The following is a 44,401-nucleotide window of genomic DNA, read 5'->3' as shown; positions in this document are numbered from 1 at the left end:
CCCGGTTTACAGCTCGCCGCTGGTGACCGCCCTGATCAACAAGGTGCTTCTGCCGCCCTGCGCCGCCCCGGCGTGGTCGCCGTGCTGCCGCTGACCGTGCTCGGCCTGGCCGGAAGCTACGGCTTGTACGCGTACACCGTCCCGCTCCTGCGCGCCCTCGGCGCCGGCCCGTCCGCGGAGACCTGGCTGCTGTTCCTGTACGGCGCCGGGGCGGTGGCCGGGAACGCCCTGGCCGGGACGGCGGTGGATCGGCGCGGCCCGATCCCGGTCCTGGTCGCCGGGTACGCGGGGATCGCGGGCTCGCTGGCCGCGCTGGCCTGGGCCGCTCACGCCGGCGTGACGTGGCTGCCGCTGACCGCGTTGCTGCTGGCGGCGTGGGGCGCGAGCACCTGGTCGCAGACCCCGGCGCAGCAGGTGAGGCTGATCGCGGCGGCGCCGCGGGAGACCGCCGTGGTCGTCGGGCTCAACGCCTCCGCCATGTACGCCGGCATCGCCCTGGGCACCGCGCTCGGCGGCGTCCTGCTCCCCGCGGGCCCCGCCGTCGCGCTCGCCGTCCACGCAGCGCTGGCCGTGGCGTCGCTCGTATACCTGATCGCCACGCGCCACCACCGCTGATCGCTCTATGATCTCGCCGTCGATCACCGGTGGCGCGGTAAAAGGCACAGCATTAGGTTTGTATGCCTACAGATGCAGACACATGAGGAGAATTTCGTGGCCGACGAGGCGCCTCTCCCCAGAATCGACATCACCAGGCCGCACCAGGCCCGGGTGTGGAATTACTGGCTGGGCGGCAAGGACAACTACCCGGTCGACCGCGAACTCGCCGCCCAACTCCGCGACGTCTACCCGGGCATGGAGGACATCGCCCGTCACGCCCGCGCGTTCTTAGGCCGTGCGGTGCGATACGTCGCCGAAGAGGCAGGAATCCGGCAATTTCTGGACATCGGTACGGGGTTGCCGACCGTGGACAACACCCACGAGGTCGCGCAGCGGGTGGACCCGGCCTCGCGCATCGTGTACGTCGACAACGACCCCCTGGTGCTCGTCCACGCCCAGGCGCTGCTCACCAGCCATCCCCTCGGCGCCTGCGACTACATCGAGGCCGACGTGCGCGACCCGGACGCGATCCTGGACTTCGCGGCCAAGACGCTGGACTTCACCCGCCCGACCGCGCTCATGCTCCTCGGCGTGATGGGCACGATCTTCGACGACGACCACGCGTACCGGCTGGTCAGGCGCCTGATGGACGCGCTGGCCCCGGGCAGCTACCTGGTGTTCGAGGACGGCACCAACACGGTCAACCCCGACGCCGCCGCCGAGGCCGAGCGCATGCGCGACGAGGGCAAGGTCTACTCGTACCGGCTGCGCACCCCCGGCGAGATCGGCCGGTTCTTCGACGGGCTGGAGCTGGTGGAGCCGGGCGTCGTGTCGGTGTCGCGGTGGCGGGTCGAGGCGGGCGTGTTCGGCGTGCCGGACGAGGTGGACGCCTTCTGCGGCGTGGGCCGCAAGCGGTAGCCGGCGTCCCCCTCACCCGGTCAGACGGTGGCGGCGGCGAGCATCCGCAGGATGGCGGGGGTCGCCGCCGAGGGCCGCGCGTGCAGCGCGAGACTGTCCAGCAGATGCTGGTACGGCAGGGCGTCCTGTCTCCTGGTGAGGTACTGCGCCCCGGCGATCTGCTCCAGGTAGACGACGTCATCCAGCTCGGCGGGCGCGAAGCGCAGGACGGTGACGGGGCCGACGCCGCCGACGTGGCCGCCGGAGCCGAACGTGAGCACCTGGATCGTGACGTGCGGCAGCTCGGCCAGCATCGCGAGGTGCTCGAGCTGGGCGCGCATCGTCTCGGGGGCGGCCACCTGGCGGCGCAGGGCGCCCTCGTCGATCACCGCCCACAGCTTCGGCGGGGCGGCCGACATGAGGATCTGCTGGCGGCGCATGCGCACCAGGACCCGGCGCTCGACCTCCTCGACGGGGTCCTGCTCGCGCCCCTGACGGATCACCGCCCGGGCGTAGTCCTCGGTCTGCAACAGGCCGGGCACGTACTGGATCTCGTACGTGCGGATCAGCGACGCGTCGCGCTCCAGACCCAGGTAGTCCTCGAACCAGTCGGGCACCACGTCGCGGTAGTCCTGCCACCAGGCGGGAGCGTTGGCCTGCTCGGCCATCGCCAGGAGCGTCGCGCGCTCGGCCTCGTCCGCGCCGTACAGGGTGAGCAGGTCGGCCACGTCGCGCAGCTTGAACCCGGTCCGGCCGAGCTCCAGACGGCTGATCTTCGAGTGCGAGCCGCGGATGAGGTACCCGGCCTCCTCGCGGGAGATGTTCCGCGCCTCCCGCAGCCGGCGCAGGTGCGCGCCCACCAGGATGCGCAGCGCGGTCGGCCCGGAATGGCGGAGGTTTCTGCCCGGAATTCCGGTGTCCGAGGTTCCGGGCACGTCGCTCCTGTCCCGAGCAGTCGACATAATGCTCCAAATTAGCAATCGCGGCGGCCCGACCGATCCATCCTGCCACGCCTTCCGGCCTCGTGCCATTCTTCCTCGGGGGCGGGCATTTCGCCGCAATATACGCATCTGTGCGGGCTCCGCCGTACGCGAAATCGGACGATGCGGCCTTCACCTACGGAAAAGGCCACGCCAACTTCCGTTATGCGGCTTGTGCCCGAGCTCCGCGGACGACGCCGTGACCGTTACAGGGGACACGCCGCAAAACCGCAGGCCATCCCGTATCTCTCGCCGACATCGCGCGGGCCGTTATCGGGATGCGATCTTCTATCTGTCCTTCGCCTCGCCTCTGATCAGGCACGATGCCCGACCGGGGCGATGGACCGATTGGAGTGGAGATGCCCCGACCCACCGCGCGGACGATCAAGGCGGCGACGGCCGTGAGCGCACTGGCCTCGCTCGTGGCCCTGGCGGGACCGGCCGAGGCGGCCTCGGCCCGCCCGCCCCTGCCGTCCCGCACGGACACGGCCTTCCAGAGCGAATGCGTCACCGCCCACAACACCTACCGTGCGCGCCACGGGGCCCCGAACCTCACGACCGACCAGGCACTCGTCACCTACGCCAGACAGCGCGCCGACCAGATAACGCGTCAGGAGGGCCTCGAGGGCACGCGCACCCGGTCCGCGCTGCAGTACGGCCAGAACGTCCACTGGTATCGGTCCTTCACGCCGGAACGGACGGCGTCCTGCGCGGACGCCGTCAAGAGCTGGTACAACGGCATCCGCTCCTACGACTTCGCCCACCCCGGGTTCTCCACGCGCTCGGGCTCCTTCACCCAGGTCGTCTGGAAGGGCACGACCAAGGTCGGCTGCGCCCGGGCCGCCGGGCAGGGCTCCAGCGCGTACGAGACCTACGTCGTCTGCGCGTACAAGGCTCCGGGCAACGTCACGGGCCGCTACCGGGAGAACGTCCTGCCGCAGAGGTGACCCCGCCCGCCGGCCCGCCCGGGGGGAGCGCCCGTCCGTCATGGGCGGGCGCCTTCCCGCCTCCCACGGCGAGCCGCGGGCGGCCGGCCTCCGGCGGTCGTCCCGCAGCCGTCACGACCGCCGGAGGCCCCGCCACTTCGCCTCCGCGTCCGCCCGCTCACCGCGTTCCCGCGCGCCCCTCGTCTACGTCCGCCGCTCGTGCGTTCCCGCGCGCCACCTCCACGTCGCCCGCTCATCCCGCTTCCCGCCTCTACGTCCGCCCCTCCCCTACGTCCGCCCCCTCACGCCGGTCGCTGGGGCGGGGCCGGGGCCTCGGCCTCAGGGGTGTTCCTGGAGGTACCGCTCCCAGGTGATGACGCCGGCAGGGGTCGCGCGGGTCGTGAGGTGGCCGCCGCGGAAGGCGGCGCCCAGCCTGCCGGGCAGCCGGACCCGCACCACGGGCCGCCGCACGCGGCGCGCGGCCAGCCACTGCCGGGCCGCCTCCTCCATGGACAGGATCTCGGGCCCGCCGAAGTCCTCCGTCCGTCCGCCCGGCCCCTCCCGCACCCGCCGGACGAGCCGCTCCGCCACGTCCCGGACGTCGACCGGCTGCGCCATGACGCCCGGGTCGACGATCAGCAGCCCCGCCCGGGCCACCAGGCCGAGCGCCTGGTCCACGAACCCGTGGAACTGCGCGGCCCGCACGATCGACCACGGCACCCCGCCCGCCCGCACGACCTCCTCGGTGCGCACCTTCGTGCCGAAGTAGCCCCAGGGCACCCGGTCCGCCCCGATGATCGAGGTGTAGAGCAGGTGACCCACGCCCGCCTCCCGGGCCGCCGCGCAGAGCCGCCGCGTGCCCTCCACCTCGACCCGCTCGGTGTACCTCCCCTTGTACGGCGCCGACGCCAGGTGCACCACCGCGCCGACGCCCTCCAGCGCCTCGGCCAGCCCCTGCCCGGTGGTCAGGTCCGCCACCACCCACGTCGCGCCGCCACCGGAGCGGGCGGCGCGACTCATGCCCCGCACCTCGTACCCGGCCTCGGCCAGCTTCGGCACCACGGCCCTGCCCAGCCTGCCGGTCGCGCCGGTCACCAAGACGGTCTCGCTCACGCGCACCCCTCCAGAGCGTCCTCGGTCGCGTGCCCAGGACGTCCACGCTAGGGGGCGGGGGCCGCCCTCCCGGATCCGCCCCCGGACCCCGGCCCGGGCCCGGGCCGGGCCGCCCCCGGTTCCGGTGCGGCCGGATCCGCCCCCGGCCCGGCCTCACCCAGGGTCGTCCGCGTCCAGGGCGGCGACGAGGCCGACCAGGCCCGTGACGAGATCCTCCCCCAGACGGCGCCAGGCCGCGGCGGCGTCGCCCGCCCGGACGCGGCCCGCGGCCTGCCCCGCCGCCAGGTCCGTCTCCAGTTCGGCGCACATGTGCACGACGAGCTGACGCGTCATGGCCTCCCGGCGAGCGGTCCCGCCCGGGTCGTCCCGCGCCCCCCGGCCGCCGCGTCCGAGCCGCGCGGCCCGCTCCGCGTGCATGGCGTCGTACAGGCGGCGCAGGGACGGGGTCTCCAGGTGCGTGCGCACGGCGTGCTCCCGCAGCGCGGGCTCGACGGCGATCTGGGCGAGGAAGCGCGCGTACCAGGACGGGGTGCCGAGCTCGACCTGGTGCTCGACGCGGGGCAGGACGGCGCAGCGGAGCCGGTCGCGCGGCGACATCCGCGCGGGGTCGCCGAGCGCGGTCATCATGGCCAGCCGGTGCCGTTCGATGGCCTCGGCGTGCTCGGCGAGGACGGCCTTGATGAGGGCGTCGCGCCCGGTGAAGTGGTACTGCACGGCGGAGTTGTTGCGCTGCCCGGCGGCCTCGCCGATCTGCCGGATGGACACGCCGGCGAGGCCGCGGGTGGCGTAGAGCCGCTCGGCTGCGCGCATGATGCGGCTCCTCGCGGCGGCCGAGCGCGGCGAGGGCGCGCTCACCGGAGCGGGCGGGTGCGCCCCGCTCCGGCCGGCGACGACGTTCATGACCCGCTGGTCACACCGCTCGCTGCCCGGTCACCAGGTGACCCACACGTTCTCCAGGCCGCCCGACAGCAGCCCGGTGCGCAGGCGCAGGGCCTCGGCGCCGTCGCGCAGCCGCAGGCCGGGCAGCCGGCGGGTCAGCGTGCCGAGCACCACCTGCAGCTCCAGACGGGCCAGCGGCTGGCCGAGGCAGTAGTGCGGGCCGGCGCCGAAGGTGAGGTGCTGGTTGGCGTTGTCCCGGTGCGGGTCGAACCGCTCGGGGTCCTCGAACTTGCGCGGGTCGCGGTTGGCGGCGGGACGGCACGGGATCAGCGTGCTGCCGGCGGCCACCTGGACACCGGCGATGTCGAGGTCCTCGCCGGCGACGCGGGGGAAGCCCACCACGCTGAGGGTGCTGTCGAGGCGCAGCACCTCCTCGACCGTGCCCGGGATGAGGCCGGGGTCGTCGATGACCGCCTGGTAGCGCCCGGGCTCCGCCAGGAGCATGGCGGCCATGATGGCGATCATGTTGGATGTGGTCTCGTGCCCGGCCAGCAGCAGCGCCCGCACGGTGGCGATCAGCTCCTCGTGGCTGAGCCGGCCGTCCTCGCTGTCGGAGATCTGGGTCAGCTCGCTGAGCAGGTCGTCGCCCGGCTCGGCGCGCCGCGCGTCCACCAGGGCGGAGACGTACGCGTCGAACTCCTCGTACGCCCGCTGCACCTCCTCCTGCGTGTGGCGGGTGAGGGTGAGCATGACCCGCGACCAGTGCGCGAACCTGTCCTGGTCCTCGACCGGCGCGCCGACCAGGGCGCAGATGACCCGCACCGGCAGCGGCAGGCCCAGCCGGACCGAGAGGTCGGCCGGGGAGCCGGAGGCCAGCATGTCGTCCACCAGCTCGTCGGCCATGGCCTGCACGCGGGGCCGCCACGCCTCCATCCGCCGGATGGTGAAGGAGGGGCTGAGCAGCCGCCGCCACCGGCGGTGGCCCTCCCCCTGGGTGATGGTCATCGTGTTGCGGGCGAACAGGCCGCCGTCCTGCGTGGTCGCGATCCGCGCGGCGTCCTGGCCGCCGCGCCGGAAGCGCGGGTCGGTGAGCAGGGCGCGCACGTCGTCGTAGCGGGTGACGAGCTGGGCGGTGTCGCCACTGGGCAGCCGGACGTGCGCCACGGGGCACTTCTCCTGCAGCTCGCTCCACTCGCGCGGCGGGCGCAGGGCCTCCTCCCGGTCGAAGGGATAGGTGGGCACGGACTCGGTCATGACGCCCCCTCAAGTCGATGTCGGGTCGATCTTGACGCTAAGGCAGCCGCCTTAATAAGGCAATCGCCTTAACCCGGGGAAATCATTTCGATCAAGCCGAGGCCCGTACGCTATGATCCCGCTGGCCGGCAGAGCGCCCAGCGGACACGAGGAACGATGTCGAGCATCAAAGAGGTCGCCCGCCTCGCCGGAGTCTCCGTCGGCACCGTGAGCAACGTACTCAACCGTCCCGAGCTGGTGGCGCAGGAGACGCGGCTGCGGGTGCAGGCGGCGGTGGCCCAGCTCGGCTACGTGCGCAACGGCTCGGCGCGTCACCTGCGCGCCGGGCGCAGCCGGACCATCGGCGTGGTGGCGCTCGACCTGTCCAACCCGTTCGTCATCGACGTGCTGCGCGGCGTCGAGACCGCGGCGGAGACCGCCGACCTCAACGTCATGGTGGTCAACAGCAGCAAGGACGCCGCGCGCGAGGCGCGGCTGCTGGAGATGTTCGAGGAGGAACGGCCCTTCGGCGTCCTGATCACCCCGGTGAACGCCGAGGGACAGGATCGGCGGCTGGGCCGGCTCGTGGCCCGCGGCATCCCGGTGGTCGTGTTCGACAACTCCTCACGGCAGGGCCGGGGCTGCGCGGTCGCGGCCGACGACGTCCTCGGCGGCCGGCTGGCCGGCCTGCACCTGCGGGAGCGGGGGCACCGCCACATCGCGTTCGCTGGCGGGCCGTTCACCGTCCGCCAGGTGGAGGAGCGCCACCAGGGCCTGGCCGGCGCGATGTCGCCCGGCGACCGGCTGACCGTCATCCCGCTGCCGGACCTCACCGTGGCCACCGGCCGCACCGCCGGCGAGCAGATCGCCGGCACGTCACCCGCCGACCGCCCGACGGCGGTGTTCTGCGCGAACGACCTGGTCGCGCTGGGCGTGCTCCAGGAGCTGACGCGGCACGGCCTGCGGGTGCCGGACGACGTGGCGATCCTGGGCTACGACGACATCGACTTCGCCGCGGCGGCGGCCGTTCCGCTGTCGTCGATCCGGCAGCCGCGCGAGCAGCTCGGCCACACGGCCGCGCTCATGCTCCTGGAGGAGGCCAACCAGCCGGACTTCCACGAGCACCGCCAGGTCATCTTCCAGCCGGACCTGGTCGAGCGGGCGTCCACCGCCCGCACCCGCTGACGCTCTGTGCCTCGCCGCCAGGCAGGAGATCGTCAGATGCTCACCGTCGCTCCGGCCGGCTGAGCTCGATCAGCTCCTCGACCGCCTCGTCCGGCAGCAGGGCGGCCACGAAGCCGCGGAACTGGCGCATCGGCAGCGACTCGACCATGCGGAGCGCGTCCCCGTGCCCGGCGGTCTGTTCCCGCTGCTCCCCGGTCGTGTTCGCGGCCAGGCGCCCCATGAGCGCCGGCCCGGCGACGGGGTGGCGGAACCACTCGCCGACGCTGGAGTCGAGGCTCAGCTCCTTGGCGATCACCTCCCCGGCCAGCTCGACGGTCTCCTCGGCGACGATCGTGGCGGCGTTCTCACCGATCTGGACGGTGTAGCCGCCGGGCGCGACCAGCCAGCGGCCTTCGGCGATGTCCCAGTAGGCGAAGGCGCGCGCGTCCAGCTCGAACTCCACGACCGTGGACTCGCCGGGCTCCAGGGACACCTTGGCGAAGGCGCGCAGCTCACGGGCGGGCCGCCGGACGGGCCCGACCGTCGTGGCCACGTAGACCTGCACCACATGCCTGCCCTGGCGGGCACCGGTATTGGTGACGGCCACCGACGCCTTCGCCGTGTCGTCACCGGTCACCTCGACCGTCAGGCCGCTCACGGCGAAGGTCGTGTAGGAGAGGCCGTGGCCGAAGGGGTAGCGGACCGGCCGCTCCACGCTCTCGTAGTAGCGGTAGCCGACCATGACGCCCTCGCCGTACCGGACGACGTCCTGCTCGCCGGGGAAGTTCAGGAACGACGGGGTGTCCTGCAGGCGCAGCGGGATGGTCTCGGCGAGCCGTCCGGACGGGTTGGTCACGCCGAACAGCAGGTCGGCGACGGCGCCGCCACCCGCCTGCCCCAGCAACCAGCCCTCCACGATCGCGTCGGCCTCGTCGTGCCAGCCCTCCAGCGACACCACCCCGCCGTGGGAGAGCACCACGACGGTACGGCGAGCCGCGGCGGCGGTGGCGCGGATCAGCTCCACCTGCTCGGCGGGCAGGTCAAGGGTGGTCCGGTCGTAGCCCTCCGACTCGTCGGCGTCGGCCAGGCCGGCGAGGACGACGGCCAGGTCGGCGCCCTCGGGGTCGGTGGTGACGGCGCGGTCTCCCGCGAGCTTCCGGATCTCCTCGAGCGGGCTGTCCACGCGGGTGGGGTTGATGTGGGAACTGCCGCCGCCCTGGAACCGCGGCTCGCCGGCGAAGGGACCGACCACCGCGATCGTGCGCACGTCCGGCCCGACGGGCAGCGTGTCACCGTCGTTCTTCAACAGCACGGCGCACTCGGCGGCCAGCTCGCGGGCCAGCGCGTGGTGGGCGCCGGCGTCGAACTCCCCGGGCCTCGGCCGCCAGGTGTCCACCAGGGCGCGCACCCGCGCGACGGCCCGGTCCACGACCGCCTCGTCCAGCTCCCCCGAGCGTACGGCTCGCGCGATCTTGGCGTCGTCGGCGGTGTTGCCTGGCATCTGCAGGTCCAGCCCGGCCTTCAGCGCGGCGACCCGGTCGTCGACCGCGCCCCAGTCGGAGACGACAACGCCGGCGAAGCCCCATTCCTCGCGCAGCACCCGGGTGAGCAGCCAAGGGTGCTGGCTGGCGTACACGCCGTTGACCTTGTTGTAGGCGGCCATGACCGTCGCCGGCCCGGCTTCCTTGACGACGCGTTCGAAGGCGGGCAGGTAGATCTCGCGCAGCGTGCGCTCGTCGATCTCGGCGCTCACCCGCATACGGCGGGTCTCCTGGTTGTTGGCCGCGAAGTGCTTGACCGACGCGCCGACGCCGCCGGCCTGCAGTGCCTTGACGTGGGCGACGGCCAGCACGCCGGTCAGCAGCGGGTCCTCGGAGTAGTACTCGAAGTTGCGCCCGCACAGCGGCGAGCGCTTGATGTTCACCCCCGGCCCCAGGACCACCTGGACGTCCAGCGCGCGCGCCTCGGCGGCCACGGCGGCGGCCAGGCGGCCCGCGACCGAGGGGTCCCAGCTCGAACCGACCGCCACCGCGGGCGGGAAGCAGGTGGCGGGCAGGCTCTGGTGGATGCCCACATGGTCGGCGTCCCCGGCCTGCCGCCGCACGCCGTGCGGACCGTCGCTCAGTACGGCGGAGGGCACGTCGCCGACCGGCTTGGTGCTCCATAAGTCGCGGCCGGAGAGCAGGGACGCCTTGTCTTCCAGGTTCATGCGAGAGCTTCCTTCAGGTCGTCGCGCAGGTCGTCGGAGACGCCGGGGACGAAGCCGGAAAAGGTTAGATCCATGGTCACGTCGTGATATGTCAGACCTGCCCGCCGATGAGTGATCTCAAGCCTTGAAAGTGACTCGGGACCGGGAGAGGGCCTGTGGAGCGGCGTCGAGCGCTTCGCCCGCAACAGCCGCACAGTACGGCTGACTCCGGACCGGCCGGCCTGGTCGGGTCGTTCACCGTCACCGGCATGGGCCGCCGTGTCAGCGGGCGCGTCAGGACGGCGACGGCCCGGTATCAGGGCGGCCGGCGATGGTGGATCCCATCCGGACACCCCGAACTCCAACAGGACCGCGTTCCCCAGCCGGTCCGTTCTTGAACTTCGTGACAGATTCGAAGGAGCACGCCACCATGTCGATCACCCTCACCGACCAGGACACGCACACCCTGCGGACCGCCGCGTGGGGCGCCGTCTCGCTGATGACCGCCGCTGGTGCCGCCGGCTCGCCCCACAAGACGGCCACCGAAGGCTCCATCGCCCTGACCTCCGCGACCGGCCTGGTCGGGCACGTGCTCGCCAAGGCGCCCAAGGGCCTGAGCGCCAAGTCCACCGCCGAACTCGCCGACCAGGTGCTGCCGGCCCTGACGGCGTCCATGAGCCTGCTCCGGCAGCATGCTCCGGCAGAGGCCGACAACTTCCGCCGCACCGTCATCGTCGCCATCGAAGCAACCGCCCATGCCCAGAAGGGCGAGCCCAGCCCCACCATGGCGGAGATGGCCCGCAAGATCACCGAAGCTCTCGACGCCGCCCCGCCCGGCGGCGCGGACAGCGAAGCCGTGGCGAAGGCCGCCGGGCAGGATCGCCCGGAGTTGCAGAAGGTCATCCAGGAGATGGTCGATTCCGGTTTCGTCGGGGTGACGCTGCGCGTGCGCGACGAGCGGGGCGAGTGGGTCGGCAGCGCCGGGGTGGGCGAGCTCGGCGGAACCGAGGAGCCGCCGGCGGACGGGCACTTCCGGATCGGCAGCAACACCAAGACCTTCACCGCGACCGTGGTGCTGCAGCTGGTCGGCGAGGGCAGGCTCGGGCTGGACGACGTGGTGGCCGATCACCTGCCCGAGTTCGGGCTGGACCGGCGGATCACGGTGCGGATGCTGCTGCAGCACACCAGTGGGGTGTTCAACTTCACCGGCGACTACTACCCCGAGTTCGTGCCGGGGGTCGTCTTTCAGGGGCGGGAGTGGGTGGAGGGCCGGTTCCGCACCTACCGGCCAGAAGAGCTGGTCCGGCTGGCGCTGTCCAAGCCGGCGAAGTTCGAGCCGGGCACCGACTGGAGCTACGCCAACACCAACTACGTGCTGGCCCGGCTGCTGGTCGAGAAGGTCACCGTCCGCTCGCTGGGCGAGGAGATGCGACGGCTGATCCTCGGGCCGCTCGGGCTGACCGGCACCGTGGTGCCGGACACCTCGACGGACGTGCCCGAGCCGCACGCCCACGCCTACTACCGGTACGAGGAGGACGGCCAGGAGAAGGTGGCCGACGTCACCCGCCAGAACCCGTCCTGGATCTCCACCGGCGGCGACATGATCTCGACCACCGCCGACCTGGCCACCTTCCTCTCCGCGCTGGTGGGCGGCAGGCTGCTGCCGGCCCCGCTGCTGGCCGAGATGTGCACGCCGGAATCGAAGGCCGGCTACGGCCTGGGGCTGTTCGTCCAGGATGTGCCGGGCGGCGGCAAGGTCATCACCCACAACGGCGGCATCACCGGCCACGCCGGGCTGATGTACAGCACGCCCGACGGCCGCAAGACCCTGACCGCCTCGCTCAACTATGTCGACGACGCCGCCCTGTCCATGGGGGAGCCGTTCCAGAAGGCGACGCAGAGGCTCGTCCAGGAGGTTTTCGGCGGCGGGCAGGCCGGATCGGCTGACGCGACGGCCGAACCGGCTCAGTAGACGAGGGCCCGCCCTCCGCCTGAGCCCCATCCCCTCGACCCCGAATCGCTCGGCGAGCTGTTCGCCTGAGCGCGACACCGAAAGACAAGGAACGCGATCAGCGGGGCGAGTGGGCCGGCAGCGCAGGGGTGCGCAAGCTGGGCGCCGCCGCCAAGCCGCCGACGAACGGGCGGTTCTGGGTGGGCAGCGTCACCAAGACCTTCACCGCGACCCTGGTGCTGCAACTGGTGGCCGAGGGCAAGATCGGCCTGGACTCCCCCGTCGTCGGCTACCTGCCGCAGCTCGGGCTGGACAAGCGGATCACCGTGCGGATGCTACTCCAACACCAACTACACGGTGGCCCTGCTGCTGATCGAGAAGGTCACCGGCCGCTCCTACGCCGAGGAGATGAAGCGGCGGATCCTGCGGCCGCTCGGCCTGACGGCCACCGTGGTGCCGGGCAACCGGACCGAGCTGCCCGGTCCGCACGCCCACGGCTACTACCGCTTCCAGGACGCCGGCCGGCAGAAGACCGTCGACATCTCCCGCCAGAACCTCTCCCTGCTGGCCGGCGCCGGTGACCTGATCTCGACCACCCAGGATCTGGCCACGTTCATCTCCGCGCTGAACAGCGGCAAGCTCCTGCCCGCCCCGCTGCTGGCCGAGATGCGCAAGCCGTATCCGGGTGGGGAGCTCGGCTACGGCTTCGGACTGTTCGTGCAGGACCTGGGCCCGGACTGCGGCACCGTCTACCAGCACAACGGCAGCCCCCCGCACGGCTACGGAGCGCTGATGTACAGCTCGCCCGACGGCAGGAAGACCCTGACCGCCTCGGTGACCTGGGTCGACGAGGCCACCAGGGGCCCGGCGAAGGACTTCCAGAAGCTGGTGAACACGCTCGTCCAGGAGGAGTTCTGCGGCGGGCAGGCCGGGTCGGCCGACGAGGAGCGGTAGGCCGGGCCGCCAGACGGGGCGAATAGGGGCGAAATCAACCGGTGCATGACGGACGCATTACCCCAAGCCGGATAGCGTTTTCGCAGGCCAGAGCTCCGGTTGTGGGGGGTAGGAGCCGATGGCCAGCGGCGGCTGCATTCGGGGGGAGGCAGCGTCCGCGCCATGACGGGGCCGGGCAGCCGGGCTGTAGCTGCCCGGCCCCGTCGCACCCTGCGCCTCCTCGCCGGCTGGGCCGTCCCCCTCGGCCACGCCGGCCCCGCGGACCGGGGCCGCGGCGAGTTCCGCGTCCAGTCCTACAGCGTCTCGGTCACGCCGGCGGCCGAGGGATCGCCTCTCCTGAACGGAGCCGACCTGTACGCCGTGTACCGTCACGGCGGCCGTACCCCCTCATGAGGTGACGGACCAGGGAGACGGTGGCGAGCAGCGCCACGAGCGCGCACACCCCCGCCCATCCGGCCTGGCCGTAGGCGGCCGCCCCGAGCCAGGACCCCGCGCCGCCGCCGACGTACGCGCAGGCCATGTAGGCGGTGGTGAGCCTCCCGCGGGCCTCGGGACGCAGGCCGTAGACGCGGACCTGGTTGGCCACCATCCCGGACTGCATGGCGATGTCGAGCAGCAGAGTTCCGGCCGCGAGTCCCGCCAGGCCCGGCGTCCCGCCGAGAGCGCCGAGCGCGAGCACGGGCGCCGACGCGATGACCCCGATCAGGCAGACGAGGTTGACCGTGTCCGGCCCGCGGCGGTCCACCTGGCGTCCGGCGATCGGCGTGCACAGCATGGTCGCCGCGTTGACCAGGGCCAGCACGCCGGCCGCCGACGCGCCCAGGCCGTAGTCCGGGCCGGTCAGCAGGAGGGTGACGCCGGTCCAGACGGCCGAGAAGCCGGCGAAGACCGTGGCCTGGTAGAGGCAGGAGCGGCGCAGCTCCGGCTCGGTACGCAGCAGGCGGAGCGGCTCGGCCAGCAGCGCCGGATACCGCTGCGTCGACGGAGGGACGGTCGCGGGCAGCGCGCGGTACAGGAGGAGCGCCATGGTCAGGACGAGTGCCGCGGCGACGAGGTACGGCGCGCGCCAGCCCAGCCACTGGGCGAGAGCCCCACCGAACGCGCGCGACAGGAGCATGCCGCCGAGCGCCCCGGAGAGCAGCATGCCGCTGATCAACCCGCGGCGGTCCTCGCTCACCAGCCCGGCCGCCATCGGGCCGATGATCGGCGCGACCACGGTCGTGACGCCGACGAACACGCCGGCGACGAGCAGCGCCTCCAGCGTGGGCGCGCTGCCCGCGGCCAGGAGCCCCAGGCCGGTGAGGACCAGGAGGCCGACGATCAACCGGCGGTGCGGGACCCGGTCGCTGAGCGGCACCAGCAGGACGATCCCGGCCGCGTAACCGAACTGCGTCGCGGTCACCACCCGCGCCGCCACTTCGGGAGCGACGTTCAGGTCAGCCGCCACCGCGGGGCCGACGACCTGGGGGAAGTAGACGTTGCCGACCGCCGCTCCGCAGGCGAGGGCCAGCAGCAGGATCAGGGCCATGCTCAGTCCACCGGCCCGCCGGCGACGGTGTCCCCCTGCTGCGTCGCCGGCTCCCCCAGGCCGGCCCGCGGGCCCATCCCGGCGTTGTCGACCGGCACCGCCGGCGGCTCGGCGGGGACGCGGGTGACGGCGTCGGTGACCGCGGCCTCGTCGGCGCGTGCCGGCCGCCTGGCCACCGCGGCGCCGATGCCGCGTGCCGCCCCGGTCACGATCGCGGTGCGGTGTCCGTGAGTCGCAGGTGTCATGCCGCAAGCCCAGCGCCTCGGCGTCGCGCCGCCAATTGATGTAGCGTACAGCTAAATGATCAGCTACGAGCTCGGCGTCGAGGACCTCGCCGACACCCGCTTCGCGATCTCGCCCCTGTGCGAGACGGTCTTCAGCCTGCGGGTCCTCCGTGACCCCGGCCTGCACGCGCTGCACCTGCCGTGGCGCAGGGCGACGCTCGGCAAGCTCGACCCGGCCGATGTCGCTCCGCTGCTGTCCCTGGTCGGGGAGAAGCTCGCCCTTCCGGACTTCCTGACCCCCCGGCCGGCGACCTTCGCTCCGGCGTTCGACGAGGAACTGTCCCTCGTCCGGCGGACGGTCCCGGAACTGGTCCGCCGCGACCTGCGGGCCGCGCTCGTCCTCGGGCCGGCCCCCACGGACGACGCCTCCGCCGTCAGGTTCCGCGACGCGGCCTGCGAACTGCTGCGGCGCTACTGGGAGCTGGCCATCGAACCGGTCTGGCCCCGGATGCGGCTGGTGCTGGAAGCCGACATGACCTACCGGGCGCGGCGGCTGGCCGTGGGCGGCGCGCGCCTGCTGTTCGCCGACATGCATCCGAACCTGCGCTGGCACGAAGGGGTGCTGTCCATCTCCAAGATGATCGGCCGGCACCATGTCGCGGCGTCCGGCCGGGGACTGCTGCTGATGCCGTCGGTGTTCGCCCACAAGCCCGCCCCACCGGTCAGCCCCGAGGAACCGCCGAGCCTGGTGTATCCCAGCCGCGCCGTGGCCACGCTGTGGACGCCGCCGCCGGCTCCGGACGCGGCCGCCCTGACCGCGCTGCTCGGCGCGCCCCGGACCAGGTTGCTCCATCTGCTCGATGAGCCGCTGCCGACGATCGAGCTCGCCCGCCGCCTTCGCGTCACCCCCAGTGCCGTCTCCCAGCACCTGCGCGTCCTGCACGCCACGGGCCTGGCCGCCCGGGCCCGCGACGGGCGGCAGGTCCTGTACCGCCGCACCCCGCTCGGCGACCAGCTCGTCGCGCGGCATGACGGTGTGGCCGGCGGTCCCGTCGCCTCTCGGGGACGAGTCTGATCGTCACCGGTCAGGCGGCCGTCGCTCTCCTCACGGTCATGGCCGGATGAGGACCTTCAGCGCGTGCGGTCGTTCATCGCGCGGTAGCCGTCCGGCACCTGGTCCAGGCTGACGGTGTCGCCGTCGCGGGCCACGGCGAACGCCGTCCGGATGGCCTGGGGACCGTCTGCCGCGTCTCAGCCCTGCTTGGGGCGGGCGCGGACGTGCACGCGCTCCCCCTGCGGACCGAACAGGCTGAGCACCTCGGCGGGCTCCGGGCCGGGGTTGGAGAGACAGTGCGGGAGGTGGGTGTCGAACTCGGCGGCCTCCCCCGCCGTCAGCAGGAGGTCGTGCTCGGCGAGCCGCAGCCGCAGCCGGCCCGACAACACGTACAGCCACTCGTAACCCTCGTGCGTCTGCAGCCCGTCGTCGCAGGACGGCGTGCCCGGCGGCAGGATCTGCTTGAACGCCTGGAGGCCGCCCGCGCGGCGGGTCAGCGGCAGGAACGTCACGCCGTGGCGGACGATCGGCTGCGGCCGCACGCGCGGGTCGCCCGTGGCCGGCGCGCCGACCAGGTCGTCCAGCGACACCTGGTACGCCTTGGCCAGCGGCAGCAGCAGCTCCAGCGTGGGCCGTCGCCCACCCGACTCCAGGCGGGACAGCGTGCTCACCGAGACGCCGGTGGTCTCGGCGAGTTGGTTCAGCGTCGTGCCCCGCTGCCTGCGCAGCGCGCGCAACCGGGGCCCGACGGCCGTCAGGACCGCGTCCTCGTCGTTTGCCATATCGGCAACATTACTTGTCGAATTCGCGGTTCGCGCGGCACCTTGGCCGTACACGTGAGCGGTGAAGGGAAGAACATGACAGACGACACGTACGACGTCGTGGTGGTGGGCGGCGGCCCGGCCGGGCTCAGCGGGGCCCTGGCGCTGGCCCGGGCGCGCCGGTCCGTGCTGGTGGTGGACTCCGGCGAGCCGCGCAACGCCCCCGCCGAGCACATGCACAACTACCTGGGCAGGGACGGCACCCCGCCCGGCGACCTGCTGACGGCCGGGCGCGAGGAGGTGACCCGCTACGGCGGCGAGGTCGTCACCGGCCGCGTCGTCAGCGCGGCCCGCCACAGCTCCGAGTCCGGGGCCGGTGCCGGTGCCGGGGCCGGGGCCGGGGCCGAGGCCGGACCCGGGTCCCACGATGATGCCGCGCCCCGCGAGGCCGGGTTCCTGGTGACGCTGGACGGCGGGCGGCGCGTCCGGGCGCGGCGGCTCCTGGTGACCACCGGGCTCACCGACGAGCTGCCCGACGTGCCCGGCCTGGCCGAGCGGTGGGGCCGTGACGTGCTGAGCTGCCCGTACTGCCACGGCTGGGAGGTGCGCGACCGGCGGATCGGCGTCCTCGCCACCGGCCCGGCCGCGCTCCACCTCGCGCACCTGTGGCGGCAGTGGAGCCCCCACGTGATGCTGCTGCCGCACGAGGCCCCCGCGCTCGACGCCGAGGAGGCCGAGGCGCTCGCCGCGCGTGGCGTCGTCGTGGTGGAGGAACCGGTCGCGGCCGTGGAGGTGTCGGACGACCGGCTCACCGGCGTGCGGCTGGTCTCGGGCGAGGTCGTGGAGCTGGACGCCCTGGTCGTCGGGCCTCGGCTCACGGCACGGGCGGAGCTGCTGGAGCCGCTCGGGCTGAAGCCCGTGGAGGTCGAGATGGGCGGGCAGGTCATCGGCGAGCACGTTCCCGCCGACCGCACCGGCGCCACGGCCGAGCCGGGGGTGTGGGTGGCGGGCAACGTGGCCGACCCGGGCGCCCAGGTCCTGACCTCCGCCGCGGCCGGGCTCAGCGCCGGGGCGGCGATCAACGCCGACCTGGTCGCCGAGGACCGCCGCGCCGCCGTCGAAGCGTACCGGCGGAGCGTCAGGACGATGTTCGAGGAGGAGGGCTGGGAGGAGCGCTACCGCGCCCGGCCCGCGATCTGGAGCGGCCGGCCGAACCCGCAGCTCGTGGCGGAGGCCGCCGATCTGGCCCCCGGGCGGGCGCTGGACGTGGGCAGCGGCGAGGGCGCCGACGCGGTGTGGCTCGCCGGACGCGGCTGGCGGGTGACGGGGACCGACATCTCCACCACGGCACTGGAGCGGGCCGCCGCCCACGCGGCCGAGGCAGGCGTCGCCGAGCGGGTCGAGTGGGTCCACGCTGACCTGCGCCGGCACGTGCCCGGCGAGGGGGCGTACGACCTGGTGTCGGCGCAGTTCATGCACCTGCCGGGCGTGGAACGGCGGGAGTTGTTCGCGCGGCTGGCCGCCGCGGTGGCGCCCGGGGGGACGCTGCTGATCGTCGGCCACCACCCGCGTGACCATCGGACCACGGCGCACCGCATGCACTTCCCGGACATGATGTACACGGCCGAGGAGGTGGCCTCGTCGCTGGACCCGGCCGCCTGGGAGGTGGTGACGACCGAGACCCGGCCGCGCGCGACGGTGGACCCGGAGGGACGCGACATCACGATCCACGACGCGGTCATGGTCGCCCGCCGCCGCCCCTGAGCCCCGGCCGTCCGCCACGGCCGGCCAGGCACGGCCCGGGCTCAGCCCGGCGTACCCCTGGACCGCAGGTCGACATCGACACCTGGGGCGGGGCCAGGAAGCCCTGAGGGTACAGAGCGCTTCGGAGCGCTGCGGCCAGGGAGCGCTGCGGCCAGGGAGCGCTGCGGCCAGGGAGCGCTGGGGCTAGGGAGCGCTGCAGGCTAGGGAGCGCTGCGGGCTGGGGAGCGCTGCGGGCTAGGGCGCTCTGAGGCCGCGCAGGACGAGATCCACCAGGGCCGTGAACTCGGCCTCGATGCCAGGGCCGGCCCACTCGCGGGCGTAGGCCGGGTCGTGGAAGCGGCCCGTGGCGTCGAAGACCGCACGGGCCAGCACCTCCGGCGCCGCACCGGCCGGTGCGAAGTCGCCGCGTTCGAGGCCCTCGTGGATGATTCGCGCTAGCTGTCCCGTGAGGTCGGCCCGGTGTCGGTTGACCACCGCGCTGCTCTCCCCCACCAGCACCATGTACGTCGCGAACAGCTCCGGGTCGCCGCCGACCTTGCGGCGTTTGGCGGCGAACAGCTCGGCCAGCCAGCGCCGCAGTCTCGTCTCCGGCGGCTCGGCGCCCGCGGCGATGCCCGACAGGGACGTGGACGTCCGGTCGAGCCAGCGCTGGGTGACGGCCTCACGCAGCGCCGTCTTCGTCCGGAAGTGCCGGTAGACGCTGCCGTGGCTGACGCCGAGCGCGCGGGCCACGTCGACCACGGTCGCCTTGGCGGGGCCGTGGCGGCGCAGCACCTCCTCGGTGGCTTCGAGGATGCGCTCGGGGGTGAGGGCGTCGGTGGTGGCCATGGTGATGACCGTACCGGGTGCGGGCGTCACCGCTCGCTGTCGAGGAGCGTCATCTGCTCCCGCGCGTAGCGCTCGCCCGCCGCCGCGTCGGCCGGGACGGCCCGCTCGATCGCGGCGAGGTCGGACTCCTCCAGCTTGACGTCCAGGGCGCCGAGCGCCTCGGACAGCCGCTCGCGGGTGCGGGCGCCGACCAGCGGCACGATGTCCTCGCCGCGGGCGAGGACCCAGGCGATGGCGATCTGCGCGACCGTGACGCCCTTGTCCGCGGCGATCTCGCGCAGGGCCTCGACGAGGCCGAGGTTGTGGCGCAGGTTGTCGCCCTGGAAGCGGGGCGAGTGGGCGCGGAAGTCGTTGGCGGCCAGCCGCCGGTCCGCCGTGAAGTGGCCGGAGATCAGCCCGCGCGACAGCACGCCGTACGCGGTGATGCCGACGCCCAGCTCGCGCGTGGCGGGCAGGATACGGTCCTCGACGCCGCGGGAGATGAGCGAGTACTCGATCTGCAGGTCGGCGATGGGCGCGGTGGCGGCGGCCCGGCGTACGGTGTCGGCGCCGGCCTCCGACAGGCCGATGTGGCGGACGTACCCGGCCTGGACCAGCTCGGCGATGGCGCCCACGGTCTCCTCGATCGGCACGTCGGGGTCCACGCGGGCGATCCGGTAGACGTCGATGTGGTCGACGCCGAGCCGCTGCAGGGAGTACGCGGCGAAGTTCTTGACCGCGGCCGGGCGGCCGTCCGTGCCGCCCCAGGCGCCGTCCGGTCCGCGCAGCGCGCCGAACTTGACGCTGATGACCGCCTGGTCCCGCAGCCCGGCCGGGGCGGTGCTCAGCGCCTCGCGGATCAGCATCTCGTTGTGGCCCATGCCGTAGAAGTCGCCGGTGTCGAGCAGGGTGACACCGGCGTCGAGGGCGGCGTGGACGGTCGCGATGGACTCGCCGCGGTCGGCGTCGCCGTACAGGGCGGACATGCCCATGCAGCCGAGGCCGAGGGCGGAGACGCGCGGCCCGGTGGATCCCAGTGAACGAGTGAGCATGAGGACTCCTTGGAGGTGTGCTGCCGTCGTCGTGTCTCCTCACTATGGCATGACAGCTGACAGATTTCAATTTTTGTCATCTGTTGACGCAGCGGGGCGGCACAGGGGGCTTCGAGAGGGGTCAGGGCGAGGCGGGAAGTAAGCGGGTCAGACGGAGGGCCGGGGGTGACGTAGAGGGCCGGGGGGGCGCGGACGGGCCGGGGAGGGGACGCGGACGGGCCGGAGGGGACGCGGACGGGCCGGGAGGTCAGGAGGCGGGCCGGGGGTGATGTGGACGGCGAGGGGTCAGGAGGCGGGCGGGGGTGTGGGGCGGCGGTGGAGGAGGCCGAACTTCGCCCACATGGCCTCCGCCGCCTCGATCGAGGCCCCCGTGTGCGCCGCGTCCACCGCGGCGAGCTGCGTGACCAGGGCCTGCGCCACGGCGATGCCCGCGGTCAGCGACGGGAAGAACGCCTCCCCCTCCGCGGGCACCATGACGACCTCCTCCGCCGCGGCCGCGAGAGCCGGGCTCGCCGCGTCGGTCAGCGCGAAGACACGCGTCCCCCGCGAGCGGGCCTCGTGCGCGGCGAGCACGGTGCTCTCGTACAGCCGCCAGAAGCTGATCGCGATGAGCACGTCCCCGGGCCCGAGGGTGGCGACGGTGTTGGCCAGCTCGGAGTCGCCCGCCGTGACGGCGGTGACGGGATAACCCGCCAGGCGGGCGTTGTGCGCGAGCGCCAGCCCCACGGCCGCGTAGCTGCCGTCGGCCACCACGACCGTACGACGGGCGGCGGCGACCGCCTCGGCGATGGTGAGCAGCACCGCCTCGTCCAGCCGGCGGTTGAGCAGGGCGAGGCTGTCGAGGTCGCGGCGGAGCGAGCGGGAGCTGGGCGATCCGGCCCCGGCGTGCTCGGCGGCGACCTGGCCGGCGCTCAGCGACGACAGGTAGCGGGCCCGCAGTTCCTGCTGGAGCGCCGGCCAGCCGGCGAACCCGAGCGCCTGCGCCGTGCGGGTCACGGTGGCCACGTTGACCCCGGCGAGCTGGGCGAGCTCGGCCGCCGAGCCGTACGAGGCGCGGCGCGGCTGCGACATGAGCACGTCGAGCACCGCCGCCGCCTTGGGCCGCAGTCCGCGCTCCGGCACCCGGGCGCGCAGCCACTCGTCGTAGGTGTCGGTGCGGGGCTCCGTCACGTGATCCTCTCCCTCGGCCGGGAGACATGCTACGCGCCCGCAAACATGCAATGACCATTGCATGAGAGGAGATTTGCACTATACGTTGCCAAAAAGCACGAGCCAGAGAAGGTGCCATGACCCTGCTCACCCGCTTGGACCGGCTCCCGCTGAGCCGCCCCCACTACCTCCTGCTGCTCATAGGCGGCCTCGGCTACACCTTCGACGGGATGGACTCGGCGGTGGTGGCGTTCCTGCTGCCGAGCGCGCAGGACGCGTGGGGCCTGGACAACGGCCAGCTCGGCCTCATCGGGTCGGCCACGCCGTTCGGGTTCCTGTTCGGCGCGACCGTGGCCGGGCTGCTCGGCGACCGCATCGGCCGCAAGAAGGTCATGATGTACGCCCTGGCGTTCTACGCGGTGTTCTCCGTGATCGCCGCGGCGGCGCCCAGCTACGAGGTGTTCCTGGTGGCCCGGGTGCTGGCCGGGGCGGGCGCGGGGGCCGAGAGCGCGATCATCGCGCCGTTCCTGTCGGAGTTCGTGCCCGCCCGGCGGCGCGGCTGGTTCATCGGGGCGCTGGCCGGGTTCTTCTCCTTCGGCTTCGTGCTGGCGGCGCTGATCGGCCGGTTCGTGGTGCCGACCATGGACAACGGCTGGCGGATCGCCCAGGTGCTCACCGCGGTGCCGATCGTCATGCTGCTGTGGTGGCGGCGCTCGCTGCCGGAGTCGCCGCGCTTCCTGGTCCAGCAGGGCCGCCACGAGGAGGCGGAGGCGGTGGTGGCCGACCTCGAACGGCGCGTCGAGCGGGCCACCGGCCGGGCGCTCCCGCCGGCGCCCGAGAGCGACGCGCCGCCGGTGTCCGAGACGCCGAAGGTGAACCTGCTCAGCGCGCTGCGCTTCCTGTGGAGCCCGGCCATGGCCCGGCGGACCGCGGTGATCTGGCTGATCTGGTTCGTGATCACGTTCTCGTACTACGGGTTCTTCTCCTGGATCCCGACGCTGCTCGTCCAGCGCGGCATCACCGTCACCAAGAGCTTCGAATTCTCGATCATCATCTACCTGGCGCAGGTCCCCGGGTACTTCTCCGCCGCCTGGCTGTCGGAACGGCTCGACCGCAAGAACACCATCGCCCTCTACCTGGCCGGCTCGGCGATCAGCGCGTTCTGGCTCTCGCAGATGGAGTCCCCGGCCGCGATCACCCTGGCGGGCGCGGTGCTGTCGTTCTTCCTCAACGGGACGTACGCGGGCGTCTACTCCTACACCCCCGAGGTCTTCCCCACCTGGATCCGCGCCACCGGCACCGGCCTGTCCAGCGCGTTCGGCCGCGTGGGCAGCATCCTCGCGCCCACGATCATCGGCCTGTCGGCGGCCGGTCTGGGCTTCGGCGGCGTGTTCGGCCTCACCACCGCCGTCCTCGTGGCCGGGGTCGTCTGCGTCGTCGTCTTCGGGCTCGCCACGGCCGGCCGTTCCCTCGAGGACCTCACCGAACGCGGCGAACCCGCCCGGCAGACCCGGAAGGAGATGACGTCATGACCGGTCTCCAGGGATTCGACGCGCTGGAGGAGGAGGTGCGCCGGGCGGTCGGGGTGCGGCTGTTCACGGTGCTGGCCTGGATCCCCGAGCGGAACGCGCTGCGCCGGGTCCACAGCAGCCACCCCGACGCCTACCCGGTGGGCGGGGAGAAGACCGTCGAGGTCGCCCGCGGCTGGCTCGCCCGGTGCGTCGAGGCGGGGCAGCCGTACCTCGGCCCGGACCGGGCGGCCGTGCGGGAGATCTTCGCCGACCACGAGCTGATCGAGGGACTGGGCTGCGGCTCGGTCGTCAACGTGCCCGTCATGGACGGGGGAAGGGTTCTGGGAGTGCTCAACATCCTCGACGCCGAGGGACGCTACGACGAGGAGTCGGTCGCGGCGGCCGTGTCGCTCGCGCCGCTCGCCGTCCCCGCGCTCCGCGCCGCCACCACGTCCGGCGCGCCCACCGATGGGGGTGCCGCGTGAGCCTGCTGCTGCGTGACGCGCTCATCCTCGACATGGACTCCGGCGAGTACGCCGAGGGCGACCTGCGCTGCGAGGACGGCCGGATCGCCGAGACCGGGCGGGGGCTGCGCGTGCCGGACGGCACCCGGGTCCTCGACGTCGCCGGCGCCCGGGTCGTGCCCGGCCTCATCGACGCGCACGTCCACGTCACCGCCTCCACCGCCGACCTCGGGACGCTGCCGTCCATGTCGCCCTCGTACGTCGCCGCCCACAGCGCCCGCATCATGGGCGGGATGCTCGACCGCGGCTTCACCACGGTCCGCGACGCCTCCGGCGCCGACTACGGCCTGGCCGACGCGCAGGCCGAGGGGCTGGTCCGGGGGCCGCGGCTGCTGTTCTGCGGCCGGGCGCTGAGCCAGACCGGCGGCCACGGCGACCTGCGGGGCCGGGGCCAGAACTCCCGCGACGACCACCCGTGCTGCGCGGGCCTCGGCCGCGTCGCCGACGGCGTGGACGCCGTCCGCGCCGCCGCGCGCGACGAGCTGCGCAAGGGCGCCCACCACATCAAGGTCATGGCCTCCGGCGGCGTCGCCTCCCCCACCGACCGGATCGACTCCACGCAGTACTCCATGGACGAGCTGCGCGCGATCGTCGAGGAGGCCGAGGCCGCCAACCGCTACGTCGCCGCCCACGCCTACACCGCCCGCGCCGTCAACCGGGCCCTGGAGGCCGGGGTGCGCTCGGTGGAGCACGGCAACCTGATCGACGACAGCAGCGTCGAGCTGTTCCTGCGGCACGACGCCTTCCTCGTGCCGACGCTGGTCACGTACTGGGCGCTCAAGGAGGAGGGCAGGGAGTTCGGCCTGCCGGAGGGAAGCTGGCGCAAGGTGGACGAGGTGCTGGACGCGGGGCTGCGGGCGCTGGAGCGCGCCGCCCGCGCCGGGGTGCGGATGGCGTTCGGCACGGACCTGCTGGGCGGCATGCACCGGCACCAGGGCCACGAGTTCCGGCTGCGCGGCGAGACGCAGCGGCCCCTCGACGTGCTGCGGGCCGCCACGACCGGGGCGGCGGAGCTGGTGGGGCTGGCCGGCGAGATCGGCACCCTGTCCGTGGGGGCGCGCGCCGACCTGCTCGTGCTGGACGGCGACCCGCTGCGCGACCTCGGCGTCCTCGCCGAGCCGGACAAGCACCTGCGGCACGTCGTGCAGGACGGCCGGGTCGTCGCCCCCGCCTGACCGGGTCATCGCGCCCGCTGATCTCCGGAGGGGCGGGTCAGCGGGCGGTGAGGAGGTCGGCGACGGTCGCGATGCCCCGGGTGATGGTGTCCTCGCGGAGGTTGCCGAAGCCCAGGACGAGCTCCGCCCGCCCGTGCGGCCCGAGCGGCTCCCGGCCGGACCGGTAGCCGCTCATCCCGTACAGCCCGACCGACCGCTCCCGCGCGGCGGAGACGACCTCCTGCTCCGCCGGCCCCTCCGGCAGGCGGGCCACCGCGTGGAAGCCGGCGGCGAGCCCGCGCAGCTCGACCCCGGGCGCGTGGCGGGCCAGGGCGGTCACCAGCGCGTCGCGGCGGCGGGCGTAGGAGGCGCGCACCCGGCGCAGGTGCCGGTCGTAGCGGCCGGAACGCATGAGCAGGGCGAGGGCGAGCTGGTCCAGCCCCGGGGAGCCGCGGTCGGCGAGGTGCTTCTCGGCGGCCACCGCTTCGACCAGGTGCGGAGGGCACAGGATCCAGCCGAGCCGCAGCGCGGGCGCCAGCGCCTTGCTGACCGTGCCGAGCGCGGCCACGTGCCCCGGGGCCAGCCCCTGCAGGGATCCCACCGGGTCGCGGTCGTAGCGGAACTCGGCGTCGTAGTCGTCCTCGATGATCGTCGCGTCGCGCTCGCGGGCCCACGCGACCAGCGCCTGCCGCCGGGACGGGGCCAGGGCGACGCCGGTCGGGCACTGGTGCGCCGGGGTGAGCACGACCGCGCGGGCGTCCGTGGCGGCGAGGGCCGCGACGTCGAGGCCGTCCTCGTCGACGGGCACGGCGACCGTCTCCATGCCGGCCCGGGCGGCGAGGAGCCGCTGGTCGGAGTCGCCCGGGTCCTCGACGGCGACGCGGCGCACCCCGCGCTCCCCCAGCACGTGCAGGAGCAGGCGGTATCCCTGCGCGAACCCGGAGCAGACCACCAGCCGGTCCGGTTCGGCGGCCGCGCCGCGCACCCGCCCCAGGTACGCGGACAGCACCGCGCGCAGTTCGGCGTCGCCGTACGGGTCGAGGTAGCCGAGCCCCGAGTCCGGCAGGGCCCGCGACGCCTCGCGCAGCGCCCACAGCCAGTCGTCGCGCGGGAAGCTCGCGAGGTCCGGCACGGCGGGGCGGAAGTCGGCGGCGAGCCGTGGCGGTTCCGCGGCGGCGGGCGGCCGGGGCGCGGCCGGCACCGGGGCGCAGGGGGCCACCCTCGTGGCCGAGCCGAGGCGGGTGACCAGGTAACCCTCGGCCTGGAGCTGGGCGAAGCAGTCCACGACCAGCCCGCGCGAGACGCCGAGCCCCTGGGCCAGGGCACGGGAGGAGGGCAGCCGCTCCCCCGCCGCCAGCCGGCCGGCGCGGATGGCCTCGCGCAGCTCCCGTTCCAGCTGGGCGCGCAGCGGCTCGGGGCGGTCGCGGTCGAGGCGCAGCAGCAGGTCCGGGATCGAACCGGTCCACTCGATCGGCATGGAACTGGAGCTTATCCGCGTACCGGTCGGCGGCTTACGGTCGGCTGACCGGGGAAACCCGGCGGGTCCGGGTGGATCAACCGGTCCGGGTGGATCAACCGGTCCGGGTGGATCAACCGGTCCGGGCGGATCGACCGGTCCGGGCGGATCGCCCGGTCCGGCGGTTCCGCGGATCGGGTGGGCGACGTGACGTGAGGTGGTGGCGCGTGAACACGCGTGCGTGGACGGCCTTCGGGGCCGTGTCCCTGCTGTGGGGCATGCCGTACCTGCTGTTGAAGGTGGGCGTGGACGGCGGGGTGCCGCCCGGCTTCCTCGCGTGGGCGCGGGTGGTGCTGGGGGCGGTGACGCTCCTCGCGCTGGTCCCGCGGAAGGCCGTGCGGGAGGCGTTCCGCGGGCGGCTGCGCTGGCTGGCCGCGTTCGCCGTGGCCGAGGTCGTCCTGCCGTTCCCGCTGATCGCGGTGGGCGAGCAGCATGTGTCCTCCTCCCTGGCCGCGACGCTGATCGCGGCGGCGCCGCTGTTCGTGGCGCTGCTCGCGCTGCGCTTCGACGCGAGCGAGCGGGTGGGCGGGCGGCGGCTGGCCGGCCTGCTCGCGGGGCTCGGCGGGGTGGCCGCGCTGGTAGGGGTGGACGTCAGCGGACGTCCGGACGAGTTGCTCGGCGCGGCGGCGATCCTCTGCGCGGCGTTCTGCTACGCCGTCGGCCCGATGATCCTCAAGCGGCGGCTGGCCGACCTGGATCCGCGCGTGTCGATGGCCGCCGTCCTGCTGCTCTCGTCGGCGCTCCTCGCCCCGGCGGCCGCTTTGGACCCGCCGCGGGCGATGCCGTCGGCCCCCGTGATCGTGGCCGTCGTGGTGCTCGGCGTGCTGTGCACGGCGGCGGCCATGGTCTTCTACGGGGTGCTCGTCGCCGAGGCGGGCCCGGGCCGCGCGCTGGTCATCACGTACGTCAACCCGGTCGTGGCGGTGATCCTCGGGATGGCGCTCCTCGGCGAGCGGCCGGGCATCGGTATGGCGGTGGGGTTGCCGCTGATCCTGCTGGGCTCGTGGCTGTCGACGGGCCGGACGAAGCCGCCGGTCACCGTCGCCGCCCGCGATACGTCACGACCTTGTCCCCCGGTGCCGGGTACGCCATGACCAGCAGGCGCTGGATGCCGAGCTTCTCGCCCTTCCACGGGAACCAGGCGAAGTGGACGCGGACGCGGTAGTGCCCCTTGCGGCCGCCGAGCGACAGGTCGGGCAGCGTGATGCCCGCCAGCCCGTCCATCAGCGTCATCTCTCCTGAGGTGTTGAGGTAGCCGGCCTCGACGACCTCGTCCCAGCCCTTGGTCTCCAAGGGCGGGCGCCGGGTGTACGTCTCCAGGGTGACGCAGACGTGGAACTCGGAGGACAGGTAGAGGGACAGATAGCCGGGGGAGCTGGAGACCATACCGCGCGTGGTCTCGGCGCCGGTCTCCTCGCCGCTGAGCTCGTCGATCATCTCCAGGCCCAGCTCGGGCCACACCGGATCCTTGAGGACCGGGACCTTGGCGGGCTTGATGAGGGGCCGGTGGCGCGGGGTCGCGGCGCACTTGCGCCGTTCCTCCGCCTGGCGTTCCTCGATCTCCCGGTCCTCGGCGGCCACCTCGGCCGCCACCACCGCGGCGGCCGCCGGGCAGATGTCGCCGAGCAGGGACTCCAGGTCGGCCGTGCCCAGCTTCTCCATGGTCCGCACCCGGGCCAGCTCGGCCGGGTCGCGGCGGGTGTAGACGCCGCACAGGCGGCGTCCGTGCGCCAGCAGCACCTGGTCGGACGCGGTGGCGCGATAGGCGAGCGTTTCCCCCGTGCGCACCTCGCACAAGAACGCGCGTGTGCCCGTCGGCGGCGGGGGCTTCTCGTGGTCCCAGTCCCAGGGGTCAGGGGGCGCGCAGTCACCGGCCGTGGTGAAGGTACCCCGCTGCTGGTCGGCCGCCGGCACGAAGAACAGCGTCACGGCCGTGGCGAGGACCGTCAGGACGGCGCGGCGGCGCGAGCGGCGCACCGGGGCGGTGCCGTACAGCGCCGCGAGGACGAGGGCGGACGCGGCGAGCGCGAGGCCGAACCACAGCGGCGAGATCCCGACGAGGGGCCATCCGTCCGCCCCACGGGGGAACAGGACCTCCGGGTAGAGCCGCAGGGCGTCGGGGAGCAGTTCCGTGGGGATGGCGTCGGCCCGGGTGGTGGGGTCGTGGGTGACGGCGGAGACGGCGCAGACCACGGCGGCGGACACCAGGATCCACGTCGCGGCGCGCAGCAGGCGGCGGCTTCCGCGCACGACCGCGACCAGGACCAGCACGGCCGGGACGCCGACCCCCACGAGGGCGTCCAGGACGACCCAGGTCACCGACGCCGTGACGCTCCCGAACGCGCGGACGAAGCCCTCGATCACCCCCCGCGGCCCGATGGCCGAGGGCCTGCCCTGAGCGAGGTTGACGACCGCGGGGACCAGCGGGAGGACCACCGCCACGGCCACCAGGGGCCAGGACCGTGACGGCGCCCGCGACGGCACCGCCCGCGGCCGGGACGGCTCCGCGGGCGGCCGAGACGGCTCCGCGGCCGGCCCGGCCAGCTCATGCGCCGAGCGCGCCTCCCACACCAGGCCGAACAGGCCCAGCGCGCCCAGCACCATGAGGACCAGCAGGGTGTAGTCCACGCCGCCGGAGCCGAAGTAGGCGTAGAGGAACCTCGAGGGCAGGAGGATCCCGACTGCTCCCGCGAACACCCCCATCCTCACCGTTGCCCGGCTCCACCGGGGATCCCTGGCCTGGGCCGCCAGGACCACCGCCAGCCACACCAGCCGGATCGGGTCGCGGTACGCGACGACGGCGAGGAACGACGGCGGGGACGCGGGGTCCAGCTGCGAGACGACCTCGTCGACGATCCCCATGGCGACGGACACCATGCCCGCCACCAGCGCGAGGACCCGCCATCCCCGCGGGATCACCCCAGCCAGCACCCGGAACCACAGCCAGACGACGGCCGGTTCGACCAGGGCGCCGAGCAGGTCCAGCCACCCCCGATCCGGAATCGGCAGCCAGTCGAGCACCGAAAGGCCGACGGAGGCGTACAGGGCGGCGCGCAGCCATCCCACCGCTCCTCCCCGGCGCCCGGGCTGCCCGGCCCGCCGGCCACGGAGCACCTGCCACAGAATCCAGCCCCGCAGCAGACCGGCCGCGACCACGACGAGCTTCGCCCACCAGACGGGCGCGATCGAATCGGGGTCCCGCCTCCCCACAACCACCAGCAGCGAGGAGTCGCCGGTGACCAGCGCGACGACGCCGGACGCGATGACCACGACCACGTAGAGAACCGCGAGCAGCGCGGCGATCCTGCCGAAACGATAGCGGCGCAAGGGGGGCTTCCTCGGGGACCGGCCCGACGGGGCGAGCTGACGGGACCGAACGGGTGGTGCCGTGAGCGCGCCTGCGAAGGGGCGCGTGAAGGAGCCCAACCCTAGCGAGCCACCCCGAACATGATCAACTCGGTCAGCCGGGAGCCTGGCGGCTGAGGTGCTCCCACGCCTGGTACAGCTCCGTCCGGGCGCGTTCCATCTGCTGGACGAGGTCGTACGACGCGCCGCCGACGATCAGCCGCCGGGGCGGCTCGGGCAGCGCCGCCAGCTCCAGGATGACGGGGGCGGCCGTGCTCGGCGGGGGCCCGGCGTCGTCGCCCCACATCTCGGCCAGCTCGGCGCGCAGCGGCTCGTACGCGGGCAGCGGCTCGGTGGCCGTCGTGCCGGCCGTGAACAGGCCCGTGTCGTAGCCGCCCATCTGCACGATCGTCACCTTGACGCCGAACGGCTCCAGCTCCATCGCCAGGGCCTCGCTGAACGAGTCGAGCGCCGCCTTGCCGGCCCCGTAGAAGCCGACCGAGGCCATGCCGCCGCTCGTGCCCATCGAGGTGACCTGCAGGACGCGCCCCGAGCCCTGCTTCCGCAGGTACGGGATCACGGCCTGGCTCACCCAGACCGCGCCGAAGAAGTTCACGTCGAGATGGGCCCGGATCTGCTCCTCCGTGGCCTCCTCCACCATCCCGTACAGGAGCCCGCCGGCGTTGTTGACCACGACGTCGAGGCGGCCGAAGGCGCCAACCGCCCGTTCGACCCCCTCGTGGACGGCGGCCCGGTCGGAGACGTCCAGCGGCAGCGGCACCAGCCGGCCCGGATGCCGCCCGGCGAGCTCCGTCAGCGGCTCCACGTGGCGGGCGGCGGCGACGACGCGGTCGCCGGCCTCCAGCGCGGCCTCGGTGAAAGCCCTGCCCAGGCCGCGGGAAGCGCCGGTGATGAACCACACCTTTCCGGTCGTCACGGGCCTCACCTCCTTGTTCTCGCAGTCGTCCTCATGCCCTCATGAGGCGAGACGGTTCGTCTCGTCGCCAGATTCTGCACGACCGGCGGCCCTACGTCAAGACGAACCGTCTCGTCTCGCTTGTGGTACCCTCGCGGACATGTCCGACGACAGGAAGCCCGACCCCACCCGGCGCAGCGAGCGGTCGCGGCACGCCATCCTCGAGGCCGCCCGCACGCTGATCGGCGAGGTGGGCTACGGGAAGGTCTCGATCGAGGCCATCGCCGCGCGTGCCGGCGTGGGCAAGCAGACGATCTACCGCTGGTGGCCGTCCAAGGGCGCGGTCGTCTTCGAGTCGATCCTCGCGCTCAGCGAGGATCCGGGGGGCGAGGGGTTCGCGCTGCCCGACACGGGCGACCTCGAGGCCGACCTGAAGCTCGTCATGCGGGCGACCGCGGCCGAGTTCGCCGACCCGGCCTTCGAGGCGCCGATACGGGCGCTCACCTCGGAGATCGTCAACGATCCCGATCTCGCCGCGCAGTACGAGGAGAGGCTGGCCGGCCCGCTCGACGAGGCCAAGAAGGCGCGGCTGCGCGCGGCGCAGGAGGCGGGCCAGCTCGCCGCCGACGCCGACCTCGACCTGGTGCTCGACGTGCTCTACTCCCCCCTGTACCGGCGCTGGCTGCACCGCTCGGGCCCCCTGACGCCCGAGTACGCCGACGCGCTCGTGGACGTCACGCTCCGGGCGTTCCGCCCTTGAGACCGACGACCTCCGCGATATAGTCTACGCGTAGACAATCTGCGCGCAGATCAAAGGAGTGCGACCATGTGGGCTTTCGAGCACAGCACCGAGACGACCGCCCCCGCCTCGGCGGTGTGGGCGCTGTACGCCGACGTCCCCGGCTGGGTGCGCTGGGACACCGGCCTGGAGCGGGCCGAGCTGCGCGGCCCCTTCGCCGCCGGGTCCGAGATCGTCATGACGCCGCAGGGGCAGGGCGAGGTCCGTGCCCGCATCACCAGGGCCGACGAGAACGAGGCGTTCGCCGACGAGACGCCGTTCGGCGAGGTCACGCTGCGCTTCGCGCACACGCTGGAGCCGGTCTCCGGGGGCACCCGGGTGACGCACCGCGTGGAGGTGACGGGTCCCGGAGCCGAGCAGATCGGCCCGGCCGTCGCCGCCGACCTGCCCGACGCGGTGGCCGCCCTGGTCAAGCTCGCGGAGACGGCGTGAGCCTCACGCCGGACGACAGCCCCGGGTTCCTGCTGTGGCGGACCACGCTGCGCTGGCAGCGGGCCGTCACGGCGGCGCTGGAGCCCTTCGACCTGACGCACGTCCAGTTCGTCCTGCTGGCGTGCGCGTGGTGGCTGAACCGGCAGGGCGGTCTGCCGAACCAGCTCGGCGTGGCCCGGCAGGCCGGCACCGACGTGAAGATGGCCTCCCAGGTGCTGCGCAAGCTGGAGGACAAGGGCCTTCTCGTCCGCGAGACCGACCCGGCCGACAGCCGCGCCAAGCTGCTGCGGGTCACCGAGCGGGGCCGCGAGCTGATCGTGCGGGCCGTGGCCGAGGTGGAGAGCACCGACGCGGCGTTCTTCGCGGCGGCGCCCGACCGGGCCGCGCTCGTCTCGACCCTGCGCGCGCTGGCGGAGGAGGAACGCCGATGACGCTCCCGCGCGGAGCCACCGGGTAAGCGAGGTCCCGGCGCCCGGAGAGGGGCCGTCAGGCGGGGGCGGCGCGGCGTCCCGGAGTGGGGCGTCAGGCGGGCGGGGTCGCGGCGGCGGCGTCCAGGAGGGGGCCCAGCTCGCGCGTCACGGCCGTCAGGGCGCGCACGTCGCGCTCGGCCCGCGCGATGAGGATCGCCCCCTCCAGCGCGCTGATCATCACGGTGGCGAGCGACTCGGCCCGGCCCGCGGGCACGCCCATGTCGGCCAGCGCCCGCGCGACCGGCGCGGTCCAGCGGGCGAACGCGGCCGCCGCGGCCTCCCGGGTGGACCCGGCCGCCTCCGAGCAGTCCACGGTCGCCGCCGCGACGGGACACCCGCCCGCCTCGAACCCCGCGGAGCCGTACTCGTCGATCCACTGCGCGGCCATCGCGGCGAACAGCCGGCTCGGCGACGGCTCCGGCATGCCGGCCAGGAACCGGGCGACGCGGCCGGCGGCGTAGCGGCCCGCCCAGTCCACGGCCTCGTTGACGAGCTGCTCCTTGCCGCCCGGGAAGTAGTGGCGCAACGAACCCCGGGGCGCCCGCGCGTGGGCGGCCACGTCGCGCATCCCGGTGGCGGTGACCCCGTCGCGGCGGATGAGCTGCGCCGCGCTGAACACCATCCGCTCCCGCGGCCCCCGCTCCCCATCCGCCATCCCGGCCTCCCGCCTGACGCACCCATGAGGTCGCGCCGCCCGGCGGCAGCGCTCCGACGTCAGATTACCGCCCCCTCTATGACACTTGGCATAGCGCGTTCTAGTATGACCACTGTCATAGACGGGCTGGTCGCGCGGTCAGGTGGTGGTGCGTCGTGGACGTCGGATTCATCGGTCTCGGGGTCATGGGACAGCCCATGGCGCTCAACCTGGCCCGCGCCGGGACGCCGCTCGTGGTGTGGAACCGCACCGCGTCCCGGGCCGAGCCCCTGCGCGCGGCCGGGGCCGACGTCGCGTCCGGCCCCGGCGAGGTGTTCGGGCGGGCCCGGGTGGTGATCCTCATGCTGGCGGACGAGGCGGCCATGGACGCGGTCCTGGGCCGCGGCACGCCCGCCTTCGCCGCCCGGGTGGCGGGACGCGTCGTCGTCCACATGGGGACGACCTCGCCGGGCTACTCGCGCGACCTGGAGAAGGCCGTCCAGGGGGCCGGGGGCGGCTACGTCGAGGCGCCCGTCTCCGGCTCGCGCGAGCCCGCGGAGGCCGGGCGGCTCGTGGCGATGCTGGGCGGGGAGCCCGCCGGCGTCGAGGAGGTGGCTCCGCTGCTGGCGCCGATGTGCCGGGAGGCGTTCACCTGCGGGCCGGTGCCGGGCGCGCTGCTGACGAAGCTCGCGGTGAACCTGTTCCTCATCACCATGGTCACCGGGCTCACCGAGGCGTACCACTTCGCCGACCGCAACGGCCTGGACCGCGGGCGGTTCCTCGACATCCTGGACGCCGGGCCGATGGCCAGCGCCGTGTCGCGGATGAAGGCGCCCAAGCTGCTGGCCCGCGACTTCGCGGTGCAGGCCGCGGCGGTGGACGTGCTGAAGAACAACCGGCTGATCGCCGAGGCGGCCCGGGCGTCCGGTCTGGCCTCGCCCCTGCTGGACGTCTGCCACGAGCTGTTCGGCGAGACCGTGGAGCTGGGGCACGGCGGTGCGGACATGGTGGCGGTGCTGCACGCCATCGAGGCCCGCACCCGGGCCCGCTGGACCTGAAACCGCTAGACGCGGTCGGAGTCGTCGGGCGGCGCGGCGCGGCCGGCCAGCTCGGCCTCCGCCCACTCGGCCCACTCCTTGCGCATCGCGAAGAAGCGCCGGCCGTACTCCAGCGTCAGCCGTCCGTAGAGCGACAGGTTGTCGTCGCCCCACGTCACCTGCTCCTGGAGCGCGGTCAGGCCGTCGTGCCGCTCCCCCATGATCGCGGCACTGTCGCGCAGGTACGCCCGGTCCTGTCCGGGATCGAGCTGGCCGAGGAAGAACACCTTCAGCAGCATGCCGTCGCGCCGCGCGGGCCGGGGCTCCTCCTCGACCAGCCACCGGCGCAGCTCGTCGCGTCCGGCGTCCGTCGCCCGGTACTCCTTGCGGCCGCGCGGGCCCTCGGCGGCCACCTCGATGAGGCCGTCGGCCGTGAGCTTGGCCAGTTCGCCGTACACCTGGCTCTGGGTCGCCGTCCACACGTTGGCGAGCGAGATCTCGAAGAGCTTCATCAGGTCGTAGCCACTCGCGCCGTCAAGCTCCACGATCAGGCCGAGGACCGCATGCCGCAGACTCATGCCACGAACCCTACCTTCCCGGATTGACATGTCAAAAGTGGAAGGTCTACATTTCGACATGTCAAAGTTGGAATGTCGTCTGGAGGCGGCGTCATGGTGAAGTACTACGGCCGGACCTTTCTCCCCTGGATCGCCCTCGCCATCGTCAGCGATGTCGACGCCCGCGCCGGCGCGATCACCGGCCTGGTCGCCGCGCTCGTCCTGCTCGCCCTCGACCGGCTGCGCTCCGGCATCGCGTGGGACGCGCTGATCCTGGAGACCTCGACCGCCGTCTACATGGCGCTGCTGACCGTGCTCTCGTTCGCCGTTCCCGGCTCCCCCGCGCTGAGCTACGGCGCGTCGCTGGCCATCGCCTGGCTCGCCCTCACCGCGTGGGGCACCCTCGCCGCCGGCCGCCCGTTCACCGCGGGCATCGCGCGCCGCCAGGTCGACGCGCACATCGCCGCCACGGAGCGGTTCCGGCAGGTCAACGTGGTCATCACCAGGGCCTGGGCCGTCGGCTTCACGATCACCGCGATCGCGCTGGCCTGCGTGCAGCACTGGGCGCCGCAGGCCATCGCCGTCCTGGTGGCCTGCAAGGTCGCCGGCTTCACCCTGCCCGCCGTCTTCACCGCGCGTTACACCGCCAGGGCCCGGGAGCGCGCGACCGCCGCGGCGGCGCGGCAGAGCTCGTGAGGTCCGCCGCCGCCCCCGCCGCCCGCCACCCCGCCGTCGAACCGAGCCTGTGAGGAGCATCGAGATGACCGAGGCGAACGGAACCTCCCCCTCCCTGTGGCTGGAGGGCCACCACGGCCCCGTCCCCGACGAGATCGACGCGGCCGGCCTGCCGGTCGAGGGCGCCCTGCCGCCCGAGCTGACCGGCCGCTACTTCCGCAACGGCCCCAACCCGCTGCCGGGCACCCCGTCGGCCCACTGGTTCACCGGGCCCGGCATGGTCCACGGCCTGCGGCTGCGCGACGGCCGCGCGGTGTGGTATCGCAACCGCTGGGTGCGCACCACCGCGTTCACGGACGGCGCCCGGTTCGTGCGCGCCGACGGCACGTTCGACCACGCGGCCGTCCCGGCCAACACCCACGTCGTGCCGCACGCCGGCCGCATCCTCGCGCTGGTCGAGACCGGGTTCCCGTACGAGCTGACCCCCGAGCTGGACACGGTGGGCCCGTGCGACTTCGGCGGGCTGCTGACGGGCGGGATGACCGCCCACCCGAAGGAGGACCCGGTCACCGGGGAGCTGCTGTTCTTCGGGTACGGGCTCGTCCCTCCGTACCTCACCTATCACCGGCTGTCGGCCGGCGGGCGGCTGGTGGAGAGCCGCGAGGTCGAGGTACCCGGCCCGACGATGATGCACGACTTCGCCATCACCGAGAACCACGTCGTGTGGCTGGACCTGCCGGTGGTGTTCGACATGGCCCTGGCGCGGGGGCGCGGGGGCATGCCGTTCCGCTGGGACGACGCCTACGGGGCGCGGCTCGGCGTGATGCCGCGGTCCGGCGGCCCGGTGCGGTGGTTCGGGATCGATCCCTGTTACGTCTTCCACGTGGGCAACGCGTACGAGGACGAGGCCGGGCGGGTGGTCGTGGACGGTGTCCGCTACCGGCCGGAGGAGTTCACCGCGTTCTGGCCGAGCATCGGCGGCCCGGCGAACGAGGCCCCGGGCTCTTCGGCGGCCACGGCCGTCGCGAGCGCCCCGGCGCGGGCGGCGGCCACCGGGAGCTCCCGGCTGCACCGCTGGATCCTGGACCCGGCCTCCGGCGCGGTCAAGGAGGAGCCGCTCGACGACCGGCCCGTGGAGTTCCCCACCCACGACGACGCCCGCACCGGCCGCCCGCACCGCTACCTCTACACAGCCGCGGGCGACGCGATCGTGAAGCACGACCTGCGTTCCGGCTCCTCGGCGGCGCTGGAGCTCGGCCCTGACCTGGTGCCGGGCGAGGCGGTGTTCGTGCCCGCCGAGGGCGCCCGGGGCGAGGACGAGGGCTGGCTGCTGTCGATCGTCACGGACCGCGCCGGGCACGGCTCCGAGCTGCTGGTGCTGGACGCCGCCGACCTGTCGCGCACGGCCTCGGTGCGGCTGCCGCGCCGTGTCCCGGCCGGCTTCCACGGAAGCTGGATCCCCGACGCCGCGTCCTAGCGTCCTTCCGGCCGCGGCGGGCGACGGGCCTCGGTTCGAGGTCAGGCGACGGCCTGGTACGCGGCGGTCCAGAAGTCCTTGATGAGGTTCGGCGTGTCCAGGGAGTCCTGGGCCGTCTGGGTGAGCAGGATGCCGACGAGCCCCTCGGCGGGGTCGGCGTACACGCTGGTGCCGAGGCCGCCGTCCCAGCCGAACTGGCCCGGTGAGGCCAGGTCGCGGCGGTGGGTGCGGACGGCCATGCCGAAGCCGTAGCCGCCGTGGTGGCCGAAGTGGTCGCCGAAGGCGTCCTTCTCCGTCTTCTGCGCGGGCGTGAGCCGGTCACTGGTCATGAGCTCGACCGAGGCGCGCGACAGGACGCGCTCGCCGCCGAACGTGCCCTTGTTGAGCAGCATCCGGTAGAAGGCGTGGTAGTCGTCGGCCGTCGAGACCAGGCCGTCGCCGCCCGCCGCGAACACCGGCGGCCGGCTGTACCTGCCGCCGGCGGCCTCGTCCCACACCGTCAGCCCGCCGGTCGCGGGGTCGTGGGCGTAGCAGACGGGCAGCCGGTGGATCTTGTCCTCGGGCACGTGGAAGCCGGTGTCCTTCATGCCGAGGGGGTCGAGGATCCGCTCGCGCAGGAACGTCTCGAACGGCTGTCCCGACACTCTGGCGATGAGCACGCCGAGCACGTCGGAGCCCGTGTGGTACTGCCACATCTCGCCGGGCTGGCGCAGGAGCGGCAGTTCGCCGAGCCGCTTGATCCACTCGTCGGGCCCGAAGTCCGGCGAGGTGGTGTCGAGACCCAGCTCGCGGATCGCGACCTGGACGGGGTAGGTGTCCGGCGCCGCGAGCACGGCGCCGAAGCCGAAGGTGAAGGTCAGCAGGTCGCGCAGGGTGATCGGCCGGTGGGCCGGCACGGTGTCGTCCAGCGGCGACTCCAGGCTTCTCAGGACCCGCCGGTCGGCCAGCTCGGGCAGCCACGGGTCGACGGGGTCGTCGAGCCGCAGCCGGCACTCCTCGACGAGGACCATCGCGGCGGCGGCCGTGACGGGCTTGGTGGCGGAGGCCATGCGGAAGATCGTGTCCCTGCGCATGGGCTCGTCTCCACCGGCGCTCAGGGTGCCCATGACCTCGACGTGCGTCTCGTCGCCGCGGCCGACCAGGGCGACGAGACCCGGGACCGCCCCGGACTCGACGGGCCGCGCCAGCACCTCGCGCATCCGGCCGAGCCCGGCCGGGGCCAGGCCGCCGGTGGCCGGGCCGGGCTCGCCCTGGGCGGCCCAACCGCCCTTGGAGTCCCAGGTGCCGCTCGTGTCCCAGGTGGTGGTCTTCGGCATGGTGGCCGTCCTCTCGGTTCCCTGCAGTGCGTACGTGCCTCGCTGTTGCGAACACTGTACGCAGACCGGCATGGCGTACGCAACCGGGAACATCGGCGGCGTCAGACGGACCGGTCGCGCAGGGCTCGCAGGCCGGTGAGCATGATCATGAGGCTGTAAGCGAAGTCCTCGTCCGGCGTGATCCCGGCCTCGTGGCGCTCCCGCAGGGCGGCGGCGAGCACGGGGAACGGGAATCCGGCGTCCGCCACCGCGCGCGCCTCCTCCTCGAGGGCGGGCCGCGACTGCTCCTCCAGGGTTCGCCCGACGACGAAGTGGACGAGCGCGCCCGCCGCCCGCGAGGCGTCCGCCAGCCCGAAACCGGCCGCATGCAGCACCTCGGTGACGCGCTCGGCGAACGCGCCCATCGCGACGGCGCGCGTGACGTCGGCACCGGCGGCCACGCGGGCCCCGTCACGGTGAGCGAGCAGGGCGCGCCGCAACGCCCCCAGCGAGCGCTCCAGCCACGTCCACCACGGCTCGCCAGGCCCGGGACGGCCCAGCTCCATGGCCGCGGGGGCGAGCATGACGTCGACGATCTGGTCGAGCAGCGCCCGCTTGTCGGCGAAATGCCAGTACAGCGCCGGCGCCTGGACGCCGAGCGCCGACGCGACCCTGCGCACGGTCAGCCTGTCCAGCCCGTCCTCCTCCAGCAGTCGCAGCGCGGTCCTGGCCGCGGTCTCCTTGTCGATCGGCATCGCCGGCCCGCCTTCCTCTCGTCCACTCCGGCTTGACACCTTAACAAGTTAAAGACATCGTGGCTCTTTAACAAGTTAAGGAGGTACGTCATGGACGCCGACGTGATCGTGGCGGGAGCCGGGCCCGTGGGCCTCTTCCTGGCCGCCGAGCTGCGCCTGGCCGGGGCCCGGCCGCTGGTGCTGGAACGGCTGGCGGAACCGTCGCCGTGGCGCAGATCGCGCGGGATCGGGCCGCTGGCCGCCGAGGCGCTGCGGCGGCGCGGTCTGGGTGAGCGGCTGAGCGCGTACCAGCCGGAGCGCGGAGCCGAGAAGGCGCGGGAGCACGGCAGCGAGAAGGACCACTTCGCCTGGATCCACAAGATCGACCCGACGTTGCAGGAGGAGCCGGGCCGGCGCGGTGTGCTCATCTGGCAGCCCGACCTGGAGGCCGTCCTGGGCGAGTACGCCGCCGGGCTCGGCGTGACCGTACGCCGCGAGCACACCGTCACCGGGCTCTCCCCGGACGAGGACGGCGTCACCGTGACCGTCGCCACGCCCACCGGCGAGCGGCGGCTCCGGGCCGCCTACGTGGCGGGGTGCGACGGCGGGCGCAGCACCGTGCGCAAGCTCGCCGGGTTCGCCTTCCCCGGCACCCCTCCCCTCATGACGGCCCGCCAGGCGCACGCCGAGATCGCCGCCCCCGGCGCGCTGCCGCCCCCGGGCCGCCTGCCGGGCGGCATGCTCCTCCATGGCCCCGGCGGCATCGGCACGTTCGACTTCGCCGACACCCATGAGCGCCACGAGGGGCCGGTCACGGCGGAGGAACTGCGGGCCAGCGTCCGGCGCGTGGCGGGCGTGGACGTGACCATCACCCGGATGGGCGATGCCCTGCGCTTCACCGACCAGGCCCGCCAGGCCGCCACCTACCGCCTGGGCCGGGTGCTGCTGGCGGGCGACGCGGCCCACGTCCACTCCCCCAACGGCGGCCAGGGGCTCAACCTCGGGCTGATGGACGCGGTCAACCTCGGCTGGAAGCTGGCCGCCGAGGCCCTCGGGACCGCCCCTGAGGGGCTGCTCGACACCTACACCGCGGAGCGGCACCCCGCCGGGCATGCCGTGCTGCACAACACGCGGGCGCAGTCGGCGCTCATGCTGCCGGGGCCGCACACGGACGCGCTGCGCGACATCGTCGCGGAGCTGATGGACATCCCGGACGTCAACCGCTATTTCGGCCGGATGCTGTCGGGTCTGCGGACGCGGTACGCGTTCCCGTACGCGACACCGGAGGCGCATCCGCTGACCGGCACGCACTGCCCGGACATCACGCTCTCCCCGGCGGCGGAGCCGGGGCGGGAGGTGCCCCTCAGCCGGCTCACCACCGGCGGCAGGCCCCTGCTGTTCGCCCCGCCGGGGAGTCCGGCGGTCGCCGCGGCGGCCGGCCGGCGGGACCGGGTCATGGTGGTGGAGGTCACGGCCGTGGGCCATCCGGCGCTGAGTGCCGCGCTGGTCCGTCCGGACGGCGCCGTCGCGTGGGCCGGGGGCCCGGGCACGCCGTACGGGAGCGCCCTCCTGGAGGCGGCGCTGCGCACCTGGTTCGGCGCTCCTTCACCGGCGGCGGACACCCCTTCGCACGTGACGGACCTCCCTTCGCAGGTGGCGGGCTGAAGGCGAGCGGGCCGGCCAGGAGCGGAACCCCGGCCGGCCCGCGAGCGTTGGACCCGCCGATGAACGCGACCGAACCGGCCAGGACCGCAACCCGCCGGGAGCGGCTGCGCGCCCACGGCGCCGCGTCCACGTCCCTGGCCCTGATGGGTGACCGGCGGCTGGGTGAGCTGGTGAACACGGCCACCCCGGCCGGCTCCGGCATCGGCGGGGCGTCGGCGCGGCTGGAGATCGAGGGCGTCCCCGTCTTCGTCAAGCGCGTGCCGCTCACGGACCTGGAGCTCCTGCCCGCGAACCGGGGCTCCACGGCCAACCTCTTGGGCCTGCCGCAGCGCGAGAGCAGGACCACCCCGTACCCGCTGGAGGAGATCCGCGGCGTCTGGGCGCGCTGCGGGCTCGGTTGACGGGATTAAGTCACATGGCTTAGACAGGGGGATGTCGGCCCGAAGCGAGGAGACCCTGTGAGCGACGTCGTCCCCGGCCATCCCTTCCGTAACCCCTCCGCGCCGGAGCCGCCGCCCGAGTGGACGGACGTGCGCCGGGTGCTGTCCGGCCCGGCGGCCGAGCCGGCGCCGCGCGAGGTGGTGCCGGTCGGCGGGCTGCGCGAGGTGCCGGTCCGATGGTGAGCACCGGCCCGGGCCGTACGCGAGGCAGACCCGGACGTGGGGCGGGCACGCGCGAGCGGATCCTCGCGGCGGCCGAGCGGCTGTTCGCCGAGCACGGCATCGCGGCGGTGTCCAACCGGCAGATCGGGGAGGCCGCCGGCCAGTCGAACAACTACGCCGTCGGCTACCACTTCGGCACCAAGACGGACCTGGTGCGGGCCGTCCTGCGCCGCCACAACGCCGCCATGGAGGAGCGGCGCGCCCGCATGCTGGAGGCCGTCGGCGATGCCTCGGGGGTGCGGGAGTGGGCGTCGTGCCTGGTGCGGCCCGCCACCGACCATCTGGCCTCCCTGCCCGCCCCGACGTGGTTCGCCCGGTTCCTGGCGCAGGCCGACACGGAGCCGACCATGCGGGCCGTGGTCATCGAGGAGGCGGTCGCCACGCCGTCGCTCGGCCCGATCGCCGAGCACCTGTTCCGGATGGCGCCGGGGGTGCCGGAGGAGGTGCACCGGCAGCGGACCGACATGTGCCGGGTGCTGCTCGTCCACATGCTGGCCGAACGGGAGCGCGCTCTGCACGAGGACCCGGCGGCCGACCCGGTGACCGTGTGGCGGGAGACGGCGGACGCCCTGGTGGACGCGCTGGCGGGTCTGCTGGCGGCCCCGGTCACGCCCTCCCGGGAGTAGGCGCCGGGCTCCGGAGCCCCGGCGGCGTCAGGCCCCCCGCTCCTCGCCCACCAGCAGGTTGACGATCTTGAGGAGCTCGGCGGCGCCGTCCAGCCCGCCCAGGATGACGACCGTCAGGGCGGCCCGTTCCTCGTCGTAGACGGTCTCGACGCGCAGCGGGCCGCCGCCGTCGCGGGGCCGGCTCCCGGCCGCCGCCATGACGGTGTTGGCCAGCCTGATGACCTCCTCGCGCCCGATGCCGTCGACGCGCACGATGGCGGACGTCTCGGCGTGGAGCCCGCCGCGCGCGGGCGCCGGGGCGGGGCGGCCGGTGAACGCCTCCAGGTCCTCGGCGGCGATCCGGTACTGCCGGCCGATGCGGGTGGCCTTGAGCCGGCCGTCGCGGACGTAGCCGCGCACGGTCTTGACGTGCAGACCGAGCAGCTCGGCCACGCGGTCCACCGAGTAGTAACGCTCCGCCACGCTCACACCTTCCCTTCGGCTCCCGAACGCCCCCCAACCTATCGCCCAGGAGGGAGTCTTAGCGCATGTACGCTGCTGCGCACACTGTGCGCTAGGGTGGGCCGGGAAAGGAGGCCCCATGCCGACCGACAAACCGGCCGTCCCCTCCGTGTGGGCACGGCAGCGGCACAAGCGGGAGCAGCCGCCCCTCAGCCAGGACCGGATCGTCGCCGAGGCCGTCCGCCTGCTCGACGAGGAGGGCATCGAGGCGCTCAGCATGCGCAGTCTCGGCAACCGGCTGGGCGCCGGCGCCACCTCCCTCTACCGGCACGTCGCCAACAAGGACGAGCTGATCGAGCTGGTGGTGGACGAGGTGTACGGCGAGCTGGAGGTGCCCGAACCCGGGGGCTCCGAGGCGCCGGACGGCTGGCGGGAGTCCGTCGCCGCGTCCGCGGGCGGTCTGCGGGCGATGATCCTGCGCCACCCGTGGGTCGCCTCGGTGCTCGGCCAGGTCGGCCTGGCCCGGCTCGGCCCCAACCTGACGCGGCAGTCCGAGCGCATGCTCGCCCTGTTCCACCGCGCCGGCTTCCCCTCGGACGAGGCCGACCGGGCCATGAACACCGTCATCGCGTACGTCGTCGGCATGACCGTCAGCGAGGCGGCGTACCTGTCGATGCTGGCCCGCAGCGGGCAGAGCGAGCAGGAGCTGATGGAGGGGCTGCGGCGGGTCGCCGAGGAGACGGTGCGTGACCTGCCGCTGCTGCGCGAGGGGTACGAGAGGCGGGGCGGCGAGGATCCGTCGCGGCTGCGCGACGAGAGCTTCGCCTACGGCCTGGAGCGCTTCCTCGACGGGCTCCAGGCGCGCCTGGAGAGCCTGGGCTCGTAGTCACGCGGGAGGCTCAGGCCGTCTCCAGCGGCAGGCCCGCTCCGGCCCAGTCCTCGATCCCGCCGGCGTACAGGCGCACGTTCCGGTACCCGAGCCGCTCCAGCTCGGCGACGAGGGCGGGTCCGCGTTCGCAGGCGGTGTCGGTGGAGTAGGCGACGATCGCCGCGGACCGGTCCGGCAGCACCTCGCCGGCCGTCCTCTCGGCGTCCTCGGCGGTGAGGTTGAGGGCGCCGGGCAGGTGCCTGCGCCGGTACGGCGCCGCGGGCAGGGCGTCGACCACGGTGACCGCCTTCGCCTCGATCGCCGCGCGCAGCTCGTCGCGGGAGATCCGCCCGCCCGGGCGGGCGAAGGGCGGCGGCGCGGACGGATCCTGGAGCGGGCCACTGAGCTGGATGTTGGCGATCACCCATCCGTCGCCTCGCCGGACGGCGACGAGGGTCAGCCGGAACGCGTGGTCGACGTCGTGTCCCCTGACGCTGGTGCGCTGCTCCTGGATCCCGCCCACGATCGCGGTGTCGCCGTACAGGCGGACGCTCGGCTCCAGGATCTCGAAGTGGTGGTTCTTCAGGTCGCCGCGGTGACGGCCGGCCCACTGCCCCTTGTCGAGGACGAAGCCGACGGGGCCGATGCCGGCGAAGTCCGCGCTGAGGAGGCCGTCGAAGGCGTCGGCGTCGCCGTCGAGCTCGGCCCGGGCCCAGCGGTGTACGACGTCGAGCACCTGGCGCTCGCTGTTCATGGTGATCCGTCCCTTCGGAGGGGGTTAAACGGGGAAAGATTCCCCGCTTAACAGTGACATGGGTAGGGTGGCCACACAAGACAAAGCGGGGGAATTTCCCCCGCTTCGTGGTCTATGCTGGCCGTCACGACACGAGAGGGGACGAGGTGGAGGCCAGACCCATGCGGGCCGACGCGCGGCGCAACCTGGAGCAGATCCTGCTCGCCGCGCGGGACATGATCGCCGAGCGCGGGCCCGACGTTCCGCTCGACGACATCGCCCGCCGCGCGAAGGTCGGCAGCGCCACGCTGTACCGCCGCTTCCCCGACCGCGACTCCCTGCTGCGCGCGGTCGCTCTCGACGCGCTCACCAGGACCGCGGCGGCGGCCACGGCGGCGGCCGAGCAGGAGGACGACCCGTTCGAGGCGCTCGCGCGCTACCTGCGCGAGGCGCTGGAGCTGCGGGTCTCCGCCGTGCTGCCCGCCATGATCGACGTGGTGGACCTGGCCGCCGACCCCGAGCTGTCGGCCGCGCGCGAGGTGTCCGCCCGCCTCGTACGGCGCCTGGTGGACGACGCCCGCGCCGCCGGTGCCCTGCCCGAGGACGTGACCTTCATGGACGTCGGGACGATGCTGGTGCGCATCGCCCGCCCCCTCCCCGGACCGCTCGACGCGGACGAGAAGCACGCCTTCGCCCGGCGGCACCTGGAGTTGTTCATCCGCGGGCTCCGGGCGACCGGCGGTGCCCGGCACCCCCGACCGTCGGGCACCATGGACAGGTGACCGTGAGCGCAGAGGACCGCGGGACGGCGCCGCCCGCCGCCTCGCCCGATCTCGCCGCCTTGTCCGCGCTGGTCGCCGGGGGCGGGGCGGTGGTGCTCAGCGGGGCGGGGCTCTCCACCGAGTCGGGCATCCCCGACTACCGCGGGCCGACCGGCCGGGCCCGGCGCGCCGACCCCATGACGTACCAGCGGTTCGTCGGCAGCGCGGAGGCGCGGCGGCGTTACTGGGCGCGCACCGGTGATCCTCGCGGTGACACCGCTGCTGGTCGCCTCGCAGGCGTGGGTCTGGTGGACCTTCCGCCACCGCGTGACCGGCCCGTCCTACCTG

The 44,401-nt window shown here is 73.8% G+C and carries 44 protein-coding genes and 2 pseudogenes; 26 read left to right on the top strand and 20 right to left on the bottom strand.

Annotated elements, in window-relative coordinates:
- Positions 1 to 615, top strand: a 615-nt coding sequence (locus AB0H81_RS22275) for an MFS transporter (RefSeq protein ID WP_358377560.1), incomplete at its 5' end; no start/stop codon positions are given.
- Between the two features lie 96 nt (positions 616 to 711).
- The gene (locus AB0H81_RS22270; RefSeq protein WP_358377557.1) at positions 712 to 1,515 is read left to right on the top strand and encodes an SAM-dependent methyltransferase; all 804 of its coding nucleotides are present in this window, start codon (positions 712 to 714) and stop codon (positions 1,513 to 1,515) included.
- Between the two features lie 20 nt (positions 1,516 to 1,535).
- Here AB0H81_RS22270 and AB0H81_RS22265 read toward each other — a convergent pair whose 3' ends face one another.
- The gene (locus AB0H81_RS22265; RefSeq protein WP_358377554.1) at positions 1,536 to 2,429 is read right to left on the bottom strand and encodes a helix-turn-helix transcriptional regulator; all 894 of its coding nucleotides are present in this window, start codon (positions 2,427 to 2,429) and stop codon (positions 1,536 to 1,538) included.
- A 404-nt stretch (positions 2,430 to 2,833) separates the two neighbouring features.
- On the opposite strand from AB0H81_RS22265, the gene AB0H81_RS22260 reads away from it, so the two are divergent.
- Positions 2,834 to 3,421 (top strand): CAP family protein, encoded by a 588-nt coding sequence (locus AB0H81_RS22260; RefSeq protein WP_358377552.1) that lies wholly within the window; start codon positions 2,834 to 2,836, stop codon positions 3,419 to 3,421.
- Between the two features lie 318 nt (positions 3,422 to 3,739).
- Here AB0H81_RS22260 and AB0H81_RS22255 read toward each other — a convergent pair whose 3' ends face one another.
- From AB0H81_RS22255 to AB0H81_RS22245, 3 genes are all read right to left on the bottom strand, one after another.
- Positions 3,740 to 4,513 (bottom strand): NAD(P)H-binding protein, encoded by a 774-nt coding sequence (locus AB0H81_RS22255; RefSeq protein WP_358377549.1) that lies wholly within the window; start codon positions 4,511 to 4,513, stop codon positions 3,740 to 3,742.
- Between the two features lie 153 nt (positions 4,514 to 4,666).
- Positions 4,667 to 5,323, bottom strand: coding sequence for a TetR family transcriptional regulator (locus AB0H81_RS22250; protein ID WP_358377546.1), 657 nt, complete (start codon positions 5,321 to 5,323; stop codon positions 4,667 to 4,669).
- Positions 5,324 to 5,443: 120 nt separating this feature from the next.
- Positions 5,444 to 6,646, bottom strand: coding sequence for a cytochrome P450 (locus AB0H81_RS22245; protein WP_358377543.1), 1,203 nt, complete (start codon positions 6,644 to 6,646; stop codon positions 5,444 to 5,446).
- A 156-nt stretch (positions 6,647 to 6,802) separates the two neighbouring features.
- Between AB0H81_RS22245 and AB0H81_RS22240 the strand changes: the two genes are divergently transcribed.
- Positions 6,803 to 7,810, top strand: a complete 1,008-nt coding sequence (locus AB0H81_RS22240; protein WP_358377540.1) for a LacI family DNA-binding transcriptional regulator — start codon at positions 6,803 to 6,805, stop codon at positions 7,808 to 7,810.
- 40 nt (positions 7,811 to 7,850) lie between these two features.
- On the opposite strand, the gene AB0H81_RS22235 is transcribed toward AB0H81_RS22240, so the two are convergent.
- Positions 7,851 to 9,998, bottom strand: coding sequence for a glycoside hydrolase family 3 C-terminal domain-containing protein (locus tag AB0H81_RS22235; RefSeq protein WP_358377538.1), 2,148 nt, complete (start codon positions 9,996 to 9,998; stop codon positions 7,851 to 7,853).
- 409 nt (positions 9,999 to 10,407) lie between these two features.
- Here AB0H81_RS22235 and AB0H81_RS22230 point away from each other — a divergent pair, with 409 nt between their 5' ends.
- From AB0H81_RS22230 to AB0H81_RS22220, 3 genes and pseudogenes are all read left to right on the top strand, one after another.
- Positions 10,408 to 11,949, top strand: a complete 1,542-nt coding sequence (locus AB0H81_RS22230) for a serine hydrolase (protein WP_358377536.1) — start codon at positions 10,408 to 10,410, stop codon at positions 11,947 to 11,949.
- A 128-nt stretch (positions 11,950 to 12,077) separates the two neighbouring features.
- A pseudogene (locus tag AB0H81_RS22225) lies at positions 12,078 to 12,233 on the top strand (serine hydrolase domain-containing protein); the annotation flags it as partial.
- A 52-nt stretch (positions 12,234 to 12,285) separates the two neighbouring features.
- Positions 12,286 to 12,882 (top strand): serine hydrolase domain-containing protein, encoded by a 597-nt coding sequence (locus AB0H81_RS22220; RefSeq protein WP_358377533.1) that lies wholly within the window; start codon positions 12,286 to 12,288, stop codon positions 12,880 to 12,882.
- A gap of 307 nt (positions 12,883 to 13,189) precedes the next feature.
- Here AB0H81_RS22220 and AB0H81_RS22215 read toward each other — a convergent pair whose 3' ends face one another.
- Together AB0H81_RS22215 and AB0H81_RS22210 are read right to left on the bottom strand one after the other, a co-directional pair.
- Positions 13,190 to 14,410, bottom strand: a complete 1,221-nt coding sequence (locus AB0H81_RS22215; RefSeq protein ID WP_358377530.1) for an MFS transporter — start codon at positions 14,408 to 14,410, stop codon at positions 13,190 to 13,192.
- 2 nt (positions 14,411 to 14,412) lie between these two features.
- Positions 14,413 to 14,655 carry a hypothetical protein gene (locus AB0H81_RS22210; protein ID WP_358377527.1) on the bottom strand — a complete coding sequence of 81 codons (243 nt, stop codon included), beginning with the start codon at positions 14,653 to 14,655 and terminating at the stop codon, positions 14,413 to 14,415.
- Between the two features lie 55 nt (positions 14,656 to 14,710).
- Here AB0H81_RS22210 and AB0H81_RS22205 point away from each other — a divergent pair, with 55 nt between their 5' ends.
- A complete protein-coding gene (locus tag AB0H81_RS22205; RefSeq protein ID WP_358377524.1) occupies positions 14,711 to 15,709 on the top strand; it encodes an ArsR family transcriptional regulator in 999 nt (332 codons plus the stop codon).
- A 176-nt stretch (positions 15,710 to 15,885) separates the two neighbouring features.
- Here AB0H81_RS22205 and AB0H81_RS22200 read toward each other — a convergent pair whose 3' ends face one another.
- Positions 15,886 to 16,470: an XRE family transcriptional regulator gene (locus AB0H81_RS22200; protein ID WP_358377521.1), complete on the bottom strand. Its 585-nt coding sequence runs from the start codon at positions 16,468 to 16,470 to the stop codon at positions 15,886 to 15,888.
- Between the two features lie 75 nt (positions 16,471 to 16,545).
- Between AB0H81_RS22200 and AB0H81_RS22195 the strand changes: the two genes are divergently transcribed.
- A complete protein-coding gene (locus AB0H81_RS22195) occupies positions 16,546 to 18,213 on the top strand; it encodes an FAD-dependent oxidoreductase (protein WP_358377517.1) in 1,668 nt (555 codons plus the stop codon).
- A gap of 234 nt (positions 18,214 to 18,447) precedes the next feature.
- On the opposite strand, the gene AB0H81_RS22190 is transcribed toward AB0H81_RS22195, so the two are convergent.
- From AB0H81_RS22190 to AB0H81_RS22180, 3 genes are all read right to left on the bottom strand, one after another.
- Positions 18,448 to 19,041, bottom strand: a complete 594-nt coding sequence (locus AB0H81_RS22190) for a TetR family transcriptional regulator (RefSeq protein WP_358377514.1) — start codon at positions 19,039 to 19,041, stop codon at positions 18,448 to 18,450.
- Between the two features lie 26 nt (positions 19,042 to 19,067).
- Positions 19,068 to 20,072, bottom strand: coding sequence for an aldo/keto reductase (locus AB0H81_RS22185; protein WP_358377511.1), 1,005 nt, complete (start codon positions 20,070 to 20,072; stop codon positions 19,068 to 19,070).
- A gap of 285 nt (positions 20,073 to 20,357) precedes the next feature.
- Positions 20,358 to 21,242, bottom strand: coding sequence for a MurR/RpiR family transcriptional regulator (locus tag AB0H81_RS22180; protein ID WP_358377508.1), 885 nt, complete (start codon positions 21,240 to 21,242; stop codon positions 20,358 to 20,360).
- 116 nt (positions 21,243 to 21,358) lie between these two features.
- Here AB0H81_RS22180 and AB0H81_RS22175 point away from each other — a divergent pair, with 116 nt between their 5' ends.
- From AB0H81_RS22175 to AB0H81_RS22165, 3 genes are read left to right on the top strand one after another with little or no spacing between them, the layout of a single operon-like run.
- Positions 21,359 to 22,753 carry an MFS transporter gene (locus AB0H81_RS22175; protein ID WP_358377505.1) on the top strand — a complete coding sequence of 465 codons (1,395 nt, stop codon included), beginning with the start codon at positions 21,359 to 21,361 and terminating at the stop codon, positions 22,751 to 22,753.
- Positions 22,750 to 23,217, top strand: a complete 468-nt coding sequence (locus tag AB0H81_RS22170) for a GAF domain-containing protein (protein ID WP_358377501.1) — start codon at positions 22,750 to 22,752, stop codon at positions 23,215 to 23,217. The genes AB0H81_RS22175 and AB0H81_RS22170 overlap by 4 nt, the downstream gene beginning before the upstream one ends.
- A 32-nt stretch (positions 23,218 to 23,249) precedes the next feature.
- The gene (locus AB0H81_RS22165) at positions 23,250 to 24,431 is read left to right on the top strand and encodes an amidohydrolase family protein (RefSeq protein ID WP_358377563.1); all 1,182 of its coding nucleotides are present in this window, start codon (positions 23,250 to 23,252) and stop codon (positions 24,429 to 24,431) included.
- A gap of 37 nt (positions 24,432 to 24,468) precedes the next feature.
- Here the strand turns inward: AB0H81_RS22165 and AB0H81_RS22160 are convergent, their stop codons facing one another.
- Positions 24,469 to 25,887, bottom strand: coding sequence for a PLP-dependent aminotransferase family protein (locus AB0H81_RS22160; RefSeq protein ID WP_358377498.1), 1,419 nt, complete (start codon positions 25,885 to 25,887; stop codon positions 24,469 to 24,471).
- 206 nt (positions 25,888 to 26,093) lie between these two features.
- On the opposite strand from AB0H81_RS22160, the gene AB0H81_RS22155 reads away from it, so the two are divergent.
- A complete protein-coding gene (locus AB0H81_RS22155; protein WP_358377495.1) occupies positions 26,094 to 27,020 on the top strand; it encodes a DMT family transporter in 927 nt (308 codons plus the stop codon).
- On the opposite strand, the gene AB0H81_RS22150 is transcribed toward AB0H81_RS22155, so the two are convergent.
- On the bottom strand, positions 26,962 to 29,253 hold the full coding sequence (locus tag AB0H81_RS22150) for a hypothetical protein (protein ID WP_358377492.1): 2,292 nt from the start codon (positions 29,251 to 29,253) through the stop codon (positions 26,962 to 26,964). The two genes, AB0H81_RS22155 and AB0H81_RS22150, sit on opposite strands and share 59 nt — an antisense overlap.
- A 133-nt stretch (positions 29,254 to 29,386) precedes the next feature.
- The gene (locus AB0H81_RS22145) at positions 29,387 to 30,208 is read right to left on the bottom strand and encodes an SDR family NAD(P)-dependent oxidoreductase (RefSeq protein WP_358377489.1); all 822 of its coding nucleotides are present in this window, start codon (positions 30,206 to 30,208) and stop codon (positions 29,387 to 29,389) included.
- Positions 30,209 to 30,347: 139 nt separating this feature from the next.
- On the opposite strand from AB0H81_RS22145, the gene AB0H81_RS22140 reads away from it, so the two are divergent.
- From AB0H81_RS22140 to AB0H81_RS22130, 3 genes are all read left to right on the top strand, one after another.
- On the top strand, positions 30,348 to 30,947 hold the full coding sequence (locus AB0H81_RS22140) for a TetR/AcrR family transcriptional regulator (protein ID WP_358377486.1): 600 nt from the start codon (positions 30,348 to 30,350) through the stop codon (positions 30,945 to 30,947).
- 66 nt (positions 30,948 to 31,013) lie between these two features.
- A complete protein-coding gene (locus tag AB0H81_RS22135) occupies positions 31,014 to 31,418 on the top strand; it encodes an SRPBCC family protein (protein WP_358377483.1) in 405 nt (134 codons plus the stop codon).
- Positions 31,415 to 31,849 (top strand): MarR family transcriptional regulator, encoded by a 435-nt coding sequence (locus AB0H81_RS22130; protein WP_358377481.1) that lies wholly within the window; start codon positions 31,415 to 31,417, stop codon positions 31,847 to 31,849. The genes AB0H81_RS22135 and AB0H81_RS22130 overlap by 4 nt, the downstream gene beginning before the upstream one ends.
- A 91-nt stretch (positions 31,850 to 31,940) precedes the next feature.
- Here the strand turns inward: AB0H81_RS22130 and AB0H81_RS22125 are convergent, their stop codons facing one another.
- Positions 31,941 to 32,543 (bottom strand): TetR/AcrR family transcriptional regulator, encoded by a 603-nt coding sequence (locus AB0H81_RS22125; RefSeq protein ID WP_358377478.1) that lies wholly within the window; start codon positions 32,541 to 32,543, stop codon positions 31,941 to 31,943.
- Positions 32,544 to 32,698: 155 nt separating this feature from the next.
- Here AB0H81_RS22125 and AB0H81_RS22120 point away from each other — a divergent pair, with 155 nt between their 5' ends.
- A complete protein-coding gene (locus tag AB0H81_RS22120; protein ID WP_358377475.1) occupies positions 32,699 to 33,580 on the top strand; it encodes an NAD(P)-dependent oxidoreductase in 882 nt (293 codons plus the stop codon).
- Between the two features lie 5 nt (positions 33,581 to 33,585).
- On the opposite strand, the gene AB0H81_RS22115 is transcribed toward AB0H81_RS22120, so the two are convergent.
- Positions 33,586 to 34,137 carry a PadR family transcriptional regulator gene (locus AB0H81_RS22115; RefSeq protein WP_358377472.1) on the bottom strand — a complete coding sequence of 184 codons (552 nt, stop codon included), beginning with the start codon at positions 34,135 to 34,137 and terminating at the stop codon, positions 33,586 to 33,588.
- A 93-nt stretch (positions 34,138 to 34,230) separates the two neighbouring features.
- On the opposite strand from AB0H81_RS22115, the gene AB0H81_RS22110 reads away from it, so the two are divergent.
- Both AB0H81_RS22110 and AB0H81_RS22105 read left to right on the top strand, forming a co-directional pair.
- Positions 34,231 to 34,812: a hypothetical protein gene (locus AB0H81_RS22110; protein WP_358377469.1), complete on the top strand. Its 582-nt coding sequence runs from the start codon at positions 34,231 to 34,233 to the stop codon at positions 34,810 to 34,812.
- Positions 34,813 to 34,876: 64 nt separating this feature from the next.
- On the top strand, positions 34,877 to 36,268 hold the full coding sequence (locus AB0H81_RS22105) for a carotenoid oxygenase family protein (RefSeq protein ID WP_358377466.1): 1,392 nt from the start codon (positions 34,877 to 34,879) through the stop codon (positions 36,266 to 36,268).
- Between the two features lie 41 nt (positions 36,269 to 36,309).
- Here AB0H81_RS22105 and AB0H81_RS22100 read toward each other — a convergent pair whose 3' ends face one another.
- Together AB0H81_RS22100 and AB0H81_RS22095 are read right to left on the bottom strand one after the other, a co-directional pair.
- On the bottom strand, positions 36,310 to 37,584 hold the full coding sequence (locus AB0H81_RS22100) for a serine hydrolase domain-containing protein (protein WP_358377463.1): 1,275 nt from the start codon (positions 37,582 to 37,584) through the stop codon (positions 36,310 to 36,312).
- 101 nt (positions 37,585 to 37,685) lie between these two features.
- Complete coding sequence (locus AB0H81_RS22095) at positions 37,686 to 38,318, bottom strand: TetR/AcrR family transcriptional regulator C-terminal domain-containing protein (protein WP_358377460.1); 633 nt, start codon at positions 38,316 to 38,318, stop codon at positions 37,686 to 37,688.
- A 90-nt stretch (positions 38,319 to 38,408) separates the two neighbouring features.
- On the opposite strand from AB0H81_RS22095, the gene AB0H81_RS22090 reads away from it, so the two are divergent.
- The 4 genes from AB0H81_RS22090 to AB0H81_RS22075 are packed head-to-tail and all read left to right on the top strand — an operon-like array spanning position 38,409 to position 41,250.
- Complete coding sequence (locus AB0H81_RS22090; protein ID WP_358377457.1) at positions 38,409 to 39,962, top strand: FAD-dependent monooxygenase; 1,554 nt, start codon at positions 38,409 to 38,411, stop codon at positions 39,960 to 39,962.
- A 59-nt stretch (positions 39,963 to 40,021) separates the two neighbouring features.
- Positions 40,022 to 40,363: a hypothetical protein gene (locus AB0H81_RS22085; RefSeq protein ID WP_358377454.1), complete on the top strand. Its 342-nt coding sequence runs from the start codon at positions 40,022 to 40,024 to the stop codon at positions 40,361 to 40,363.
- Positions 40,364 to 40,420: 57 nt separating this feature from the next.
- Entirely contained in the window at positions 40,421 to 40,585 is a 165-nt protein-coding gene (locus AB0H81_RS22080) for a hypothetical protein (RefSeq protein ID WP_358377451.1), read from the top strand.
- Positions 40,579 to 41,250, top strand: coding sequence for a TetR family transcriptional regulator (locus tag AB0H81_RS22075; RefSeq protein WP_358377448.1), 672 nt, complete (start codon positions 40,579 to 40,581; stop codon positions 41,248 to 41,250). Before AB0H81_RS22080 ends, AB0H81_RS22075 begins: the two co-directional genes overlap by 7 nt.
- A gap of 27 nt (positions 41,251 to 41,277) precedes the next feature.
- On the opposite strand, the gene AB0H81_RS22070 is transcribed toward AB0H81_RS22075, so the two are convergent.
- Complete coding sequence (locus tag AB0H81_RS22070) at positions 41,278 to 41,712, bottom strand: helix-turn-helix domain-containing protein (RefSeq protein WP_358377446.1); 435 nt, start codon at positions 41,710 to 41,712, stop codon at positions 41,278 to 41,280.
- A gap of 118 nt (positions 41,713 to 41,830) precedes the next feature.
- Between AB0H81_RS22070 and AB0H81_RS22065 the strand changes: the two genes are divergently transcribed.
- On the top strand, positions 41,831 to 42,577 hold the full coding sequence (locus tag AB0H81_RS22065) for a TetR/AcrR family transcriptional regulator (RefSeq protein ID WP_358377443.1): 747 nt from the start codon (positions 41,831 to 41,833) through the stop codon (positions 42,575 to 42,577).
- A 13-nt stretch (positions 42,578 to 42,590) separates the two neighbouring features.
- On the opposite strand, the gene AB0H81_RS22060 is transcribed toward AB0H81_RS22065, so the two are convergent.
- On the bottom strand, positions 42,591 to 43,313 hold the full coding sequence (locus AB0H81_RS22060) for a DUF4440 domain-containing protein (protein ID WP_358377440.1): 723 nt from the start codon (positions 43,311 to 43,313) through the stop codon (positions 42,591 to 42,593).
- Positions 43,314 to 43,459: 146 nt separating this feature from the next.
- Here AB0H81_RS22060 and AB0H81_RS22055 point away from each other — a divergent pair, with 146 nt between their 5' ends.
- Both AB0H81_RS22055 and AB0H81_RS22050 read left to right on the top strand, forming a co-directional pair.
- A complete protein-coding gene (locus tag AB0H81_RS22055; RefSeq protein WP_358377438.1) occupies positions 43,460 to 44,074 on the top strand; it encodes a helix-turn-helix domain-containing protein in 615 nt (204 codons plus the stop codon).
- Between the two features lie 59 nt (positions 44,075 to 44,133).
- Positions 44,134 to 44,401: pseudogene (locus tag AB0H81_RS22050) on the top strand (hypothetical protein); the annotation flags it as partial.

Source organism: Nonomuraea sp. NPDC050691, assembly GCF_040654455.1.
In the GTDB taxonomy this organism is placed as follows: domain Bacteria; phylum Actinomycetota; class Actinomycetes; order Streptosporangiales; family Streptosporangiaceae; genus Nonomuraea.
This window is presented reverse-complemented; position numbering and strand designations above follow the sequence as displayed.

Bases quoted from the DNA above. Each gene is read 5' to 3' on its own strand.
- AB0H81_RS22260 (WP_358377552.1), top strand. From the start codon at position 2,834: ATGCCCCGACCCACCGCGCGGACGATCAAGGCGGCGACGGCCGTGAGC.
- AB0H81_RS22250 (WP_358377546.1), bottom strand. From the start codon at position 5,323: ATGCGCGCAGCCGAGCGGCTCTACGCCACCCGCGGCCTCGCCGGCGTG.
- AB0H81_RS22245 (WP_358377543.1), bottom strand. From the start codon at position 6,646: ATGACCGAGTCCGTGCCCACCTATCCCTTCGACCGGGAGGAGGCCCTG.
- AB0H81_RS22240 (WP_358377540.1), top strand. From the start codon at position 6,803: ATGTCGAGCATCAAAGAGGTCGCCCGCCTCGCCGGAGTCTCCGTCGGC.
- AB0H81_RS22235 (WP_358377538.1), bottom strand. From the start codon at position 9,998: ATGAACCTGGAAGACAAGGCGTCCCTGCTCTCCGGCCGCGACTTATGG.
- AB0H81_RS22230 (WP_358377536.1), top strand. From the start codon at position 10,408: ATGTCGATCACCCTCACCGACCAGGACACGCACACCCTGCGGACCGCC.
- AB0H81_RS22215 (WP_358377530.1), bottom strand. From the start codon at position 14,410: ATGGCCCTGATCCTGCTGCTGGCCCTCGCCTGCGGAGCGGCGGTCGGC.
- AB0H81_RS22210 (WP_358377527.1), bottom strand. From the start codon at position 14,655: ATGACACCTGCGACTCACGGACACCGCACCGCGATCGTGACCGGGGCG.
- AB0H81_RS22205 (WP_358377524.1), top strand. From the start codon at position 14,711: ATGATCAGCTACGAGCTCGGCGTCGAGGACCTCGCCGACACCCGCTTC.
- AB0H81_RS22200 (WP_358377521.1), bottom strand. From the start codon at position 16,470: ATGGCAAACGACGAGGACGCGGTCCTGACGGCCGTCGGGCCCCGGTTG.
- AB0H81_RS22195 (WP_358377517.1), top strand. From the start codon at position 16,546: ATGACAGACGACACGTACGACGTCGTGGTGGTGGGCGGCGGCCCGGCC.
- AB0H81_RS22190 (WP_358377514.1), bottom strand. From the start codon at position 19,041: ATGGCCACCACCGACGCCCTCACCCCCGAGCGCATCCTCGAAGCCACC.
- AB0H81_RS22185 (WP_358377511.1), bottom strand. From the start codon at position 20,072: ATGCTCACTCGTTCACTGGGATCCACCGGGCCGCGCGTCTCCGCCCTC.
- AB0H81_RS22175 (WP_358377505.1), top strand. From the start codon at position 21,359: ATGACCCTGCTCACCCGCTTGGACCGGCTCCCGCTGAGCCGCCCCCAC.
- AB0H81_RS22170 (WP_358377501.1), top strand. From the start codon at position 22,750: ATGACCGGTCTCCAGGGATTCGACGCGCTGGAGGAGGAGGTGCGCCGG.
- AB0H81_RS22165 (WP_358377563.1), top strand. From the start codon at position 23,250: ATGGACTCCGGCGAGTACGCCGAGGGCGACCTGCGCTGCGAGGACGGC.
- AB0H81_RS22160 (WP_358377498.1), bottom strand. From the start codon at position 25,887: ATGCCGATCGAGTGGACCGGTTCGATCCCGGACCTGCTGCTGCGCCTC.
- AB0H81_RS22140 (WP_358377486.1), top strand. From the start codon at position 30,348: ATGTCCGACGACAGGAAGCCCGACCCCACCCGGCGCAGCGAGCGGTCG.
- AB0H81_RS22135 (WP_358377483.1), top strand. From the start codon at position 31,014: ATGTGGGCTTTCGAGCACAGCACCGAGACGACCGCCCCCGCCTCGGCG.
- AB0H81_RS22125 (WP_358377478.1), bottom strand. From the start codon at position 32,543: ATGGCGGATGGGGAGCGGGGGCCGCGGGAGCGGATGGTGTTCAGCGCG.
- AB0H81_RS22115 (WP_358377472.1), bottom strand. From the start codon at position 34,137: ATGAGTCTGCGGCATGCGGTCCTCGGCCTGATCGTGGAGCTTGACGGC.
- AB0H81_RS22110 (WP_358377469.1), top strand. From the start codon at position 34,231: ATGGTGAAGTACTACGGCCGGACCTTTCTCCCCTGGATCGCCCTCGCC.
- AB0H81_RS22105 (WP_358377466.1), top strand. From the start codon at position 34,877: ATGACCGAGGCGAACGGAACCTCCCCCTCCCTGTGGCTGGAGGGCCAC.
- AB0H81_RS22100 (WP_358377463.1), bottom strand. From the start codon at position 37,584: ATGCCGAAGACCACCACCTGGGACACGAGCGGCACCTGGGACTCCAAG.
- AB0H81_RS22095 (WP_358377460.1), bottom strand. From the start codon at position 38,318: ATGCCGATCGACAAGGAGACCGCGGCCAGGACCGCGCTGCGACTGCTG.
- AB0H81_RS22090 (WP_358377457.1), top strand. From the start codon at position 38,409: ATGGACGCCGACGTGATCGTGGCGGGAGCCGGGCCCGTGGGCCTCTTC.
- AB0H81_RS22085 (WP_358377454.1), top strand. From the start codon at position 40,022: ATGAACGCGACCGAACCGGCCAGGACCGCAACCCGCCGGGAGCGGCTG.
- AB0H81_RS22075 (WP_358377448.1), top strand. From the start codon at position 40,579: ATGGTGAGCACCGGCCCGGGCCGTACGCGAGGCAGACCCGGACGTGGG.
- AB0H81_RS22065 (WP_358377443.1), top strand. From the start codon at position 41,831: ATGCCGACCGACAAACCGGCCGTCCCCTCCGTGTGGGCACGGCAGCGG.
- AB0H81_RS22060 (WP_358377440.1), bottom strand. From the start codon at position 43,313: ATGAACAGCGAGCGCCAGGTGCTCGACGTCGTACACCGCTGGGCCCGG.